Raw genomic sequence first — 56813 nt, forward strand, 5'->3', positions numbered from 1 at the left:
CCAAATACAACGCACGCGGACCCGCCATTGACCGCACCACCTACAAAGCCACCATCAGCATCCACATGCTCATGAGCGGGCCTTGACACCCCGGACCTCGATCTAACTGAACGGCGTTGCCACTAGAGGCCGCACGAGACCGCTCCGCCGGCGCCCGCTACCGGCTCAGCCTGGCGAACTTCCTCACCGCCAGCGGGAAGAACACCGCGATGATCACCACCGGCCAGAGCACCGCCAGGAGTTGGGCGTGCTCGGCGGCCCAGGAGCCGGTCGCACCCCCCGGGTTCCCGAACAGCTGCCGCACGGCGGTGGCCGTCGCGGACATGGGGTTCCACTCGACCACGGCGCCCAGCCAGCCGGGCATGGACGCGGGGGTGGCGAACACGTTGGAGAGGAAGCCGACCGGCCAGACCAGGATCTGGACGGCGGAGACCAGCTCGGGCCGCCCCGCCACCATGGCGAGCTGGATGCCCACCCAGAGCATCGCGAACCGCAGGAGAAGCAGCAGCCCCACCGCCCCCAGCGCGGCGGCGGCCCCGTTGTGCCAGCGCCAGCCGACCGCGCAGCCGACCCCGGCCATCACCCCGAGCGCGGCCACCGACTGGAGCATGTCCGCGGCGCTGCGGCCCACCAGCACCGCGCCCGGGACCATCGGCATCGAACGGAAGCGGTCGATGACGCCCTTGCCGAGGTCCTGGGTGACCGCGAGCATCGTGCTCTCCAGACCGAAGGCCATGGTCAGCGCGAGCATGCCGGGAACCAGGAACTCGGTGGGGTCGCCCTCCACGCCCCGGCCACCGCCCACCAGATAGGTGAACATCAGGAGCAGCATCACCGGGAAGGCCAGGTTGACGAGGACCGCGACCGGCTGCCGGGCCCAGTGCGCCAGTTCGCGGCGGGTCATCGTCCAGGAGTCGGCCAGCGCCCAGCCGAACCGGGAGCCGCCCCCCTGCCCGGGGACCACCGTCGTCGTCGCCGCGCTCATGCCGCCACCTCCGCCTTCTCCGTACGCCGCTCACTCGCGGGCTGTCCGGTCAGGGACAGGAACGCCTCGTCCAGGGTCGGGCGGCGCACCGCGATGTCCTCCGCCTCGATACCCGCCTCCTCCAGCGCCCGTACGGTCCGGGTCAGGGCCGCCATCCGGTCCGGGGCGGGCGCACCGATCAGCCGCCGGTCGTGGTCCAGCGTCAGATCCGCGCCGCCGAGCAGCGCGGCCGCCTCCACCAGCCGGGACGCGTCGCGCAGGACCACGTCGATCCGGTCGCCGCCGACGCGGGCCTTCAGCTCGTCGGGGGTGCCCTCGGCGACGGCCCGGCCACCGTCGATCAGCGAGATCCGGTCGGCCAGCTGGTCCGCCTCGTCCAGATACTGCGTGGTCAGCAGCACCGTGGTGCCGCCGCCGACCAGGGAGCGCACCGCCTCCCAGACCTCGGCCCGGCCGCGGGGGTCGAGCCCGGTCGTCGGCTCGTCCAGGAAGAGCACGTCCGGATCGGTGATCAGCGAGGCGGCCAGGTCGAGCCGCCTGCGCATCCCGCCGCTGTACTGCCTGACGGCCTTGCGGCCGGTGTCCGCGAGGCCGAACCGCTCCAGCAGTTCGTCGGCCCGGCTGCCCGCCCGGCGTGCGCCCAGGTGGTACAGCCGCCCGAACATCTCCAGGTTCTGCCGCCCGCCGAGCTGCTCATCCACCGCCGCGTGCTGCCCGAGCAGCCCGATCCTGCGGCGCACCTCGCCCGCCCGCTCGCGGACGTCGAGCCCGGCCACGGCGACCCGGCCCGCGTCGTGGCGCAGCAGCGTCGACATGATCCGTACGGCGGTGGTCTTGCCCGCCCCGTTGGGGCCGAGCACCCCGTGCACGGTACCGCCGCCGACGACCAGGTCCAGCCCGTCCAGGGCGCGCTTCCCCCCGTACCTCTTGTGCACGCCGTCCATGACGATCGCTTCGGTCACGTTCACCGCCACCCTTCCAACCCCTTGTAGTCAAACTTGACTAGCGGCTCGACGGTAAACCCCGATCCAGCATTCGTCAAACTTGATTAGTCGCGGTCTCCGGGATCGGGGACACCGGTGGCGTACGGGTTCTCCTCGCCCTCGGCCAGCACCCCGACGAACGGGTCACCCTCGCCCGCGAAGGTGTACGCACCACCCTCGATGCGCTCGATCAGGCCCCGCGTCCACTCCGCGCCGGAGTCGGCCGAGTGCACCCACAGGTTCATGATCTCGCCGATATGACCGAGGGATTCGGGGCCGTCCTCGGGGGTGTAGTACTCGGTGACCGCCTCCCGCCATTCCTTCATGCCCTCGATCCGCTCCTTGAGCAGCGCGACGGCCTCCTCGCGGGGCAGGTCGACGATGAACCCGATGGCCGCCGAGAGGACGTCGAGGTTCTGGTCGTAGGAGCGGATGGCGTTCCGCAGCAGGGTGCGGTACTCCTCCAGCCCCTGCTCCGTGACCTCGTACTCCGTGCGCGGCGGGCCGCCGGCGGTGGAGGGCGCGGTCTCGTGCGCGAGCAGCAGCCCCTGCTTCGCCATCTGCTTCAGGGCGTGGTAGATCGACCCGGGCTTGGCGTTGGACCACTCGTGCGCACCCCAGTACTCCAGGTCGTTGCGGACCTGATAGCCGTGTGCGCGGCCGTGCATGCGCACGGCGCCGAGGACCAGCAGCCGGATCGCGGACATGACACCCATCCCTTCCCGGAGTTTCCCACGGGGCCCTATTCAACTTTGACTAGGATATCCGGTGCGACCGGGGCGGCCCTCACCACGCCGTACGCGCCTGTCAGGCGCAACCTCGTACGTGCCCGTCAGGCACCAACCCCGTACTGCCCGTCAGGCACCCCCGTACGCGCCCTGAGACTGCGTTTGAGATCTGCCGTGTCCCGTTACTGGGGCGTTCGTTGAGCTCGTCGTGAGTGGTGTTGGGGGTGGGTATCCGTCGGACCTGGCGGACGAGCAATGGGTGCTGGTGGAGCCGTTGCTGCCGCCGACGCGGGTGGGGCCGAAGGGTGGTCGGCGGGAGAAGCATCCGCGGCGGCGAATCGTGGACGCGATCTTCTACGTGGTGCGGACCGGGTGTGCCTGGCGGCAGCTGCCAAAGGACTTTCCGCCCTGGCCGACGGTGTACTGGTACTTCACCTGGTGGCACGACGACGGCACCGTCGAGCGCATCCACGATGCTCTGCGCGGCCGGGTCCGTGAGGCCGACGGCCGCGACGCGGAGCCGAGCGCCGGGCTGATCGACTCGCAGTCCGTCCGCACCGCCGACACCGTGCCCGCGACGACCAGGGGCTTCGACGCGGGCAAGAGAGTCAAGGGCCGCAAGCGGTTCATCGTCACCGACACCCTCGGCCTGCTCCTGGCCGTCCACGTCGTCGCGGCGAGCATCCAGGACCGTGACGGCGCGAAGCGGCCGTTACTGTGGACCCGCCTGGATCACCCCGGCGTCAAGAAGGTGTGGGCCGACCAGGGCTTCGCCGGTCGCCTGGTCGATTGGGCCGCCCAGATCCTCGGCCGTGAGCTGGAGATCGTCCGCAAGGACCCCGGCCAGCGCGGCTTTCAGGTTCAGCCCAAGCGGTGGGCGGTGGAACGCACCTTCTCCTGGCTCACCGCCCACCGGCGCCTCACCCGCGACTACGAGACCAGCCCGGCCCACTCCGAGAGCATGATCCGCTGGGCGATGATCGGCGTCATGGTCCGTCGACTCACCCGAGGCCGGCCCGCTCAGCGACCGGGCCCACGACGCCTTCGCCTCTTGTCATGACGACAGCCCTACCGCTTCTGGGCTCTGTATCGCTTGAGGAGAGCGGTAAGCCTCGCCGGATTGGCCTCGCCGTTCAGTTCAGTAGTGAGGTCGTCGGGGCAGAGCTCGTATAGGTCGCCCCACCACCGGCGCCCTCGGTTGTCCCAGATGCGGTACCCGCCAGGCACACCTCTGGCCACATAGCGACGCCTACTCACGAAGCCCCCGCTGAGAGCAAGACCCACGCCAGTAACCCACTTCCCCTCCTCACGCTCCACTGGAAGCAGGCTACGGCAGATCTCAAACGCGGTCTCAGAACGGGAACACCGTGCGGCCGTGCTGGATCGACATCCACTTCTGCGTGGTGAACGCCTCCACCACGGCCTCGCCGTTCAGCCGCCCCACCCCGGAAGTCTTCTCGCCGCCGAACGCGACCAGCGGATCGTCCTGCACGGTGGAGTCGTTGACGTGGAACATCCCGCTGACGATCCGCTGCGCGAACCGCACCCCGCGCTCGGCGTCCCGCGTGTGGACGGCGCCGCTGAGTCCGTAGGGGCTTTCGTTGACGATCCGTACGGCCTCCTCCTCGCCGTCGAACGTCATCAGCAGGGCCACCGGGCCGAGGATCTCCTGCGTCAGCAGCGGGGAGTCCTCCGCGAGGCCGGTGAGGACGGTCGGCCCCACCACGTTGCCGACGGTCCGGCCGCGTACGAGCGCCCGCGCGCCGTCCGCGACCGCGCGGTCGACCAGGGCGCCGAGGGCGTCGGCCTGGAAGGCGTTGATGACCGGGCCGATCCGGGTCTCCGGGTCCCTCGGGTCACCGGTCTTGAGAGCGGCCACCTCGGTGGTGAACTTCTCAGTGAACTCCGCCGCCACCGACCGGTCCACCAGAATCCGGTTGGCCGCCATGCTGACCTGCCCCTGGTACAGGAAGCGGCTGAAGACGGCCGCCTGGACCGCGTAGTCGATGTCGGCGTCCGCCAGCACCACCAGGGCGCTGTTGCCGCTCAGTTCGAGGATGGTCCGCTTGAAGGCCCCGGCGGCGGTGGCGGCGATGTGCCGGCCGACCCGGTCGGAGCCGGTGAACGAGATCACCCTGGGCACGGGGTGCGCGATGAACGCGTCGCCTATCTCCGCGCTGTCGGTGATCACGACATTGAGCAGTCCGGCGGGCAGTCCGGCGTCCTCGAATATCTTCGCGATCAGTCCGCCGCCCACGACAGGCGCGTTCTGATGGGGCTTCACGACGACCGCGTTGCCGAGCGCCAGCGCGGGCGCGACCGACTTCATCGTCACCAGGAAGGGGAAGTTGAAGGCGCTGATCACGCCGACGACGCCGACGGGCAGCCGGTAGAGCCGGTTCTCCCGGCCGTCCCCCACGGCGGGCAGCAGCCTGCCCGTGGGCCGCAGCGCCTGGCGGATCGCCTCGCGCAGGAACTCCGTCGCGCCGCGCACCTCGTACGCCGCGCGCAGCCGGGTGCCGCCCAGCTCGTCGGTGATCGCCTCGGCGATCTCCTCGGCGCGCTCCTCGGTGATGCGCAGGGCGCGTTCGAGGACGGCCCGCCGCTCGTACGGGTTGGTGGCGGCCCACTCCTGCTGGGCGCGTTCGGCGGCCCGGTAGGCCCGGTCGATCTCCGCCGCGGTGGCCACGGTGACGGCGGCGAGTTTCTCACCGTTGTAGGGATTGAAATCGATGATGTCCCACGAGCCGCTACCGGTCAGCCACTCGCCGTCGATGTACTGGTGGGCCAGTTCATTGAAGAAGGACATGCAATCCCTTACTTGCAGGCGTTCGCAGACTCCTGATCTGACGTCATCGTACTGAGAAATCAGGTCAGTTGGAGTAGTCCACGCAGAAGATCCCGGCTCTCTTCCGGTGCCGGGCTGTCCTGGGCGAGGCCCGCCATGGCCTTTTCGTACTGCGCGACTTCTTCGGGCTTGTCCAGATAGAGCGCACTTGTCAGCTGCTCCAAATAGACAATGTCCGACAGATCGGATTCCGGGAAACGCAGCATCGTGAATGAGCCGCTCTCACCGGCATGACCGCCATGACTGAAGGGCATCACCTGAAGCGTGATGTTCGGCTGCTCCGACATGTCGATCAGATGCCGCAACTGAGCCCGCATGACCTCGCGGTCGCCGTACGGACGACGCAGCGCCGCCTCGTCGAGGACGGCGTGGAACGTCGGGGCGCGCTCGGAGACGAGGGCCTTCTGGCGCTCCAGACGCAGGGCCACCCTGCGGTCGATCTCGGCGGGCGAGGCCCCGCGCATGCCGCGCGAGACGACGGCGTGGGCGTACGCCTCGGTCTGCAACAGACCGTGCACGAACTGGACTTCATAGATACGGATGAGGGAGGCCGCACCCTCCAGGCCGATATACGTCTGGAACCAGCCGGGCAGCACATCTCCGTAACTGTGCCACCACCCGGCCACGTTGGCCTCACGGGCCAGGCCGAGGAGGGACTCGCGCTCCGCCTCCTCCGCGACACCGTAGAGCGTGAGCAGGTCCTCGACGTCCCTGGCCTTGAAGCTCACACGCCCCAACTCCATGCGGCTGATCTTCGATTCGGAGGCCCGGATGGAGTAGCCGGCCGCCTCACGGGTGATTCCGCGCGACTCCCGCAGCCTTCTGAGCTGAGAGCCCAGGAGGATGCGCCGCACCACCGATCCACTCGACTCGCCTGCCGACACTGGTCCGACCCTCCCCATCGCCTACCTGACACCGGCGCCCCCCGGAACCCCAGGTCCCGGATTCTGCCACCAAAACGCTTCAGCCCGTACTCATTCGATTACGGAAATGGGAAGACGTCCAGAAAGCTCCGAAACTGCCCCCGGGAAGAAATGCCCCGCAACCACCACGGTATCGGGCAGGTCCGGCGCGTGCACGTGCATCTGCCCTTGCATCTGCCCTGCGCATTCGGAACCATGGTCCCCGCGCACCTGCGTGCTCGTGTTGTGCCGCTGTACCCCCCGCAGTACCGCTACAGGCAGTGCCGCTACAGCCGCGAATCCCGGGAGTGCCTCGTATGGGGACGAATGGATCGACGATGCTCGAGCCGTTACGGCAGGGGCTTCCCCCCACCGACCCCTCAGGGGTTGCCGGATCGGCGTCCTGCGCTCTGCCCGCCCGCTACGAAGCGGTAGGCGGGGCACGGGAGTTCACCCGGTCCACCCTGGAGCGGTGGGAGCTGGGCGACCGCTTCGACGATGTCGCGCTGGTGGTGTCCGAGCTCGTCACCAACGCCCTGCGCCACGCACTGCCCGACGAGCCGCCGCGTGAGTTCCAGGACCCGCCGGTGCGGCTGCATCTGATGCGCTGGACCTCGCGGCTGGTGTGCGCGGTGCGCGATCCCAGCCGGAGGAGTCCGGTGGCGGGCGAGGCCGCGGATTCGGCCGAATCCGGACGCGGACTGTTCCTGGTGGAGTGCGTCAGCGACAGCTGGGGCTGGCACCCTTCTCCCGTGCCGGTGGGGGAACTCCCTTCCGGCCCGCTGTACGGCAAGGTCGTCTGGGCCCTTTTCCGGCTTCCGGAGATCCCGAAGACACAGGCCTGAAGACACACGCGTGGCGACCCCGGGCAGGCCGACCGCCCGGGGCCCCGCTCGTTCGACCGCCGACCGCCGCTCGGTCGCCGACTACCCTTCATCCGCCGGTCATCGTTCAGCCACCGGTCGCCAGGTGGTCGAACTCGCCGTCCTTGACGCCGAGCAGCAGCGCCTCGATCTCGGCCGGCGTATAGACGAGGGCGGGCCCGTCGGGGTGGCGGGAGTTCCGCATCGCCACATTCCCTCCGGGCAGTTTCGCGAACTCCACACAGGAACCCTGGGAGTTGCTGTGCCTGCTCTTCTGCCAGACGACTCCGCGAAGCTCTGTGGCCGCCATGCCGTTGTACACGTGGTGCACAGGACGCTCCCCGAGTTGCAAGGTGCAAGTGTCAACTAGCTCGGATCATAGCTGTGTTCATATGCCAATGCATGAGCAGATGCACGTGCACGCGGGGTGTTCCTTCGATTACAGGCTTTCCGTGTGCGCGCACCCGCCGGGAGGAGAGACGAACGGCACGTCCAATTCGCTCCCGCTTAACGGAGTTGACGGCATGACCCTTGGTAACGTGGCGCGGTCTTTCGCCCGGAAAACAGCAAGGGGGAACTCCACGTGACCAGGTTCGTACGCACCGGTACCGTCGTGGTCGCCGGTCTCGCCGCCTCACTGGCCCTGACCGCATGCGGCAGCGACGACGAGCCGGGCAAGGGCTCCGGCGCGGACCCGTCGGCGAGCGCGACGCCCGGCCCCGACGGCGGCAAGGACTCCGGGGGCGGCGGCACGGACGCCGCCGCGCTGGAGGGCACCTGGGCGGGGCTGACGGGCGGCAAGAACGTCACCGTTTCCATCGCCGCGCGCAAGGTCGCCCTCGTCGCCGACCAGTCCGTCTGCCAGGGCGAGGTGAAGGACATGGGCGGCGCACCGATGCTGGCGCTGACCTGCCCCGACGGCGGCAAGGAGCGCACGATGGGCGCGATCGACTCCGTCGACGGCACGAAGCTGGTCGTCTCCTGGGAAGGCGGCGCCAAGGACTCCCTGACCAAGGTCGACCCGGGCAAGCTGCCCACCGATCTGCCTTCGCTCCCCGAACTCCCGGACCTGCCGGAAGTGCCCGCGCCCTGACGGCCTGCTCCTTGTCTGTCTGCCCCGTGTCCGCCCGCCCCCTCGTCCGTCCTCCCCCTGAGGCCGGGCTCAGCTCTCGGCGAGGGTGCTGCTGACGCGGGTGCTGCCGCCGCGTTCGTCCAGGGCGCGGGTGAACTCCTCCAGCGCGTCCTGGAGCAGCGCCGCGCCCCGGTGCACCACCGGGTCGCCGCCGGACGGGGCGGCCTGCTCGTCCGGTACGTCCCAGTGGGCCACCGCGTCCGCGACCATCTGCCAGTCCGGCAGGCGGCGTTCGCGTACCGCCTTGGCGCCCTTCTCCGTGGCCCGGCGCAGCGCGTCGGCCAGTTCGGCCGCACCGGGCACCGGGGCCGCCGACGCCGAGGGCAGGTGGGCCTCCAGGACCATCGCGGACCGGCCCAGCTGGGCGAGCGCGTGCTGGGCGTCGGTGGCGGCGGCCCGGGAGATGCCCCGGTGGCGTACGGGTTCGTGCTGGGCGGTCGCCAGGGCCTCCTGCCAGGCAACACGGGCCTCCCGGGTGGCGACCAGGGCGTCCCGGACGTCCTCGACGTTCCGGGAGGCGGGGTCGGCGTACTGGTCGATCACCGTGGCCGCGTACCGCCCGTCCGCCACCAGCCACTCGGCCAGCCGGTTGCGCAGGCGCGGGGTCTCCCAGGCCGGATAGACGGCGTACGAGATCATCGCGAGGAGCCCGCCGACCAGCGTCAGCACGATGCGTTCGGTGACGGTCTGGGACCAGTCGTCACCGGCCATGCCGAGCAGGAAGACGACGTACGCGGCTACGCAGACCTGGCCGACCGCGTAGCCGGTGCGCATCAGCAGGTACATCAGCCCGGCGCAGACCACGGCGAGCAGGGCGGAGAGCCGGGCGTCGGGGTGGGCGGTCTGCACGACCGCGGTGGCCAGCCCGACGCCGACCAGGGTGCCGCCGAAGCGGCCCGCGGAACGGGCGTACGTCTGTGAGAACTCGGGCCGCATGACCATGACGGCGGTCATCGGCGCCCAGTAGCCGTGGCCGAGCGGCACGGCCTCGCCCACGAAGTACCCGCAGACGGCGACCACCGCGACCCGGATCGCATGGCGCATGACCGACGAGCCGTGGTGCAGCTCGCGGCGCATCGAGGTCAGCACCACGGGGATCAGCTTCACCAGGGTGGGCCGGTGCCGGGTGTCCGGGGCGAGGTCGGAGGGGATACCGCTGTCGGTGCCGGTGCCTTCCGCGATCTCCAGGACGTCGTCGAGCAGGGCCGCGAGCCGGTCGGCGGCGCGGCGGGCGGGGCCGACGAGGATCACGTCGTTGTCGGGGGTCTTCAGGACGCCCAGGTCGGTGGCGGAGAGGTGGACCGGTTCCCCGTGCCGCACGGCCCGCGCGGCGGCGTCCAGGACCGAGCCCGCCGCGCCCAGCAACTCGTTCACCCATAGCCGCTCAAGTCCGTCGCGGGGCACCCCCATCGCCGGGTCCGCGAGCGAGGCCAGCACCGGGCGCAGCCGTTCGGCGACGCCCCGGGCCCCGTGCAGTTCGGCGGGGCGGCGGCGGGCCTGGCGGGGGGTGACGGCGGCGGCGCTGCGGGCGGTCATCAGGGGCAGCGGGTCGAAGGGGGCGACCGGGTCGTGCCGCAGCCGCCGGGCGTAGTCGGCCTCGGCGGCCAGGGCGTCGGCGAGCGCGTCGCGCTGGGCGCCCCATCTGCGGACCGGGAAGAGGACGATGAGCGCTGCCTGCACGAAGCCGCCGGCGGCGATCATCCCCGCATGAGCGGCCGCGTCGACGACCGAGGTGGGCAGGGTGATCGTCACCAGCATGATCGCGACGTTGGAGGAGGCGATGATGCCGCCCGTCGGACCCGCCGCCCAGGCCAGCCCGGAGAGGAAGGTCCAGACGCCGAGCAGACAGAGGAACAGCACGACGTGCGTGCCGCTGACATAGCCGACGAACGTCGAGACGGCGAGGCTGGCTCCGGAGACCAGGGCGAGGACCGGACGCGGGCGCCAGCTGCGCTGGAAGGTGGCGATGGCCGCCTGGAACGCCCCGAACGCGGAGCTGGCGGCGATCTCCGGCCCGAACAGGAAGAGGCTGACGCCGACGACGAGGGCGAGCCCGGCCGCGCCGCGGAGGGCGACGAGGGGTTCCAGTCTCTGCCGCTCGATCTCCAGCCCCGAGCGGGCGGTCTCCTTCAGCGCCCGGAGCCAGCTCATGGGCCGAGCTTAACCGGAATAGCCGACCTTAACCGGAATAACGGACAAGGCGGACTGGGCGGACTAGGCGGACCGGGAGCAAGTCAGACCTACGTCGCGATCTCTCCGGGTCCCTGTGAGGTCCCGCTCCGGGAGCCGCCCATACGGGCTCGGTCGGCGGCATCGGTTCCGTGCGTCCAGCCGTCCGGGTCGAAGGCGCCACGCACCCGGGTGGTCGTGGTCCTCGGGAACATCCGGTCGGCGGTCTCGGTGACGGCGACGTCCCGGGCGGCGAGGACGGGCAGCAGCCCGGCACCCGCACCCTCGTCGGCGGCCGCGGTGACCCGCTCGGCGTCGGCCGCGAGCCTGCTGCCGAGCCGCTGGGCGTACGCCATCAGGAATGACTGCCGGAAGGTCTTGGTCCGCCTACGGCCTCCGGCGCGCTGGCCGGCCTCCGCCCGCGTCATCGCGGCCGTCCCCTGGACGAGCAGCGAGGTGAACAGCAGCTCGACTGCCTCCAGGTCCGGCTCGAAGCCGACGACCGTGCTGAAGCCGAGGTCGTCGTTCCACACGGCCCGGCAGCGGTTGGCGGAGGCGACGGCGTCGAGCAGGATCGCCTTGGCGCTCTCGTACGGGGGCTCCACCCCGATCCGGCAGGCGCCGGGCGTCTCGCGGCTGTGTGTACGGGCGGCGAGGAGGGCCTCGTCGATGCTGTGGCGGGCCATCAGCTCCTGCGCCTTGCCGGTCAGCGCCTCGGCCTCCTCCGGGAAGCCGGTCGCCTCCGCCTTCGCCAGCAGCGCCCGGATGCGGGTGAGCATGCGCGGCTCGTCGGCGGCGGGCGGCCGGTGGAGGTGGTGGGCGGCGGTGCCGGGCGGAGGGCCGACGGGCTCGATGGCGGGCAGCCGCAGCAGCAGCCGGTACAGCTCCAGCAGGTCGGCGGCGTACGAGAACCGGTCGGGGCGGTTGCGCGGTACGGGCTCCGGAAGCTCGGCGAGCTGCTGCCGCCAGCGGGGCGGCAGCTCCGCGTACCGGGCGGTCTCGGCGGCGATCAGCGTCCCGGCCAGCGCCGCCCGCCGTTCGTCCAGCTCGCGGCGGACGAACCGGACCAGGTCGGCGGGGTGCCAGCCCCGCTCCCAGGCCCGCCGCAGGAACTCCTCGCCGCGCCGGTGCGCAGCCGCGTCGGCGTCCGGGGCGGCGGCGAGCAGGGAGGCTCCGGTGTCCAGGGCGGCGTCGCCGTCCACGTAGAGCGCCGCCGCGCACGCCCGGTCGATGACCGAATCCGCCGATCCTGCCGACCCCGCCGACCCCGCTGATCCTGCCGATCTCATCGGACCAGGGTAGGCGGGGGGCTCACGGTGGAGGGCGGGGGCGTTGTCGATGTCGGGTGGCGGGTCGTTGTCAGTGGTGGGTGCCAGACTCGTATCCATGACCGAACGGTGGGCGCTGGGTGTGGCGGAAGGGGGCGGCGCGCTGCTCGTACCGCTGGCCCGGGACGGCACGCCCGCCGGCCCCGTCGTGGCCGAGCCCGATCTCGTCGAGGCGGTCCGCGCCCGCCCCGGGGTGGGGCGCTGGGTATGGCGGTCGACCGCCGAGGTCTACCCCCGGCTGCTCGCCGCCGGGGTCCGCGTCGAGCGGTGTTACGACATCGAGTGCGCCGAGCTGCTGCTGCTCGGGCACGCCGGACGGCTCGGCGAGCCCCGGTCCGCGGCCGCCGCGCTGGCCCGGCTGGACAGCGCCCCGGTGCCGCCGGACCCGCCCGCCCGGTCCGCCGAACCGGGCGCGCAGTCCCCCCTGTTCGAGCCGTCGTCGGGCCCCGGGGTTCCGTTCGAGGGGCTCCTCCGGGTCTACGCGGACCAGATGCGCCGCCATGACGCGGCCCTGCACCCCGACCGGATGCGGCTGCTCACCGCGTCGGAGTCGGCGGGGATGCTCGTCGCGGCCGAGATGCACCGGGCCGGGATTCCCTGGCGGGCCGACGTCCACCGGGAGGTCCTGCACGACCTGCTGGGCGAGCGGTACGCGGGCGGCGGCGAGCCCCGCAAACTGGCCGAGCTGGCCGACGAGGTGTCGGCGGCGTTCGATAACGGGGCCTCCTCCAACTCCTCAGGAGTCAGGGGAAGGGTCCGCCCCGATCTGCCCGCCGATGTGGTGAAGGCGTTCGCCCGCGCCGGGATCGCGGTGAAGTCGACCCGTCGGTGGGAGCTGGAGGAGCTGGACCACCCCGCGGTCAAGCCGCTGATCCTGTACAAGAAGCTGTATCGGATCTGGACCGCGCACGGCTGGTCCTGGCTCCAGGACTGGGTACGCGAGGGCCGCTTCCGCCCGGAGTACCAACCGGGCGGCACGGTAAGCGGCCGCTGGACGACCAACGGTGGCGGGGCCCTCCAGATCCCCAAGGTCATCCGGCAGGCGGTCGTCGCCGACGAGGGGTGGCGCCTGGTCGTCGCGGACGCCGACCAGATGGAGCCACGCGTGCTGGCCGCGATCTCCCGCGACCGTGGCCTGATGGAGGTGGCCGGTCACGACGGCGATCTCTACAAGGCCCTGTCCGACCGGGCGTTCCACGGCGACCGCGAGCACGCCAAGCTGGCGCTGCTCGGGGCGATCTACGGCCAGACCTCCGGGGACGGGCTGAAGAATCTGGCCGCGCTGCGCCGCCGCTTCCCGATCGCCGTCGCGTACGTCGACGACGCGGCGCGGGCGGGCGAGGAGGGACGCGTGGTGCGGACCTGGCTGGGCAGGACCAGCCCGCCGGTCGTGGTGGCGGGCCAGGACGAGGAGGCGGGCATCCCCCAGGAGGGTCCGGAGAGCACCGGGACCGCGTCCGACGGCGGCCTGGCCCGGGCCCGGGGGCGCTTCACCCGTAACTTCGTGGTGCAGGGCAGCGCCGCCGACTGGGCGCTGCTGCTCCTGGCCGCGCTGCGCCGGTCGCTCCACGAGCAGGGGCTGCGGGCGGAGCTGGTGTTCTTCCAGCACGACGAGGTGATCGTGCACTGCCCGGCCGAGGAGACGGCCGCCGTCACCGAGGCGATCCGCGCGGCCGGTGAGCTGGCCGGGCGGACCGCCTTCGGGGAGACGCCGGTGCGTTTTCCGTTCACGACGGCGGTGGTGGAGCGGTACGCGGACGCCAAGTGACACGGTGAGGCGGGTGGAAAGCGGTGTGAGGCGGCCAGCACCGCACCGGACTTCCCGGCAGCACCGGCGGACCTCCCCGCCACCGCTGCCGGACCCCCGGCTACCGCTGCTGGAGCTTCAGCCATTCCGGGCTGGTCGCCAGGGCGACGAGCTGGTCCATGGTGAGCGCGGGCTCCGGGCGGGTGGCGGGCGTCGACTGGGCACCGGAGTTGAAGGCCGAGACAACGACCCGCATTCCGTCGGGACGCATGGTGTCGGCATTCCACCAGACGACCCCTTGGCCGCCCTTCTCACCGGGCGTCTTCGAGGTCGCGAGCAGGGTGCCGTCGGGCAGGGTGGTCGCATCCCTGTAGAGATCGTCGGCGACGTCTCTCATATCGGGCTGCACGTTGATCTGTACGAGGGTGCTGCCCTTGCCGTCGTCGACGACGACCGAGGCGAACTCGCCCCCGCCGTTCGTCTTCTCCCCCACCGAGAGGCCCTCGGGGAGCAGCTTGAGGAAGGTGGGCATCAGCAGTGTGTAGTCCAGCTCGGGCGCCGGCTCCCCGTCGTCCTCCGAACCGGGCGAGGGCGGCTGCGGTGAGCCCTCACCCGTGCGAGGACCGTCCGTGGGGGTGGTCGTCGGCTCGCCCGTGGGCGTGGGCGTGTCCGAGGGCGTGGCCGTGGGGGCGTCGGTGGGCTCGGGCGTCGGCGTATGCGAGGCGGCGTCCGTGGCCGGGGCCGCGGCCGTCGGCGTGGCCGGACCGCTGCTCGCGACGTTCGCCACGTCATCGGGCCCGCCCAGCATCCCGGCGGCGACCGCACCACCTCCCCCGACGAGAGCCAGGGCCAGCACACTGCCCGCCACCGCGGCGACGCGACGGCGGCGGAGCGCACGGCGCCCGTGCTCCAGCGCGCCGTCCACCACCGCGGTACGGCCGGTCAGGTCGAAGGCCGCGCCCGTACGACGGAGCTCCTCGCTGAGTTCGTCTTCAAAAGGCATGGGGAACCACCACTTCTCGTTCTGGGTGCACAACAGGTTTCAACGGGCTGGCAGGTCAGCCGGGGACGTTGGGTCTGGGGGGTGAGCGGGGTCAGCGGGTGGCGAACTCCGCGACGCTGCCGCCCAGATGTTCACGCAGCCGCCCGAGCGCCCGCACACAGCGGGTCCGTACGGCGGCCGGGCTGACCTGGAGCGCGGTGGCGGTCTCCTCGATGCTCCGGTCCTCCCAGTAGCGGAGCACCACGACCGCGCGGTCCTTGTGGGCCAGCTGGGAGAGCGCTCCGAGGAGCGTCATCCGCAGCGCCGGGTCGTCGGCGGCGGCCGAGGCGCTCTCGGGCACTTCGGCCAGCGGACGCTCGCTCGCGGAGCGCCTTCGCCGGTGGGTCAGAAAGGTCCGGACGAGCACGGTCTGTGCGTACGCCGCCGGGTTGTCGATCCGGCGGGCGCGACCCCACGACACGTACATCCGGCTCAGGGTCTCCTGCACCAGGTCCTCGGCGAGGTGCACATCGCCGCTGGTCAGCAAGCAGGCCGAGCGGAACAGATGGCCGGCCCGGCCGGCCGCGAACTCTTTGAACTCCTCGGCGCGCGACGACTTCATGCTCTCCCCCGTCTGTCCGTCCACTCCGCCCTTCCCTCTCTACGACGCGACGGGAACGCGGAAATGTTTCAGTCCCCGAAGAAAACCTCTTCCGAGCTTCCCGGGGGGGGCTTCTCCGACGGCATGCGAAAGCGCCCCGTTCACGCGCCGGACGGCGTGAACGGGGCGCGGGCGGTGGTGCGCGCTCGCTGTTCCCGGTCTACCCGCGTTCCCACAACGCGGGGACCTGCGGCGGTTCCCAGCCCGGCATGGCCAGGTGCGCCTGAAGACAGCGGTAGGCGACCCCGCCGTATGTGACGCGGTCTCCCGCGCGGTAGGAGGTTCCGGACTCCCAGCTGGTGCCCGGCTCGGTGGGCGGATCGGTGGGCGGATCGGTCGGTCCGGGCGTCTGGGCGACGTCCAGGACGAAGTCGAAGGTGCCCTGGCGCCCGTTCCCGACGTTGCGGACGGTCATCAGCAGCTCCGGGTCGAACAGGGCGTCGGTGTTGTTGCGCGGCTCGCCCGGGAAGTACAGCTGCGTGGTGAGGATGCGGCCCCCGGGGGCCTGGGCCTTCACATGGAGGTGCCGGGTACGGCCCGGGTAGAGGCCCGGCACGACGGTGGTGAGGCTGAAGCCCCCGTCAGGCCCGGTGAACTGGTGCCCCCGGAAGGCGTATCGGGCCATGTCGTACGACCCGTTGGTGTCGGCCTGCCAGAAGTCGAGCAGGGCTCCGGGGATGGGGCGGCAGGCCCGGCCGAAGACGTAGCCGCTCACGGTGAGCGGTACGCCGGGGGTGCCCGGGGTGACCAGGCTGGTGCGGCGCGGGGAGTTGGGCTTGAAGTACGGCCCTTCCATCTGCGGCGGTGTCGTGTCGTCGCCGTCGTCGCACTGCGGGGTGGGGGCCAGGGGCCCGTTCCCGGCGGAAGCGGCGTCCCGGGCGAGCGCGACGCCCCCTCCGGCGAGGAGGGGTGCCGCGCTCGCGACGATCGCGGCCTTCAGGAGACCTTTGCGGCTGATGGGCCGCCCTCCCGATGTCTCATCAGGCTCGCTCCACGCATGGGGGGTTGGGTTGTCCATTTGTGGGGTCATGACGGTGTCCTCGGAGTCCTCGGTGCGGGGAGGCGGAGGGGTTCGGGGAGGTGGTGGTCGGAGGTTCAGGAAGGTAACCGTGCCTGGAGACCCGGGGGATCAGACCCGCTGCCAGAGGGCGGGTACGACGGGCGGGGTCCAGCCGGGCTGGGCCGTGTGCCCCTGGAGGCAGCGGTAGGTCGCTCCGCCGTACGTCACCGTGGCCCCGGTGGCGTACGTGGTGCCGGCCGCCCAGGTGCCGCCCGGCGGGTCGGTGGGCGGGTCCGTCGGCGGCGTGGTGGGCGGGTCGGTCGGGGTTCCGCTGGTGACCAGCGTCAGCCCGTACGCCTGGAGCGCCGGGAGGAGCGGCTGGAAGTACGTCGTACCGCCGGTCCGGCAGTTGCCGGAGCCGCCGGAGGTGACGCCCTGGGCCTGGCTGCCGGAGATGTACGAGCCGCCGGAGTCGCCCGGTTCGGCGCAGACGCTGGTGCGGGTCACGCCGGAGATGGTGCCCTCCGGGTAGGTGACGCTGGTGTTGAGCTGCTGGATGGTGCCGCAGTGCCAGCCGGTGGTGGAGCCGGAGCGGCAGACGGAGGCGCCGACGACGGACGGGGTGGAGCCGGTGACGGTGACGTCGCCGCGCCCGTAGCCGTTGACCAGGGGCTTCGCCACCCAGTTGGCGTTGGTGGCGACCCAGGCGTAGTCGCGGCCGGGGAAGGTCGAGCCCTGGAAGGTGCCCTGGGCCTGCTGGTTGACGCCGTTGGTCGTGGTGCCGGCCCGGCCGCAGTGGCCGGCGGTGACGAAGCCGTTCTGGGTGCCGCGCTTGACCGAGAAGCCGACGGAGCAACGGCCGGAGGGGTTCATGTAGTACGCGTCGCCGCCCCGGATGTCCGCGAGGGCGCGGGGCTGCTCGGCGGACCGGACGACGGTGACGAGGTCCCTGCCGACCCCGGCCTCCTTCAGGAACACCCGGGCCGCCGAGTCGCTGGCGGCGTTCACGACGACCCGGTTGGCCTCGACGTCGACGTACCAGACGGGTACGTCCTTCGGCGCCTTGCGCAGCGCGGCCTTGTCGAGGGTCTCCTTGACGCCTTCGAGCCGGTCGAGGCTGTGGCCGACGACCTCGGCCCTCGCCCCGGCATCGGTGATGCGGTCGGTCTGGGAGGCGTCGGTGGTGGCGACGGTCAGAGCCGCCTCGTCGCCGCTGACCCGGGCCCCGGCGAAGCTGGCGCCGAGGGACTTCTCCAGCCCGGTGGCGACGGCGGCGGCGCGGTACTCGTTCGCTATCCGGGCCCTGGCGGCCTCCGCGTCGAGTCCGAGGTCGCGCTCCATGGCGGCCAGCAGTCCGGGGGACAGGCTGTCGGCGGAGACCGGTGGGGCGGCGGGGCCCGCGGAGCCGGCCGACGCCACTCCGGTCAGCCCGGCGAGGGCGAGTGCGCCCAGGGCCACCGTGGCGGTGCCGGCGGCGAAGGCGCGTCTGCGGAGCGTGGTTCTCTCCACGTAACTCTCCTTGGTTCAGGGGGTGTCCAGATCCGGCGGGGGTTGGTCCGGACCAGGGAATTGCCGAAACCGTAGCGGCGGCGCCGCCGGTCGCAGGAGATCCCGTTCGCCCCCCTCCCTCGGCGTTATGGGGCGCCCTCGGGGCCATGGAGGCCTCCCCGGCGCCCGGCTCCGCCCGGGCAGCGCCCCCGGGCGCCACCCCCTGAGCACCGGCCGGGGCCGGAACGCGTCTCCCCTCCCCTCCGGCGCCCGGGTAGCTTCGGCCCCATGCACACAGGGCAACTGCTGGGCTCGGGACGCACCGCCGACGTGTACGCACTCGACGGCTCCTGGGTCCTTCGCCGCTACCGCGACCACACGGACAGCACCGAGGAGCTGGCGGTGATGGCGTACGTCGGCGCCTTCGGCTTCCCGGTGCCGCGCATCGGCCTGCCCATCGAGGGGGCCCGCCCCACGGACCTGGTGCTCCAGCGGCTGTCCGGCCCCACCATGGCCGATGCCCTGCTGACCGGGACGCTCGGTGTGGCCGAGGCGGGCGCGCTGCTGGCCCGGCTGCTGCGCGAGCTCCACGCGATTCCGCCCCGGGTGTCGGCGAACCCGGAGGACCGCGTGCTCCACCTGGACCTGCATCCGGAGAACGTGATGCTGACGGGCGGGGGCGCGGTGGTGATCGACTGGTCCACCGCGGCGGAGGGCCCGCCCGGCCTGGACCGGGCGATGTCGGCGCTGACCCTGGCCCGGACCGCCCTCGACCCCGCGTTCCCGGCCGGGCCCCAGGTCCCTACGCTGCTGGCGGCCCTGCTCGCGGAGCTCGCCGACGACGGCGGCGCACCCCTCGCCGACCTGGCCCTGGCCCGCACCCGCCAACGGGCGAACCCGCACCTGACGGAGCACGAGCGGGGCTGCCTGGAGGAGGCGGTGGACCTGGTGATCGGGTGCGCTCCTGAGGGGCGGGCGTGAGCATCGGCATCGGCATCGGCATCGGCATCGGCATCGGCCGTGACAACGAGGACGAGCGTCACCCGTAGCGCTCTCCCGACCTCTGGCGATGCCCCCGTCTCTGGCGGTGCCCCCACCTTGCGCGCGGCTGCCCCCGCGCTTGACAGTCATCCCTCCTCAACACCATGATTCCATTAATTGACTAGTGGAATCGAGGCGAGGCGCGTGGCGTACACGAGCACTCCGAACGGGACTTCGGGGACCCCGGGGACTCCGGGCCATCCGGGCAACTGGGCGCTGGAGGCCCGCGGCCTGGGCAAGCGCTACCGGCGCGGCTGGGCGCTGCGCGACTGTTCCTTCCGGATTCCGACCGGACGCATCTGCGGCCTGGTCGGCCCGAACGGGGCGGGCAAGAGCACTCTGCTCGGGCTTGCGACCCGCCAGGTGCAGCCGACGGCCGGCGAACTGCGGATCTTCGGCGTACCGGTCCACGACCCGGCCGTCATGCCGAGATTCGCCTTTCTGGGCCAGGAGAAGCCGCTGTTCAAGCGGTTCACCGTGGCGGACACCCTGCGGATGGGCGCCGAGCTGAACCCCGGCTGGGACGCGGCGGCCGCCGACCGGATCGTCCGCTCGGGCAATGTCCCGCCGCACGCGAGGGTCGGCACGCTCTCCGGAGGCCAGCGCACCCGACTGGCCTTCGCGCTCGCCTTCGGCAAGCGGCCCGAGCTGTTGCTTCTGGACGAGCCGATGGCGGACCTCGACCCGCTGGCCCGCGACGAGATGACCACCCTGCTGATGGCGGAGGCCGTCGAGCGCGGGACCACGGTCGTGATGTCCTCGCACCTGCTGACCGAGCTGGAGGACATGTGCGACTACCTGCTGGTCGTCGCTGACGGCCGCATCCGGATGGCCGGTGACGCCGACGCGCTGGTCCCGGCCCACGCACTGGTCACCGGGGTGGCCCGGGACGGCGCCCTGCCGGCGGAGCTCGACCACCACACCGTGGTCGAAACCCGCCTCCAGGGACGGCAGTTCCGGGCGATGATCCGGCCGAAGGGCCCCCTTCCGGCCGACTGGGAGCGGGTCGAACCCTCCCTGGAGGAGGTTCTCCTCGCCCATCTCCGTTCCCCGGACGCGCCCTCGCTCTACACCCAGGGCGCCCGCGTCGAGGCCGAAGGGACCCAGGCCGCATGAGCAGCACCACCACTCTCACCGGGACGAAGCCCACCGGACTCGGCTCCGGGCGGCGCCTGTTGCGCGGAATGCCGTGGCTCGTCGTACGCCAGCACCGGACCGCGATGGTCTGCGTCCTCGGCCTCACCCTGCTGGGCGCGCTCTGGATCGTGTACGAGCGCCACGAGCTGATCCAGGCGCTCGACGCGGCCGGCTGGCCCGGGAAGGACGCCGGCGACCCGCTCCAGGGCGACCGGGGCTACGGCTACATCACCACCATCCTCGGCGGCCTCCCGCTGATCCTCGCCGTCTTCGTCGGCGCCCCGCTGATCGCGGGCGACCAGGAGAACGGCACCGCGCAGCTGGTCACCACCCAGTCCGTGACCCGCCGCCAGTGGCTGATCGCCAAGCTGGGGCTGGCCTACACCCTCGCCCTGGTCTCCGGTCTGGTGCTCTCGGCGCTGTTCACCTGGTGGTGGGAGCCGTACCGCTCCCTCTTCCCCAGCCAGTGGATCGACGGCACGATCTTCGACAACACGGGCCCGGTCCTGCCCGCGTTCCTGCTCTTCTTCACCGCCGCGGGCATCACCATCGGCTGCCTGGCGCGCCGGGTGCTCCCGGCGATGGTGGTCACGTTCCTCTTCACGGTCGTCGCACAGTTCGCCTGGGACGAGGTACGCGTACGCCTCGGCTCCACGCAGATGTTCACGTACCCGATGGACAGCGAACTCCCGGCCCGCTTCAGCGAGTCGTACGAGGTGGACCGCTGGGTCGGCAACGCCAACGGCGAGCTCTTCGGCTGGGGCACCTGTGCCGAGGCGACCGAGAAGGCGCAGAACGCGTGCATCGAGGAGCACGGCATCGTCAACGACGTCATCGAGTACCTCGACTACAGCCAGATGGCGGCGATGCAGTGGACCGCGGCGGGTCTGCTGCTCGCCGGAACGGCCCTGCTCACCGGGTTCACCCTGTGGCGGGTCTCGCGCCGTCCGCTGTAGGCACGACCCCGTCCCCCTGTGTCCCGTCCCCCTACGTAAAGTGTCGGCAATCGAGCGGAAGGTGAAGTCCGTGGTCGTGTTCCGCATCGACCGGCGCAGCGGAGTGGCGACGTATCTCCAGATCGTCCGCCAGGTCGAACAGGCGCTGCGCATGGGGGCGCTGGAGGAGGGCGACCGCCTGCCCACCGCCGCCCAGGTCGCCGCGACCACCAAGGTCAACCCGAACACGACTCTCAAGGCCTACCGCGAACTGGAACGCGCGGGCCTCGCCGAGGTGCGCCAGGGCGCGGGCACCTTCATCACCCGCTCCCTCGCCCAGCCCCAGTCCGGCCCCGATTCCCCCTTGCGTGCCGCCCTCGCCGACTGGATGACCCAGGCCCGTGCGGAAGGTCTCACCGGCCAGGACGTCACGGCCCTGTTCCGTTCGGCGTTCGAGACGGCCTACCCGGGGGAGGCGGCGGACTGACCGGGCGGGGCTCCGCTCCGGTACGGCCAAGGCCGCCGCCTCCCTCAGCCGCGGTTGTAGCGGTATCCGCTGCCGTGGGCGGGGCCGACGTTGTGGAGGATGCCGGACCCGTCGACGGCGAAGAACGAGGGGTCGTTGTCCTGGCACATGCCGGTGGAGCGCACCTTGTCGACGACGGCGGTACCGACATTGATGCGCTTCCCGCCGCTCGCCACGGAGGTCAGCTTCGCGGTGTACTCGCAGTGCCCCGGGCCCTGTACGTCGGCGATGAGGGTGACCGCGCTCTGTCCCGGGGACACCCTCCGGATGACCACCGTGTGGGGCTGGAGGGCGTTGTACTGCGACGCGATGGACCAGGTCCCGACGAAGTGCTGGGGCACCCGGTTGTCCGGGGCCGGGGTGCCCGGGTCGGGGGCGGGCGGCTTCGGAGCGGTGCCGGAATCCCCGCCACCGGAAGCACCGCCCCCCGTCTGCGTACCGCCCCCGCCGGAGGCCCCTGAGCTCCCGGAGCCGGAGCCGGACCCGGAGCCGGAGCCGGACGAACCGCCACCCGAGGCGGCGGAACCGCCACCGCCCGAGCCCTGCCCGCTGTCGGCGCCCCCGCCCGAGTCCTCGCCGTCGCCGTTGTCCTTGCCCTTGTCCTTCTCTTCCTCTTCGCCCTTCTCCTTGTCGCCCTTCTTGTCGTCCTTCTCGTCGTCCTCGTCGCCGGGCTCTCCGGAAGGCGAGGCCGGAGGGGCGGAGGGGGCATCACTGGCGCCGGGAGGAACGGTCGCCCCACCACCCCGGGCATCGGCGCCGCCGGGGTCCCTGTTGAGGAAGGCCATGCTGCCGCCTGCCACCAGAACGGCGACGACCGCTGCAGCCACGACCCACGTACGCCGACGCGGCCGACGGGACGGCTCCGCGGCAGCCACGATGCCGGTCGAGGGGGAGGGCGCGGAGGAGGGCGAGGAGGTGGGCGAGGGTGCGGGGGCGGGGTCGGGCCCTGCCTTCGGCTCCGAGTCTGAATCCGGCTTCGGCTTCGGTTCCGGCTTCGGTTCCGGTTCCGGCTTCGGTTCCGGCTTCGGTTCCGGCTCTGACGCCGACTCACCCTCCAGGTCCGGGGTCGGGGTCGGGGTCGGGGTCGGGGTCGACTCAGCTTTCGGCCCGGGGTCAGCCGCCGAATCCGGCCGTAAATCGACTGTGACGATGTCGGGCCGGGAGGGCACGAGGGGAGCGTCGGCGGCAGCAGCAGCCTCAGGCTTCTCCCCCGGCTCAGGCCCCTCCGCCTCGGGCCTCTCCGGCACTTCCGCATCCAGCAGCGAAGCCGCCTGCTGAGCCAGACGGGCCAGGAGCTGCGGCGGCAGCCAAGCGCCACGCAGCACCCCAGAGGAACCGGAGGAACCGGAGGCGCCCGAACCCGGCCCATCCAAGCCCTGCGACGGCACCAGGCTCTCCAGCAGCAGGTCCACATCAGGCCGTTCTGCGGGCTTCTTGATCAGGCAGCGCCCGATCAGTTCGCGCAGAGGGGCGTCCGTCACCGCCGCGAGGTCCGGAGCGCCCTCGACGATCCGGTACATCACGGCGTGCTGGTTGCTGGCGCCGTTCCCGAACGGCAGGGTCCCCGTGGCCGCGTACATCAGCACGCAGCCGAGGGCGAACACATCCGCCCCGGCCCCGGTCTCCTCACCGAGGATCTGCTCGGGCGCCATGAAGCCGGGTGAGCCGATGACCATGCCGGTGCTGGTCAGCAAGGACTCGACGGAGACCTGGAGCGCACGGGCGATGCCGAAGTCGATGACGCGGGGGCCGTCGACGGTGAGCAGGACGTTCGACGGCTTCAGGTCACGGTGGACGATCCCGGCCGCGTGAATGCCGCGCAAGGCCCTCAACAGCCCCTCGGCCAGAGCGCGCACCGACTCGGCGGGCAGCGGCCCGTGCTCGCGAACGGCCTGTTCCAGGGAGGGGCCGGGAACGTAACCGGTGGCCACCCACGGCCGCGCGGCGTCGGGGTCCGCGTCCAGTACGGGGGCCGTGTAGCGCCCACCGACCCGGCGGGCGGCCTCGATCTCCCGGCGGAAGCGCGCCCGGAACTCGCCGTTCGCGATGTGCTCCTCGTGCACCACCTTCACGGCCACGGTACGCCCGCCCCCGGACCGGGCCAGATAGACGCGCCCCATGCCCCCCGCACCGAGGCGGCCGAGCAGTGGATAGGGCCCGATCCGGGACGGATCACCCGTCACGAGCGGCTGTATGCCCTCCATGGCCGTGTACCGCTCGCTGTCCTTGCCCATGCCCATACTGACCCGATCCCCCCATGGCCGGTCCCCCCGCGGTCGTTCGCGCCCGCCCAGAATAGGAGCCCGGCGCACCGACCACGAGGCGGGCACCTCCTTCCGGCCGTCAACGGGCCTGCCCACCACCCCATTTCGCCACGTCACATGCGCCCCGCGCCCGCGTCCACGAGCAACGGCACCCGGGCGAATGCCTCTTGGTCCAAGGCCCGAACGGTGCTCTGCCGGGACTTCCGACATCCAGGTGCCCCATGCCCGCCCACATGCCTGGCCGAATGCCCGCCCGCGTACCAGCTTGCCTGCCCGGCCGCGTGATCCCGCCCTCATTCCCCACCGCCACCGCCACCGCCCCCGCCACGATGTCCGCGCATTATCCGCGCATTCACTTTCGACCGTGTGACCGGCATCTCATGAATCGCCGCCCACCGCGGCGACCTGGGGGCATGCAGAGAAGACATGGAAGATGCAGGCCATTGGCTTGTGTCCAGATCATGCGCTGTATGTAATTTCTCCGCTTGCAGGTCCCGTGCAATCAAGAACGCACATCAGCTGCAAGACGGAGAAACGCACGACCCGCCCCTTCGCGAACTGCCCGACGCCTTGGCAACGTCGAATGAATTGGCCACCACCGAAATGAACATGGATTGCCTCGGATGAGCGTCACAGAAAAGACAGCCGCGCCGCAGGGACAGGACGGCCGCGGCAGGTTCGTCCCGCTCCTCGCGCTGGGCACGTTCGCCCTGGGAGTGGATGCCTACGTGATGGCAGGGCTGCTGCCCCACGTCTCGTCGGACCTGCACGTCCCGGCGTCGGCGGCCGGGCAGATAGTCACCGTCTTCACGCTCTGCTACGCACTGGGCGGGCCCGTCTTCGCCACTCTCCTGGCCAAACGGCCGGCGAAGGTGGTGCTCGGCGTGGCCCTGGTCGTCTTCACGATCGGCAATGCCATGACCGCCCTCGCCCCCACCCTGGCGGTCCTCCTGATCGCCCGCGCGGTGGCGGGCATCGGCGCGGGCGTGTACTCCCCCATAGCCGCCGCCACGGCGGCGGGCCTCGCCACTCCGGAACGCCGTGGCCGCGCTCTCGCCACCGTCATGGGCGGGTTGAGCATCGGTACGGTCATCGGTGTCCCGGCCGGAATGCTCCTCGCCTCGCACGTGGGGTGGCGCGGCACGCTGTGGCTGATCACCGCGCTGGGCGTGGTCGCCCTCATCGGCATCGTGCGGCTGCCGAAGATCGAGGTGAGTCCGCCGCCTCCGCTGGGCCGGCGGGTGCGCGCCCTCGCCGGCGGCCGGATCGCCGGTATCGTCTGCGTCTCGCTGCTCGGCGGCATCGCCAGCCTCGGCCTGTACACCTACCTCGCCGAGTTCCTCCTCGACGCCGCCCACACCGACCGGACAGTCTGGGCCATGTGGGCCTGGGGAGCGGGAGGCATCGTCGGCAGCCTCCTCATCGGCCCCGTCGTGGACCGGACCCGCCGCCCCTTCGCCGCGGTCACCTGCATCCTGGTCCTCATCGTGGCGAGCCAACTCGTCCTGCCCGCCGCCGCGCACGCCTCCGCGGCCTGGGCCGTCGTCCCGCTGGTGATCTGGGGCGCGGCAGGCTGGGCCGTACAGGTCCCGCAGCAGCACCAGCTGATCGCCGCCCAGCCCCGACAGGCCACCGTCGCCGTCTCGCTGAACAGCTCCGCCGTCTACCTCGGCAGCGGTATCGGGTCCGCGCTCGGCGGCCTGGTGCTGGGCCTCGGCACGGCCCCGGCCTCGCTGCCGTACTGCACAGGAGCCCTCACCGTGGTCGCCCTCGTTCTGCACCTGACGGTGGTACGTGGCGCCGTCCGGCGCGGGGAAAGGGCCACCCAAGCCCCCTGACCTGGGCAAACACCCACCCCTGGCTAGCATTGCCCCCATGGATATCGGACTGCGTCATTTGCGATGCTTTCTCGCCCTGGCGGAGGAACAGCACTTCACCTGGGCCGCGGACCGTCTCGGTATCTCCCAGCCCACCCTCAGCCGCCACATCCAGCGCCTGGAGGGAGCACTGGGCCGCGCCCTGGTGGACCGCAGCACCCGCCACCCCACCCTCACCGCGGAGGGACACCGCCTTCGGGCCGACCTCCAAGTTCTCCTGCCCCAACTGGAATCAGCGCTCCGGCCCGCCGAGCCGCAGTCCTCACTGCGACTCGGCTACGCCTGGGGCTTCCCCCTCCGGCGCGGCCGCCAGGCGCAGGCCACGCTGGAGGAACGCGACCTCGTCCTCGTGCAGACCGTACGCCGGGACGACCGCACCGCCGGACTGCGCGAGGGCGCCGTCGATGCCGCCCTGCTCTGGGGGGCCGTCCACAACCCCCGCCTGGTCACCACCGAGGTCCTGCGCGAGCCGCGCATCGCGGCGGTCTCCCGGGCCTCCACCCTGGCGGTGCGCGAGCGCGTCACCTGGCGCGACCTCGGGCGCCGCTGCATCGTCGTCAACACCGTCAGCGGCACACTCACCCCCCAGGACTGGCCGGCCGACGCCACCCCCGAGATCGGCGCGGAAGTCTCCAACATCGAGGAGTACCTCCACGCCGTCGCCGGCCGCCGCGGCGTCGGCGTACTGCCGGTTTCGGTGGCCGCACAGCACCCGGACCCGGACATCCTCCACCTGCCGCTCTCGGGCGCCCCGCCAGCCGTCCTCACCTACGCCTACCCGCGCACCAACCCCCACCCCCACGCCGCCGCCTTCGGCCGCGCCCTGCAAGACCCCCGCCCCGGCCGCACCGCGCGCACAGCCGCCTCCCCCCTCCCCGCCGCCGGCCGAAGGCGGGCCGAGAACCGCGCCCGACCCCGTACATGAGCGGGCTTCGACGCGATCCCGACTGCGGACTACCGTTGTTGTAGACGGACTTGATGCCTTGGATGGTGCCGGACCAGTTGCCGTGCCGATAGTGCTTCCGGGCCGTGCCGTGTGACCCCGCCCCTACTGTCGTGCGCTTGTCGCCGCCCAGCTGCCCAGCAGCTTCAACGCGCCTTCCGCGGTGCCGCAGGGAGCGGTGAAGATGACGAGCGACTGGCCCTCGTCGCCGGGCAGGGCCAGGGTCTCGTAGGCGAGGTCGAACCGGCCGGCCACCGGGTGGTCGAAGGTCTTGGCGCCATGCGTCTTCTCCTGGACTTCCTGCTCCGCCCACCACCCCCGGAACTCAGGGCTGTGGTCACTGAGTTCCGCGACGAGGTGCCCCAGACGTGCCTGGTGCGCATGGCGGGCGGCTGAGAAGCGCAGGAACCCGACGGTCTGGCGGGCGACCTGCTCCCAATGCGGGTAGAGACTGCGGGCCGCGTTGTCCAGGAAGATGTAGCGGGCGATGTTCAAGGTGCCCGCCGGGACACCGGCGGAGCCGGGGATCAGGGCCAGGGCGAGGTCATTGGCGGCGAGTACGTCCATGTCGAGATCGAGGACGTACGCGGGCACGGCACCCACGGCATCCAGAAGCCTGCGGACCTCCGGACGCACCCGCTGCGCCTCGGGAGACAGGGACTCGCCCGCCCGGTGCTGCGGCGGGCGGGCGAGAGCGTACAGATGAGCCCGCTCCGTCGCGTCCAGGCGCAGCACACGGGCCAGCGCGTCCAGCACGGAATCCGAGGGGTTGGTCGCGCGGCCCTGCTCCAGACGCGTGTAGTAGACAGTGCTCACCCCGGCGAGTTCCGCCACCTCCTCGCGGCGCAGCCCCGGCACCCGCCGTCGGCCCAGCACAGGGACGCCCGCGACCTGAGGCGTCACGTGCGACCGCCGTGAATGGAGAAATCCCCCCAGCTCACGCGCCTGCTTCACGGCCACCCCTGGTTCGTCCTCGTCGGAGCGGGCCGGTCCTTCCCACCACCACCGACGTCAGTATGCCCTCGGCCAAAGGCGCCGTCCGGTCCCCGTCAGTACCACCCTCCACGGTCTGGAGGGTGGTACTGACGGGGTAATGGCTGGCAGGGCTTCTCCGGTCCACGGTTGAGCACAGTGCGTACCGCACAGCCGTCGCCCCTGAGGCCGACGGCTCGTTTCAGACTTTAGGAGCACCGGTCATGCGTGCAGTGGTCTTCTCCCGTTACGGCGACGAAAGCGTCCTGGAACTGACCGAGCAGCCGGTACCAGCCGCCGCGGACGGGGAGATCCTGGTCAGGGTCCGGGCGGCCGGGGTCAACCCCGTCGACTGGAAGTTCCGTGAAGGCGCGGTCGGCACGGACCGGCCCTTCCCGCTGGGGATGGGCTGGGATGTGGCAGGGACGGTCGTCACAACGACGACGGCTGACGGCCCGGCCGCTGGTGACGAGGTCTTCGGCATGCTGCCCCTGCCGTACGGCGGCGCCTACCAGGAGTACGCCGTGCTGCCTGCCTCAGCGGTGGCGCCCAAGCCTGTCAGCCTGTCGTTCGCGCAGGCCGCGGCCGTCCCCCTGGCGGCCCTGACTGCCTGGCAGTCCCTCGACACCGCGCAGGTGACCGCTGGGCAGCGGGTTCTGGTGCACGCCGGCGCGGGCGGCGTCGGCCACTTCGCCGTACAGCTCGCCAAGTACCTCGGGGCGCATGTCTCGGCCACCGCGTCGCCGCGCAACCTCGACTTCCTGCGTCGGCTCGGCGTCGACGAACCCGTGGACCGCACCTCGGACAGCCTGCACGCCATCGAACCGGTCGACGTCGTCATCGACACTGTCGGCGGCCGGACCCAGCGGGAGTCGTGGCCGCTGCTGCGTCCGGGCGGGATGCTCGTCACACTGCCGGAACCGATCGACGAGGCCTACCGCGTACCGGGGACGACAGGGCGGCGCGTCATCGTCGCCCCTGACGGCCAGGCACTGCACCACATCGGCAAGCTCATCGACACCGGAGTCGTTCACGTCGAAGTCCAGGACATTCTGCCCCTGGAGAAGGCGGCCGAGGCACAGCTGATCAGCAAGACCGGTCAGGTCCGCGGCAAGCTCGTGCTCGGCCTGTAACCGGACCCACGGCCTGGGCGGGCTGACCGGCCGGTCGTCGACGCGCCGCAAGCGGACCCCGACGGCGTACGAGACGGCGGCCGGGTTTGAACCTGCAGCGGGAAGCGCGGCCCGGCGCGGGCGGCTCCTTGTGCACCCGCCCAGGGTTCGGCAGGGCGACCAGTGAAATGCCTTCTTCCCTTACGCATCGGCGGGCGCGCGCCCTACTGTGACCCTTGCTTGCGAGTTACCTGTCAGTTAACAAGTCGTTTGATGGGCGCACCCGGGCCCGGAGGTCAACATGAGTTCCGCGCAGTCCCCTCGTGAAAGACGCCCGGCTTCCGTGGCGCACATCCTTCTCTCCAGAGTCGAGGCCACCCCCGACCGGGAGGCCTACCGCTACCCCGCGCCGGCCGACGACGGCGTTCCCGGCACCGAGCGGTGGCGCTCGCTGACATGGGCGCAGACCGCTGAGCGGGTCAGGGCGATCGCGGCCGGCCTGCTCGACCTCGGAGTCCAGTCCGAGGAGCGGGTGGCGATCTCCTCCTCCACCCGGGTGGAGTGGATCCTGGCCGACCTGGGCGTCATGTGCGCGGGCGCTGCGGCCACCGCTGTCTACCCCAGCACGAACGCCGATGAGACGGTGTACATCCTCTCCGACTCCGGCAGCCGGGCGATCTTCGTCGAGAACGCCGCCCAGCTGGCCAAGGTCGTCCCCCACGCCGACCGCCTGCCCGAGCTGGGCCACGCGATCCTCTTCGACGCCGAGGCGGACATCCCTCAGGTGGAGGGGCTCACGGTGCTGTCCCTCGCTGAGCTGGAGAGGCGGGGCACGGCGTACCTGGCGGAGCACCCCGACGCGATCGAGGAGACGGTCCGGGCCATCGAGCCGGAGCAGCTCGCCACCCTGATCTACACCTCCGGCACGACCGGCCGGCCGAAGGGCGTGCGCCTGGTCCACGACTGCTGGTCCTACCAGGCCGTGGCACAGGAGTCCTGCGGGCTGCTGCGCTCCGACGATGTGCAGTTCCTGTGGCTGCCGCTGTCCCACGTCTTCGGCAAGGCCCTGATCTCCGGTCAGATCAGGACGGGCCACGTGATGGCGGTGGACGGACGGGTCGACCGCATCATCACCAACCTGCCCGCCGTACGCCCCACCCTGATGGCGTCCGCCCCACGGATCTTCGAGAAGGTCTACAACGGCATCGCGGGAAAGGCGAGAGCCGAGGGGGGCGTGAAGTACAGGATCTTCCTCTGGGCGGCGAAGGTCGCCCGCGACTGCGCCAGGGCCGGGCAGGAGAGCATGGCGGAAACCGGAAGACGCCGCGTGCCTCTGTCACTCGCGTTGCAGCACGCCGTCGCCGACAGGCTGGTGTACGGCAGGATACGCGCGGCCTTCGGAGGCAATCTGCGCGCCAGCGTTTCGGGCAGTGCCGCGCTCGCCCCCGATATCGGCTACTTCTTCGCCGGCGCCGGCGTGCGCATCCTCGAAGGCTACGGTCTGACCGAGACCAGCGCGGGCTGCGTCGTCAACCCCTCCGAGGACAACCGGGTCGGCACGGTCGGCACGGCGCTGCCCGGCACCGAGGTCCGCATCGCCGAGGACGGCGAGATCCTGTTGCGGGGCCCTGGCATCATGCGCGGCTACCACAACCTCCCCGAGAAGACCGCGGAGGTGCTGGACGGCGACGGCTGGTTGCACACCGGCGACATCGGCAACAGGGACGAGGACGGCTTCATCCGGATCACCGACCGCAAGAAGGACCTGTTCAAGACCTCCGGCGGCAAGTACGTGGCGCCCACCGAGATCGAAGGCCGCTTCAAGGCCGTCTGCCCGTTCGTCAGCAACATCCTGGTCATCGGCGACGGCCGCAACTTCTGCAGCGCCCTGATCACCCTGGACGAGACCGTGATCATGCCGTGGGCGGCGGCCCACGGCCTCGGCGGGCGCAGCTACGCCGAGGTCGTCTCCTCACCAGAGGTCCACGAGCTGATCGGTGGCTTCGTCCAGCGGGTCAACGACGACCTGCAACGGTGGCAGACCATCAAGAAGTTCTCGGTGCTGTCGCGCGACCTCGACATCGAGCACGGTGAACTCACCCCGAGTCTCAAGGTCAAGCGGCCTGTCGTCGAGCGCGAATACGCCGAGGTCATCAAGGAGATGTACGAGGGTTCCCGCGAGGCCTGACCGCCGTCCCGTCCCGTCGTCCCGGGCCAGTCGGCAACCGGGGGTGAAGGGGGCCCTGCCTCGGCCCCCTTCACCCCCGGCCCTGTGAGCCCGGCGCCGGGTCCCGCCCGTCGGCGGGCAGGTCACCCGCCGGGGCGGAACCGGGCCAGCGGATTGCAGAGTTCGCCGACCAGTTGCAAGGCGGCGGACGGGTCGGCGAGATCGACCATCTGCCGGTTGTCGCGCAACTGGAGGCGGTTGAGGCACGACAGGGCGAAGGCAGGGGCGAACGGGTCGTAACGCACGAACCTCTCCGCGAGGTCCGGCACCGACTCCTGGTAGTCGGCCACGCAGTGGGCGACGGTGCGCCAGAACTCCCGCTCCTCCATGGCACCGGACTCGTCCAGGATCGCCGCGAGATGGCGGAAGAAGCCGTCGAAGACATCGGCGAAGATCGACAGCAGCCGCATGTCCTCGGGCACGTCGGCCCGAACGCGCTCCACCGCGGCCGGCAGCGCGGTACGGGAGTCCATGACGACGATCTCCTCGGCGATGTCCTTGAACACCGCGCGCACTACGGCGCCGTTCTCGTCGAGGACGAGGATCACGTTCTCGCCGTGCGGCATGAACGCGAGGTCGTAGGCGTAGAAGCTGTGCAGCAACGGCGTGAGGTACGCGTCGAGGTACCGGCGCAGCCACTCCTGCGCGCCGAGCCCGGACGAGGCGATCAAAGCCGCCGCCAACGACTCGCCGTCGCGGTCCTGGTGGAGGAGAGCGGCCATCGTGGCCAGGCGCTCTCCCGGGGCCAGCCCGGGCACAGGGCTCTCCCGCCACAGCCCGGCCAGCATCTTCCGGTAGGGCGAGTAGCGGTCGGTGGCGGCCTCGTACTGCGGGCTGCGATAGCCGATCGCGGCGTACTCACGGATGATCGTCAGTCCGGTGGCCGACAGCACCGGGTCCTTGGCGATCAGCTGCGCGAGCCAGTCGTTGATCGCTGGGGTCGCCTCCATGTAGGCCGCCGAGAGTCCGCGCATGAAGCCCATGTTGAGCACGGAGATGGCGGTCTTGACATAAGAACGCTCGGGGTGAGTGGCGTTGAAGAAGGTGCGCACGGACTGCTGCGGGAGGTAGAGGTCCTCGCCCTCGCCGAGGTGGACGAGGGCGCGGGTGGCCACCTCGCCCGCGAAGGCCACGCTGAGCTTGTTCGCCCACTGCCAGGGATGTACCGGGAGGAAGAGGTAGTCACCGGGCTCCAGGCCGAGGCCGGTCAGGACATCCTCGAACCGCGCTCGCTGTCCCCCGCCGAGTTCCCGCTCGACCAGCGTGTCGTAGTCGAGGCCCGCGCACGAGGTGAAGGTCGTGCGGTCACGGCGGGCAGCCAGCCACACCAGCCGTACGGGGGTGCCGGCCTCGGGCGCGTACCGGTGGAATTCCTCGCTGTCGAAACCTATCCGCCCGCTGTTGGCGACGAAGCCGGGGTGGCCCTCGGTCATGCCTGCTTCGAGCGCCTGGAAACCCCGGAGTGCGAGTGCGGCGGCGGACACGGGGGGCAGCGAGAGCTTGTAGGCCATCGAGGAGAGGGTGGCGTTCAGCTCCTCCACGTACACGGGGAGCACCTCGTCGCTCAGGCCCAGGGTCCCGCGCAGTTCGAGGACGAGGTCGACAAGGTCCGGCGGCAGGGCGAGAGGGCCCCGGTGACGGGTGAGAGTCTCCGGGTCGATGGACCAGTGATCGAGCTCCAAGCGGCGTGCGGAGAAGCGGTACTCCACCGTCCGGTCGTCGGAGCGCACTACGTACCGGCCCTCGCCCACGGCTTCGGGTACGAGCAGCCGCTCGTGCGAGAACTCGGCGAGGGCCTTGCGGACCAGGGCGATGTTGGCGGCGGCCCACAGGTCCGGGCGCAGATGCGCCGTCAGGTCGCTCGGTCCGCGAGGGCCTGGAGCGGCGGTCATTCGTTGACTCCTTCGGTCGCGGCCCGGAATCGCTCTCGGGTGCAGAAGCTCAGCAGGGCCTCCTTCTCGGGCTTGGTCAGGGTCGTCTCCGGCACGAAACCGACGGCGGTGTTGAGAGCGTGCACGGCCGTGTTGCGCACATCGGGCTCGACGACGACGCGCCGCACCCCGGGGTCCTCGAAGAGGGAGGAGACCACCGTGGTGATGACGGCACGGGTGAAACCGTGCACGGGCTCCCCGGCCGGTGCGCAGAGGAAGTGCATACCGATGTCGCCGGGCCGGTCCTCGTACAGCCCTGCCAGCTCGACCTTCGCGGGGTCGTAGCGCTCCATCAGGAAACAGGGCTCGCCGTCGAGTGTTCCCACGAAAGCGTCGTGGTGCGGATGCGCGGCGATCTCCTCGTAGGCCCGCCGTACTTCCCCGGGGTTCAGGTCACCCATCATCCAGTACGTGGCCTTCGGGTGGGTCACCCAGGCGTGCAGGAACTCGCCGTCCTCGTCCGGGACCAGGGGGTGAAGGGCGAAGACGCCCAGGGGCGTCGTGCGGGAGAACAGCACCCGCCGGTCGAGACGCGTCACGAGATGTCCCCGTCCGGCGCGCCGAACTCCTGGAAGGTGATGCTCTTCTCGATCGGATAGACATCGCGGCCGGTCAGCTCGCGGATGATCCACGAGTTGCGGTACGGGCCCATGCCCAGGTCCGGCGAGGTGACGCTGTGCGCGTGGTCCGCCCCGTTCTGGAGGAACACCTCCCGCCCGGTGACGTCCACGCTGTAGTTGCGGGCGACGTCCAGGCCGCCGTGCCCGTCCCACCGGAGCCTCTCCCGGACGGGGTCGAGAAAGGCGGGCGGGGCGTAGGAATAGCCGGTGGCCAGCACCAGGCCGTGCGTGTGCAGGGCGAAGTCCCGATCCTGCTCGACGTGGTGAAGGCCCAGGGTGTACCGGCGGCTGGTCTCGTCGTACCGGGCCGTGTCCAGGGACGTATTGGTGAGGAGCCGCGCCGGGACGGGGCCCGCGGTGCTCTTCTGGTAGAGCAGGTCGAAGACGGCGTTGATCAGTTCCGCGTCGATGCCCTTCGAGAGGCCCTTCTGCTCCCCCACCAGTCGGTAGCGGGTGTCCTCGGGGAGCGAGTGGTAGTAGTCCACGTAGTCGGGGGAGGTCATCTCCAGCGTGAGCTTGGTGTACTCCAGCGGGAAGAAGCGGGCCGAGCGGGTCACCCAGTTGAGGCGGTACCCGTGCACGTCGATGTCGGAGAGGAGGTCGTGGAAGATCTCCGCCGCGCTCTGACCGGAGCCGACGATGGTGATCGACTCCTTCTTCTGGAGCCCCGCCTTGTCCGCCATGTACGTCGAGTTGTGGATGAGGTCGCCGCCGAGGCCGCGGCAGGCCGGGGGCAGATGGGGCGGCGTCCCGGTGCCCAGCACGAGGTGGCGCCCCCGGTGACGCACCGCCTCGCCCGTGCCGACCCGCGTGGCGGTGACGACGTAGACACCTGCCGCCTCGTCGTACTCCACCCGGTCCACGCGCTGTCCGAAGCGGACGGAGGGGAGCCGGCCCGCCGCCCACCGGCAGTAGTCGTTGTACTCGGCGCGCAGCGGGTAGAAGCTCTCGCGTATGTAGAAGGGGTAGAGGCGTCCCTTGTCCTTGAGGTACTTCAGGAAGGAGAAGGGCGAGGTGGGGTCGGCGAGCGTCACCAGGTCGGCCATGAAAGGGGTCTGGAGGGTCGCGGAGTCGAGCAGCATGCCGGGATGCCAGTCGAACTGCTCACGGGCCTCCAGGAAGACGCCGTCGAGGTCCTCGACCGGGGCGCTCAGGCAGGCGAGCCCGAGGTTGTACGGACCCAGGCCGACGGCGACGAAGTCGTGCACCGCTTCGGTGTCGGGGTGGGGCATGCGGTTCTCCGGTGGTTCGGCGTGCGGATGGAACAGATGGGTGGACGAAGCCGGTGCCCGGGTCGGCTCCGCGCGTGGCGGGTGTCTCACGCGCGGAAGGCGTACATCGCCTCGACGTAGGGCACGCGACGCGGCGCGTCCGGACCGACAGTCGCCGCGACACCGCGGCCGCCATCATGCCCCGCCTGATCCGCGGCGGAGCCGGCCAGGGTCCACCGTCGCCGCACCTCCTCGCCGCAGCACAAACAAGCAGGTGGGGGGGCGCGCGAGTCGCGCGACGTTAGGGTAACCTCGCAAACCGGATTCCGGTCTCCCGGCAGGAAGCGGCCGCGCGCGGCGGACCGCCGGCCCGGCGGGCAGCTCCTCACCGGAGCCCGCGCGACCAGGGGTTTGTCCCCTCCACCTCAGGCACACCGCGCGAGGAGTTTCGGATTGACCGCCCGCATCTACCGAGACGCCTACGGCATTCCGCATCTGCGGGCGACGGACGCATTGGCCCTGGCGCGTGCCCAGGGTGCGGTCACCGCGCGGGACCGTGCCTGGCAGATCGAGGTCGAACGCCACCGCACGCTGGGCACCTCCGCGGCCTTCCTCGGCGAGGAGCACGTGCACTGGGACGCCCTCGTCCGGCGCGCGGGCCTGGCGGACACCGCGCGCAGGTGCTTCGAAAGCCTCTCGCCGGACACGAAGGCCTGGGTGGACGCCTACACCGAGGGCGTCAACTCGGCCCTGCCCGAAGCCCGGCGTCTGGCACCCGAGTTCGCCCGTACGGAGCTCGCCGCGGCGGCATGGGAGCCGTGGACGCCGCTGGCCCTGTGGCTCTCGCACCACCTGCTCTTCGCGGGCTTCCCCTCCAAGCTCTGGCGCGACCGTGTCATCGAGGTCCTGGGCGCCGATGCCGTGCGCGGTTTCGCCTCGGACGGCCCGGGCTCCTCGGGAAGCAACGGCTGGCTGCTCGGTCCGGAACGCACCACGTCCGGGTTCCCGCTGCTCGGCGGTGATCCGCACCGGTTCATCGAGGCACCGGGCGTCTACCAGCAGATACGTCTCTCCTGCCCCGAGTTCGACGTACTGGGACTCGCCGTCCCGGGTGTGCCGGGAATCGCTCACTTCGCTCACGCCGGAAGCGTCGCCTGGGCCATCACCAACTCCATGGCCGACTACCAGGACCTCTACCGCGAGCGGCTGCGGCGCACGCCCGGAGCCGGGGCCGGGGTGGAGGCCTGGGGTCCGGACGGCTGGGAACAGGCGCGGTCGGGCACCGAGACCATCGAAGTGGCGCGGCGGGAACCGGTGGTGGTGGAGACGGTGGAGACCGCGCGCGGCCCGGTCGTGATCGGTGGCGTGCCCGCACAGGAGGAGCCCGGTGACGCGGGCGATCCGGGCGCGCGGGGCAGGTGGACGGCGGTCAGCCTGCGGTGGCCCGCCCGGGTGCGCGGTTCGCTCGGCTTCGACGCCCTCCCCGCGCTCCTGCGGTCCCGGTCCGTCGCGGACGTGGACCGAGCCCTGGACCACTGGGTGGAGCCGGTGAACGTGGTGATGGCGGCCGACACGTCCGGGGGATTGCTGCACCGCGTGGCAGGGGCGGTGCCGGTCCGGGCCGCCGCCAACCGGGTACGTGTCGTCGACGCCTGGGACGAGGCCGCCGCCTGGACCGGCGCCTGGGAGCCGATGCCGCGGGCCGGGCTCGGCGAGGGACGCGCGGTGATGGCCAACGCCCGGGGCCTGGCTTCGCCTCTCGGCGTCGAGTTCGCCGCCCCGCACCGCGCCCGCCGGATAGCGGCCTTGCTCGACTCCCGTCCGCGCTGGTCGGCCGGGGAGATGGCCGCCGTGCACACGGACACCCTGCTGGCCCCGGCCTCCGTACTGCTGGAACGCCTGGTCCTCCCCCTGACCGGGCTGTCGCCCGCGGCGAACGCACTGCGCGAGGAACTCGTCTCCTGGGACCGGCGCATGGCGGCCGACTCACGGGGCGCCGCCGTCTTCGCCGCCTGGCGCGGCGCGCTCACCCGGCGGCTGACCGCCGACCCGGCCCTCGCCGGCCTCACCCCGCGCGCCGACGACCCGCCCGTCTTCCTGCCGTGGCTGTCCCCGTTGGGCCGTGTCGGCCATGCCCTGGAGGGGTTGACGGCGCCCGGAGTGCTGCCCGGCTCCGTGGACATCGCCACGCACACCAGGGAGGCGCTGGAGGAGGTGGCCGCCGCGGGCGTGGCGGCCACCTGGGGCGACACCCACCGCCTCGCTCCCTGGGAGGCGGTGCCCTCGCAGGACACCGAGTGGCCCGCCGTCCACGGGGATCACGACTGCGTCATGTCGTCCTCCAGCGTGCCCGGCCTCACCGACCTCAGCGCGCGCGCCTCCGCGGCGCGCTACGTCTGGGACCTCGCCGACCGCGACAACAGCGGGTGGGTGGTTCCGCTGGGCGCTTCGGGGCGGCCGTCCAGTCCCCATCACCACGATCAGCTCGGCCTGTGGGTGCGCGGCGAGCTCGCACCCGTCGTGACCGACTGGCAGCTGCTCACCGAGGAGGTACCCGTGACCGTCCGCGAGCGGCCCGCCCCCGACGTGCCGGCCCCCCGCCCCGGCGGAGCGGCCCCGCCCGTGCTCCACACCTGCGAAGTGCCCGGCATCGGCTCCTTCGCGGTGCGGGCCCTCGACCCCGGCGAGGACGCGGCCGTCGTCCATTCCTGGGTCGACAGCGACCGTGCCCGCTACTGGGGAATGGTCGGCCGTACCGTGGAACAGGTGCGTGAGGTGTACGCCTACGTCGACGGCCTGGAGACCCACCACGCCTACCTGCTGGAGCACCAGGGGCGTCCCGTCGGGCTGCTCCAGACCTACGAGCCGGAACACGACCCGCTGGGCGAGCACTATTCCGTCAGGCCCGGGGACGTCGGCATGCACCTGCTGTTCGCCCCCTCCGAGGGCGCGCCCCGAAAGGGCTTCGGCGGGGCGCTGCTGACGGCCATGCTCGATTTCGTCTGGGCCGACCCGGCATGTCTACGAGTCGTCGCCGAACCCGACGTACGCAACGAGAAGTCGCACCGCCGGTTGGCGCGCGGCGGTTTCACCGCCGGCCAGGAGGTCCGGCTGGAGCACAAGACGGCCCGGCTGTTCTTCCTCGCACGCGACACGGGCGCACCCCGGACGGGCTGAGCGGGACGGGGCCGACGGGCATCATCCGGCCGGCCCGGTGGTTCGTAGAATCCTCGCTCGGCCGGAGGTCACCGGCCGGCTGAACCGGAAACACAAGGAGGTCGCGCCATGCGGCGCATGACGGTCTGCCAACTCGTGGCCGGGACGGCGGCGAGCCGCCCGCAGGACGCCGCGCTGGTGGTACTGGACCGGCGCGGGAACGCGACCACGGTCTGCTGGGCGGAGCTCGACGAGCGGGCGAACCACTGCGCCGCCGTGCTGCGCTCGCACGGCGTGCGTGGCCGCGACCCGGTCATGATCGCCCTGCCCAACGGCCTCGATCACGTCGTCGCCACCCTCGGGGCCTGGAAGCTCGGTGCCACCGTGGTGCCCCTGGATCCGAGGTTGCGCGCCGAGGAGGCGGAGGCGCTGACGGCCGCCGTCCGGCCACGCGTCCTGGTGGGCGTCCCGGCGGACGCCCCGACCGACGGCCGGCTCACCCCGGCCGCGTGGGGCGACGGCCGCAGCACGCGGTCTCCCGGGCAGCCGGACGCGGAGCCGCGCAGCGCCTCGGCGACCGGGGGGACCACCGGGCGGCCGAGGATCATCCACCGGCGCCGGGGGTGGGTCTTCGACGCCGACGACCTGCCGAGCCCGCACGAACGGGCGGTCGGCCTGGACACGGGCCAGGTGCAGCTGGTGGCGGCGCCCCTTCACCACAGCGGGTTCGGCGCCCTGCACCATGGACTCGCGCTCGGCCACACCGTGGTGCTCCTGCCACGCTTCATGCCGTCCCTGGCGGTCGAGGCCGTCGAGCGGTACCGGGTCAACGTGATGCGGCTGGTGCCGACCATGATGCAGATGCTCCTCGATCCCCGGGTGGGCCTGCGTGACCGGGACCTGTCCTCGGTGACCGCCCTCCATCACGGCTCGGCCCCGTGCCCTCCCGAGGTGAAGCGGGCCTGGATCGGGATTCTCGGGGCGGAGCGGGTCTTCGAGAGCTACTCCTCGCAGGAGCAGCTCGGCTTTGTGTACATCCGTGGCGACGACTGGCTGGCCAGGCCCGGAAGCGTGGGACGGCCCGCGCCGGGGGCGATCGCCGTGGTGGGCGAGGACGACGAGCCGTGCGCACCCGGTGAGCCCGGCCGGCTGTTCTTCCGGTGCGCGGGCGAGGGCCCCGACTATCTCAGCGCGCCCGCGGAACTGCCGGTCTGGCGGGACACGTACCGCAGCGTCGGCGATCTGGGCTACCTGGACGAGGACGGCTACCTGTACGTCCTGGGCAGGGCCGGGGAGATGATCAACGTGGGCGGGGCCAACGTCTACCCGGCTGAGATCGAGGGGGTCCTGGCCTCCGCGCCCGGGGTCGCCGACTCCTGTGTCGTGCCCCGTCCGCACGCCCTGCTGGGAGAGGTGCCGCATGCGCTGGTGGTGCCCGCCGGTGCCCAGGGCCCGGACCTCGCGGTGCTCGACGCGCACTGCCGTGGCCGTCTGTCTCCCGCGAAGGTCCCGGCCTCGTACGAGGTGGTGCCGTCGCTGCCGCGCGACGAGAGCGGCAAGCTCCGCCGCAGGGACCTGCCGGTACCGTCAGCCCGCTGACACGACCTGCTGGACGATGTCCGCGATGTCCGGCTCACGCAGTGAGAGGTCCACGATGTCGGCCTGCGAGGCCACCTGGGCGATGACGGCGGAGGCGCTCGTCGTGGTGGGGAACGCGAGCCACTGGCGGGGACCCTCGACCCGGGTGACCCGGACGCCCGGCAGGGTCAGCGCCTCCACCGGGTCCTTCAGGTCGACGACAAGGGTACGGTCGGCGTTCATCCGGGAGCGCAGTCCTTCGAGGGACCCGTCGAAGCCGATGCGCCCGTCGTCCACGACGACGATGCGCCCGCACAGTCGCTCGATGTCCTCAAGGTCGTGCGTCGTCAGGATGATGGTGGTGCCCCGGCTGGTGTTCAGTTCCTCCAGGAAGCCGCGCACCGTGCTCTTGCTGACCGCGTCGAGCCCGATGGTGGGCTCGTCCAGGAAGAGGATCTCCGGGTCGTGCAGCAGCGCCGCGGTCAGTTCGCCGCGCATGCGCTGCCCGAGGGAAAGCTGACGCACCGGCGTCCGCAGGAACCCCTCCATGTCGAGCAGTTCGACGTACCGGTCGAAGTTCTCCCGGAACCGCTCGTCGGGGATGCGGTAGAGATGGTGGATGAGCCGGAAGCTGTCCTCCAGCGGAAGGTCCCACCACAGGGTGCTGCGCTGGCCGAAGACGACGCCGATACGCCGTGCCAGAGCGACCCGTTCGCGGCTGGGTACGAGACCGGCGACCTGCACCGTGCCGGACGTGGGGGTGAGGATTCCCGTCAGCATCTTGATCATCGTCGACTTGCCGGCGCCGTTGGGACCGATGTACCCCACGGTCTCGCCCTGCTCCACCCGCAGCGAGATGCCGTGCACGGCGTCCACGGTGGTGCGCTTCCCTCGCAGCATCCCACCCTTGCGAACGCTGAACGACTTACGGACGTCGGTGACTTCGATGAGGCTCATGGTCAGTTCCCAGTGGATCGGTAGCGGCGGACCCCGCCCTGCCAGGCCGCCCGGGCCAGCAGGACGAGGATCAGGGCCACGACGGGCGAGGCGAACTGCAGCGCCGGTGGCAGACCCAGCGGGTCGGGGCGGTCCAGCACGTAGAGGGCCGGATACCAGTTCACGAAACCGAGCGGCACCACCCAGGTGAGCACTCGCAGCGCCTGCTGGCCGTACACGGCCAGCGGGTACTGGGTCAGCATGTTCCCCCCGTAGGTGAACGCACTGATCACCTCGGCCACGTCGTTGATGAGGAAGAGCAGGGCCGCGCTGAGCACCCGGATGGCGCCGAAGATGACGGCCCCGGAGAGGACCATGCCGACGAGGACCAGCACCCGGGTCCCGTCCCAGTCCACCGGCACCATCGGCAGGGACACTCCGAGCACCACCAGGCCCTGGAGCAGTACCGCCACCCTGCGCGGGCTGAAGTCCTCGGCCGCCACCTGCACCAGCGTGCTCGCCGGACGGACCAGCATCGAGTCGAAGGTGCCCATACGGATGCGATATCCGAGCAGGTCCACATTGCCGACGGCGAGGTCGGCGAGTCCGAAGGCCAGGTAGGCGGTGCCGTAGAGGAACAGCACCTCCCGCAGGCCGAACCCGGCCAGGGCGTCCACCTGCGAGAAGAGGACCCCGACCATGGCCAGGTCCATCAGTGTGATCAGCGCCTGGGAGACCGTCATCAGGATCAGCGAGGCAGGGTACTGCCAGGCGGCCCTGGTCCACATGCGCACGAGCAGGCCGTAGGCCCGCAGAGCCTCAACCACCCTGCACCACCATCGAGGTCCGCACACGGTGCGTCATCAGGGCCCCGACCGCCAGGATCGCGACCGCCCACAGGGCCTGGAACCCCAGGGCGCCGAACGCCTCCGCCCCTTGATGGGTGCCGAGGAACACATCCGCCGGGACCTGGAGCATCGCCGACCACGGAAGCACGGACGCGAGGGTGCCGAACCACCCGGGCAGCATGACGAGAGGCACGACCATGCCCGAGAAGAACAGGGTGAGGAGTGTCATCAGGGTCTCCAGGCCGCGTGAGTCCATGACCCACCACACGGCCAGCGCGACGACGTAGCGAAGGGCGAAGCTGACCGCGAAGGCCAGGAGCAACGAGACGAGGAAGAGGCCCCACTGTCCCGGGCCGCCGGGGAGACGGACCTCGAAGAAGACGATGCCCGCCAGGAACGGGAAGGCGCGGAAGAGGAGTTGGAACGCCGAGCGCCCCATGTCGGTGGCGAACCACCACAGCTGGAAGTGGGCGGGGCGCAGCAGGTCGACGACGACGTCCCCGGTGCGGATGCGCTGGGGCAGGTCCATGCCGAGGCCGAACATGGAGAGCGGGGCCGCCAGCGCCTGGCACAGAAACGCGAACGTCACGGCGTCCACGGCGTCGTACCCGCCGATGTCACCCCGTGCGTCCCACACCGCGAGGAAGATGTAGGCCTTGACGAAAGCCCACACGGTGTTGGTGAAAACCCCCGCGGCTGTCGCCGCCCGATAGGTGCTGTAGCGACGGAACTCGCTTTTGGCGACTTCCAGATAGATCCGCACTCGTGTTCCGTTTCTCGCGCCGAGGCCGGCGATCGTGCCTGCTGTGAGGGTTTCAGCAGCGTGCCGCGCACAACCGCCTGATCGTTCGTGAGGCCGGAGAGGGCTGAGCCTGTCCGGCGGGCCACTCCCCGTACCCGAGGTGGCGGGACCAGGAGGCCGAAACACGACATTGATACGACATTATGACATGCAGCGATCAACGATCATCCGGGTCCGGGTCCGGCCCCGGGCTCGCCGAAACGGGGGGTACGCGGCGTGTGGTCCAGCACACTGTGCAGGCCGACGGTCGTCCAGAGCCGGTCATTGGAATAGTTGAGCGCCGCCGACCGCAGATCCCGGAAGACGCGCTCCAGGGGCACGGGCGAGTCCTGCCGGTAGCCGACGGAGAGGCCCGACAGCTGAACCAGCCGGTCCACCGCGCGGAAACTCAGCTCCGAGGCGGCCAGTTTGAGCGTGTTGAGCCGGATCTGGGTGGCTGGTCGCGACAGCGTCCCCGCCGCCGCGCGGACCGCCTCCACCTCCATCCGGGTCTGCTCCAGGTAGGCACCGACCAGTTCCAGGTCCACCCGGATCCGTCCGATCCTCTCCTGGACCAGCTCCGACCGGATGTCCACCCGGATCAGTTCGTCCCGGGCCCGCAGGCGCTTCGTCACCTCGCTGAAGGCGCCTCGCGCCGCACCGAGCCAGCAGGCGCTCCACCCGAGGTGTCCCAGGGGGATCAGACTCTCGGTGGCGACCTCGCGGAACCGGCCCGGCGGCCCGATGACACCCCACTCCGGCACGCGGCCGGTTAGACGCAGGCCCACACTGCGGGTGCCCCGCATGCCCATGGCCTTCCAGCTTCCTACCTCGTCGATGTTCAGAAGCGAACGGTCGGCGTAGACCAGGGAGCTCTCCGTGGGGGCCGCGTCGGGGGAGACACGCGCGGTGACGAGGAAGGCGTCGGCCTGGTTGCCGCCGGTCACCACCGGGGCGTCCCGGTCGAGGAGGATGCCGGTCTCGTCCTGTCGCAGCGCGGAACGCGCGGTGAGCAGGTCCCCGCCCTTGCCCCGCTCCGTGGTGACGGAGGCGAGGTACAGCTCTCCGGCCGCCACCCGGGGCAGCACCTCACGGCGCAGGCGCTCGGATCCGTACCGGACCACGGCATCCACCTGCTGGCCGTGCATCGCCCAGATCAGCGCGGTGGACAGGCAACCGGCCGCGAGCCGTCCCGCCGCGGTGGTGAACGCGCCGAGCCCGAGGCCGAGACCGCCGTACTCCCTGGGCACCAGCAGACCCATGAGGCCGAGCTCCCGCAGAGCGGCCAGGCTCTCGGAGGGAAAGACGCCGTCCCCGTCCACCCGAGCGGCATGCTCGGCCAGCACCGAGGCGGCCGTCGCCACCGCGTCCTCCCACTCCGCTTCCGGCGCCCCGGTGTTCTCGTCGCCGTTCACTCCCCGGTCCCTTCGGCCTGGCGGTCGGGCAGCGGCCGGGCCACCAGCTCCAGCCTGCTGGCGGACACGACGTCGTCCCCGTCGAGCACGACACAGCCCGGCAGGGGGCGGCTGAGGAAACCGAGCAGGCTCGCATGAAGGCCGTACGCGCCGGTGTTGGGCACCGCGAGCAGCGAGTCCACAGCAGGGGGCCTCATGACGTGACGTCTTGCGAGCACGTCCAGCGGTGTGCACAGCGGACCCACCAGTACGGTCGGCCGCTCCTCGCAGGACTGCTCCGCGTCGTCGAGCGGTTCCGCCCGCACCCCGGCCGTCATGAGACGCCCGAGCCCCGCCATGCCGCCCAGCACGTTCGTACCGGCGTCGAGCACCACGTAGACGGTGTCGTGGCTGGTCTTGACGTCGGTGACGGAGCTGAGGAGCGTGCCGCTGTCACCCGTCAGAGCCCGGCCGGACTCGAAGGCGACGGCCGGGGAACCCTCGCGCCAGCCCGGGAGCGTACGGTCGAGGACCTTCTCCAGCTCCACGCGCAGCGACGGATATCCGGCCGGGGAGCCCGGCCGGGCGTAGGGTGCGGCGAAGCCGCCGCCCAGGTCGGCGATGCCGCCGGTGAGGCCGAGTCGTTTCCGGGCCGACGCGGTCGCCTCGGCTGCGGCGGCGAACTCCGCGAGGAGTGCGGCCTCCCCCTCGATGTTGGTGCCCGCGAACAGATGGGTGCCCACGATCTCCAGGTGGTCACTCCGGGCGGCGAGCAGCTCTCCGAGCTCTCGCTGGTCCATGCCGAACTGCGAGGGCTTGCCCGTCATCCGCAGACCGGCGCCCGAGGCACCGCCCGCGTTCAGTCGCACCAGGCACCGCGCTGTCGTGCCGGCTCCGGCCGACAACCGTGCGACGCGCCGGTAGTCGGCCACCGACTCCACGGAGAACAGCCGCACGCCGGCGCCGAGGGCGGCGGTGATCTCCGCCGCCGTCTTCCCCGGACCGGTGTAGAGGAAGTCCTCGGGCGCGAACCCGGCGCGCAGCGCGACATCGAGTTCACCGGTGGAGCTGACCTCGGCGGCCAGCCCTGCCCGGGCCAGGACGGAAACGACGTGGGGGTCGGGGTTCGCCTTGAGCGAGTAGCAGAGCCGGGATTCCTCCGGCAGGGCGGCACGCAGCCGCGCCGCGGCGTCCCGCACCCGGTCGAGCCGCAGGACGTACAGCGGGGTGCCGAAGCGCGCGCCGAGGTCGAGCAGGGCTCGCCGCTCACGCGGGTCGAGCCCGGCCGGTTCCGCACCCGCCGTACCGGAAGCGGTCGCGGCGGACGGGCCCGCAGGCGGCGACGTCATGAACGGCTCCGCCCGTCCGCGTGCGAGCGCAGGGTCCTCACCGCGTCCCAGAGCGCCGAGGGCGTGCTGAACAGCTCGAAGGTCAGCATCTCCTCGGGAACCTCGATGCCGAAGTGGTCCTCGACGCCGGTGAGCAGCTCCACCGTGCCGAGCGAGTCGAGCCCGGCCGCCTGGAGGTCGAGGTCGGGCCGGATCGGCTCGGTGGGAGGAAGCAACGGCAGCAAGGGGCGCAGAAGTTCCTCCAGCTCTTCCGGGTGCGCGGTGTCTGGGGATGAGTGGGTCATCGCTTACCTCTGTGCGGTGCTTCCGGCCGGGGGCGGCCGTCGTACGGAGCGGTGGGCGGGTCGTCGCAGGGGGCGGGGCCGCCGGGGAGCGTCGCCAGCCGACCGCGGTCGGTCTTCCCGTGGCGGGTCCGGGGCAGCTCCTCCAGCCGGTACGCGCGGTCCGGGCGGCGGGCGGGATCGAGCCGTTCGGCCAGTGCCGGGGGCAGCAGTTCGGGCGCGGCCTCCCCCGTGTACCAGAGGACGAGTCCGGCGCCCGGCACGTCGGGAACCGCGGCCGCCTCCTCGACACCCGGGACCGTCAGCGCCGCCGCCTCGATCTCGGCGACGGACATGCGGACGCCCCGCCGTTTGAAGATGTCGTCCCGGCGGCCCTCCAGCCACAGCCTGCCCGCGCTGTCCATCCGGCCGTGGTCCCCGGTGTGGAGCACCGTCTCCCCGTCGGCCCCGGCCCGGAAGCGCTCGGCCGTCGGTCCGGGCGCCGCGTGGTAACCGGCCATCACGTGGGGCCCGCGCACGACGATCTCGCCGGTCGTCCCCACACGCACCGGTCTGCCCGCGTCATCGACGACGGTCACCTCGGTCCCGGGCAGGGCGGTGCCGACGGTGCCCGGGTGGCGAAGGTCGTCGTCCGGCTCGGAGACGGTGATGCGCTTGCACTCCGTCATCCCGTACATGGAGAGGATGTCGGCCCCCGGGAACGCCTCGCGCAGGCGGCGGCAGTGCTCGGCTGTGAGGTGGGCACCGGTGTTGGTGAAGCGGCGCACCGAGGTCGGGCGGGGATCACGTGTCGCCAGGCGGGCGAGAAGGGCCGCCAAGGTGGGCACGACCGGCACGACCGTGACACCGAGGTCCCTGAGAACGCGGAGCGTCTCGACCTCGGTGCGCTGCCGGGGCACGGCGAGGCACGCACCCGCGAGGGCGGCCAGGAGGATCTGGTAGAGGCCGTAGTCGAAGGAGAAGGGGAGCCGGCAGGAGATGACGTCGGTGGACCGCAGGCCGAGGCGGGCGGAGATCGCCGTCGCCGCGAACACGACGCGTTCGTGGGGGCAGAGGACGCCCTTGGGGGCGGCGGTACTGCCGGAGGTGTAGATCAGGAGGGCCGTGTCGCCGGGCCCGGGACCGGTGGGCGCCGGTTCCCGGACCCGGTCGTCGTCGGCATGTGCGGCCAGAGCCTCCCGCACGACGTCGATGCCGAGCGTCGCGGGGGCGGGTGCCCGCCCCGGGGCGTCCGAGGCGGTGACCCACAGCGTCGCGGAACAGTCGCGTCCCAGGTGTTCCAGTTGGCGGGGCGTCATTTCCGGTGCGGCGGGGACCACGACCGCGCCCAGCCGCAGGACGGCCCAGAAGAGGGCGACGAACTCCGGTCCGTTCGGAAGGACGAGGACGACCCGGTCGCCTCGACGGACCCCGCGTTCGTGCAGCAGCGACGCGAGGCGAAGGCTGTGGCGGTGCAGATCCGCGTAGCTCCACCGCGCGCGGCCGTCCGCGACCGCGGGCCGGTCGGGGTATCGGGAGACGGCGGCCCGGAGGATGCCGGTGACGAGACCCGAGGGCGGGAGTTCGACGGTTGTCGGCACGCCTGTCGTACCCGTCACCCCTGCCCTCCCCGCACCGCTGGAGCGATAATTTTACCGTACCGTACCATTGGTCCCCGGCCGGGATTGCGCGCATCCTCCCAGGTGGGACGCGCATTGTGCGCCTCCTCCTCGGCAGCGCGCCCGGGTACGGACCAAGGGCCGCAAGGCGCTCGTACGGTCGGGCAGACCGGTGTCCTCACAGCGGCGCCCGCCCCCGGCGGAGGGCGGCCCCGGGAACCCGACGCGGCTCGATCCGCGCACGAGACGGAAGGCCGGTCCATGAGCGACGGCACAGACACGGTGTACCTGTCCGGGTTCGCCCATGCGGCCGGGGAACGCGTGCCGTTGGCGGAACTGGACGACGCGACGGTCGCCGACCACGCCGAACGGCTGCGGGAGCAGGGACTGCGGCACGTACGGGTGTCCGCCTCGCCGGTACCCGAGTTGGCGACCGCGAGTGCCCGCGCGACCCTCGCGGCCGCGGGCGACGCCTCCGTCGACTCGGCCGTGCTCTGCACCGACACACCCGCCGCCGTCTCTCCCACCATGGATCTGTGGGACTTCCTGGCCGGTACCGGCCGTTCCGACCTGCCGGGGGCGATCGTGGGCGGTTCCGGCTGCGGGAACCTGGGCCCGGGACTGGCCGCCGCCCGTGATGCGGTACGTGCCGGTACGGCGTCCTCCGTCCTCCTGGTGACCGCGGACCGGGTGAGCACGGGGACCCGGTATCTCCCCAGCGGGACAACGGTCCTCAGCGACGGTGCGGCCTCCTGTCTGGTGAGCCGTGAACCGGTCGGGGACGGGCCCGCCGTCCGGCTGCGGTCCCTCTCCCTCGGTGTCCGGCTGGACACCGAGTCCTCGGCCAGGGAGCTGGCCGTCGCGCGGGCCACGACCCGGGCTGTGGGCGGGATCGTCCGCCGGGCGCTGGAACCTCTCGGGCTGGAGCGCCGGGACGTCGGCAAGATCCTCATGGGCAACTACGGGGACGCGTCACGGTCCTTCCTCGCCCTGGCCGCAGGTGTCGATCCGCGACGTGCCCACTGCCCGACCCAGGCCGACCTCGGGCACTGCTTCTCCGCGGACATCCTGGTGAACCTGGCCGAACTCGCCCGGCGCGGGGAGGCCGTCCCCGGGGAACCCGTCCTCCTGCTCGCGTCCAGTCCGCGCTCGTGGGCGGCCGCCCTCGTCGAGTACGTCCGTTGACCGGCCGCCATACGCCCGACGCACCCGACCGGTACACGTCGTCCGAAGGGAAAGCCATGGACCGGACCATCCACGCCCAGGTGCTCGACATCGTCCGGGAAGCACTGCGCCTCGACGACTTCGACCCGGCCTGGGACTTCTTCGACCTCGGCGCCGACTCACTGACAGTGGTGCGCATCGTGGAGCTGGTCCGTGACAGGTGCGGCGCGGACGTGTGGATCACCGACGCGTTCGACGCGCCCGACGTAGACGCCTTCGCGGAGCTTGCGGCCACGCGGGGCCCCGCCGCGGACGGGAACTCGGCCCCGGCCCCGGTGGACGCGCCATGAGAGTCCTCGTGACGAACGACGACGGCGTCCACTCCCCCGGCATCCGCGCGCTCGCCGCGGCCGTCGCCGCCACGGGGCACGAACCCGACGTCGTCGCGCCGCTGACGGACCGTAGCGGCGCGGGCTCCGCGATGGACCACGGCTCGGGCCGGGTGCTCTCCACCGAGACGCTCACGCTGCCCGGCCTGCCGGGGATTCCGGTCCGGGGCATCGACGGCGCACCCGCCCTCGCGGTCCTTGTGGCCCGCCTCGCTCCCCCGGGCGCCAGGCCGTGGTGCGTGGTGTCGGGGATCAACGCCGGTGCCAACGTGGGGCGTGCCGTCCTGCACTCGGGAACCGTGTGCGCCGCGCTCACCGCGGCGACGCTCGGAATGTCCGGGCTGGCGGTGAGCGTGGACTCCGCAGCCCCTGAGCACCTCGACACCGCCGCCAGAGTGGCCGGCCTGGCCACCGAATGGATCGTGGCGGCCCGCAAGCGCACCGTCCTCAACGTCAACGTGCCCGATGTGCCCTTCGAGGACCTGCGCGGCGTCCGCTGGGGGCGGCTGGCGGCCGGCGGCCGCGCACGGCTCAGCGCACACCCCGGGGAGGCGGCGGGCGAAGTCCGCCTGGAGGCCGACGCCTCCGCGGCCGTCGTGGACCCGAGGACCGATGCGGGGCTGCTCGCGGCCGGATACGTGACGGTCACCCCGCTCACCGGCATCGAGGCCGTCGAGGACGATACCGCCGCCTCGGCCCTGGACGAGTCCCTGGCACGGGCGGCGGGACTCCGCTGAGCCCGGCGCACCTCCGCGAGACGTCGCTCCGGCTGCTGTCAGAGCCGCTCGATACGGGCGCCGAGCGCACCCAGGGAGCCCACCAGATCCGGGTATCCCCGGGCGAGGTGGTGGGTGCCGGTGATCTCGGTGGTGCCCGGCACCCCGAGAGCGGCGAGGAGCAGCATCGCCGCGCTGCGCAGCTCGGGAGCGTGCACCGATCGTCCCGGCAGCCGGGGCGGGCGCAGGCCTTCCACGGTGACGGACGCCCCGTCACGCCGCACCGCGGCCCCCATCGCGGTCAGCCCCTCCACATACCCGAAGCGGGAGTTCCACACGGTCTCGCGGATGGTGGAGGCTCCCCGGGCGTGGGTGGCGAGCAGAGCCAGGAAGGGCTGGCTGTCGCTGAACACGCCGTGCGAGGCGATGGTGACGTCCGTCCCCCGCAGTTCGCGGGCCGGGTGGACCACCACATCGGTGTCCCCCTGGTCGAGGCGTACGCCGAACCGCTCCAGCACCTCCGTCTCGGGCCTGAGCGCGCGCAGCGCCGTTCCCATCTGTTCTCCGCGCACCCGGATCGGCTCCTCGCCGAGCAGGGCACCGGCACACATCCACGTCACCACCTCGATGAGGTCGGGCAGCAGTGTGTGGGTCGTGGGACGGTCCAGGGACTCCGGCCCGCGGCCCCGTACGATCAGGGAGCCTTCGCCGAAGGTCTCGATATCGGCGCCGAGGGCCCGCAGGACGTTCACCAGATCGGTCACGTCGGGCTTCGGGTACAAGTGGTGCAGCACACTGGTGCCGTGTGCGACGGCGGCACAGAGCACGGCCGTCTTGCAGGCACCGGAGTAGAGGGGGCCGGAGCGCAGGGCCCGGTCCGCGGCGTAGTCCAGCAGGTCGATCTCGCAGCCGGTCAGCCGGTCGGCCTCGATGACCACGCGCTCCTCGGTGCGGACGGTGAGACGTGCCCCGAAGCGCCGGAACACGTCCACGTACTGCTCGATGGGCCGGTGACCTCCCGGGCCGTCACCCAGGCGGCAGCCCCCGCTGTTCACCATCACCGCCGCGCCGTGGCGGGCCAGCAGCGCGGGCGCCAGGTACACCGAACCGTGGATGCTGCCCGCCGTCTCCTCGTCGATGGCGTGGCCCTGGAGGTCGCTCGCGTCCACGGTGAGGGTTCCCGGACCGCGTGTGACCCGGCCGCCCAGCCCGGACACCAGCCCGGCGAGCGCCTCGGTCTCCGCGAGGTCGGGGCAGTTGGCCACGCGCACCTCGGCCCGGGCCGCGGCCGCGGCGGCGACCACGGTGACGAGGGAGTGCTTGAAGCCCGCGGTGTCCACCGCACCGCGCAGCCGTCGACCGCCGTGGACCAGGAGGGTGTCCGACGCTCCCGCCCCCCGGGCTCGCCCCTCGGCCGGTGTTCGAGGCGCGACAGCCCTGCTCACATGCTCTCCCTGGCGGGTCGGTGTACGCGGGGTGCTCCCCACCCATAACAGGGCGATTTTACCCCAGGCATGGGCACACCAGTTCGCCTGGACAAGTAGTGTGCGCGCGTAGACACCATGGAGAGAGGACGAGACGATCACCAGTCGGCGCACCCACGATGCCCGGACCAATCTGAGCAGCAACGAGTTGACGCATCCCGATGTCGGCGCCGTCCTCGCGGACGCGCTGTCCCGCGTCGCCCCGGAGGATCTGCGCAGGTATCCCGTGTCCGGCCCCCCCATCGTCGAGGTGGGGGAGCGGCTCGGGCTCGCACCCGAGGAGTTCGTGCTGACTCCCGGCTCGGACGTGGCGCTGCGCGCCATCTGCTCGTACTACGCGGCCACCCGCGAAGGCCCCGGCACGCTGCTGCTCCAGTATCCGAACTACGACGCGTGGGAGCGTCAGGCGGCGCTCAGCGGCGTCCCGGTACAGCGTGTCGTCACCGAGCGCGGTGACCCGGCGCAGCAGGGCGAAGCGCTGTGCACCGCCGCCGAGCTGACCACGGGCGCCTTGATCGCGGTCAGCGTCCCCAACGGCCCGGCGGGCTGGGTCCTGCCGGACGAGACGCTCGACCGCCTCGCGGCCCTGGCCCGGGAGCGCGGGCACCTGCTCGTCATCGACGCCTGCTACCAGGCCTTCGACGGCCCGGTGGACGCCCTGCTGCGCAGGCGCGGCGAAGGGGTCCTCGTCGTGCAGACGCTCTCCAAGTCCCACGGGCTCGCGGGCGCACGCGTCGCCGTCACCTGCGGCGAGCCGGATCTCGTCGCCCGGCTCGCGGTCGGCGGACTGGAGGAGACCGTCTCCGGTCCCTCCCTCGCCGTAGCGCGCGCCGCCCTCGCGGACGGCGCGCGCTACGAGCCGATCTGGCGGGAGGTGCGCGAGAACAGGGAGGCGGCGGCACGGACGTTGCGCGAGTGGGGGCTCGAACCCCTGCCGTCGGGCGGCAACTTCATCACGGTCAGGGTGGGCGGCCCGGATCGTGCGGCCGCGGTCGTCGCGCGTCTCTCGGAGGAGGGCTATCGCGTGCGCGACCTGTCGGGTGTCTCCACCCTGGAGGGCTGCGTACGTTTCACCGTGGCGGGCAAGGACGTCTGCGAGGACTTCCTGACGGCCCTGCGGGCGGCGCTCGCCGCCTCGCCCGCCGAAGCCGCGGCGGGAGCGCCCTCGTGAGCCTCCTCGTCCTCAACCGCCGGCCGCTCGTGGACCGGATTCCCGGCTGGCTCGCCGACGCGGACGCGGAGCTGGTCCTCGTGACGGCGTCCTCGGCGCTGGCGGGCAGGGGCCGGGCCGAGATCACCGGCCGCTTCGCGGAGATCGTGTCCGTCGAGGACTACGACGGGCCGGAGGTCGAGCGCCACGCGCTCGACCTCGCCGGGCGCCACGCGTTCGACAGGGTGCTCAGCACCACGGAGGTGGACCTGCTGCGCGCCGCCCGGCTGCGCGAACGGCTGGGTCTTCCCGGCCAGACGACGCACAGCGCGCGGGCGTACCGCGACAAGTACCTGATGAAGAGCCTGGTCTCGGCCGCCGGGCTGGCTGTCGCGCCGATGCGGCGTGTCGGCTCCGCCGAGTCGCTGCGCCGCTTCGCCGCGGAGACCGGCTTCCCGCTGGTCGTCAAGCCGCTGGACGGCGGGGGGTCGGTGGGCGTCCGGGTGCTGGCGGACGGGGCCGCACTCGACCGCTACCTGGACACCGCCCCGTTCGGGGGCGGACCCCCGCTGCTCGCCGAGGCGTGGGTGCGGGGCGACTGCTACGTGGTCGACGGGCTCATGGCGGACGGCGAGGTGGTGCAGAGCCGGCCTCTGCGCATGGGACATTCCAATCTCTCGGTCGTCACCGAATCCCGGCACATGACGGGCTGGATGCTCCCCCGCGGCGATCATGTCGGCGAGCGCGTGCGGGAGTTCGCCGCACGGGTGGTCGCCGCTCTCCCCGGCCCCCGTGAGGTCACCGCCTTCCACGCCGAGGTGTTCCACACACCGCAGGACGAACTGGTCCTCTGCGAGATCGCCGCCAGGCCGGGCGGCAGCGGCCACGCCCCGTGCTACGAGCGGGCGAACGGCGTCAGCCTCTACGGGGCCGGCCTGCGCGGGCAGGCCGGACTCCCCCCTGACCCCCGGTCGCTCGCACCCGAGCCCGAACGGCTCACGGGATTCTGCTGGTTCACGCCCCGCAGGGGGACGTTGCGTGCGCTGCCCGAGCACTGTCCGCTGGAGGGCGCGGACCACTACGTGACGACGGCCGCACCGGGCAGCGTCCACGACGGCGCCCGCTCGGTGGCCGATCACGTGGCGCGGCTCCTGGTGTCCGCCCCGCCGGGGACGGACCTCGCACCGCGGATGAGGGCCGCCGAGGCATGGTGGGAGAGCAACTGCCGCTGGGACGACTGACGGCCCCCGGTCCGCCGGCCGCCCCCGCGCTCACCTCAGGAGGGCGCTGCGCAGGGGGGCGTGCTCCTCGCCGACGCCGGGGCGGGGCGGGGCCGCGAGGTCGATGGCCGCCAGGCAGTCGGCGCCCCGCACCCGGCCGATCTCGCCCCCGTCCCGCCAGCGCTGGGGCAGCAGAGCGCGGTCCCGCGCCAGCCACTCGTTGCTCAGCTCGTGATCAGACGCGATGTGCTCCGGGGGGACCCCCAGCCACCGCAGCAGCAGAGCGACGACCGTTCCGGTCCGGTCCTTGCCGAGCGAGCACGCCACGACGACGGGCCCGCCCACCAGTTCGGCGGCGACCGACTCGGCGGCCCGCAGGCAGGCGGGCATGGACCGCCGGTACCGGTCCGCGGCCGTCTCGCGCCGCGTACGGTCGTCCGGCAGATCCTGTACGGGGATGCGGAGCCACCGCCAGCCGCGCTCCACCAGCGCTTCCGGCGCCCCGTCCCGGTCGATCTCCCGGTCCGTGCGCAGGTCCGCGTAGACGGCGGGGCCGAGCAGCGAGACGAGCGCGTCGGCGGTGTGCGGGGCGGGCGCGACGAGGGCGGAGGAGCGCAGCAGGCGGTGCGGACGGACGGTACGGCCCCCCGCCGCCGGTGTACCGGCCAGGTCCCTGAAGTTGGCCACGTCGCCCGGGAACAGGGGCGCGTTCCTCACGACCGGCCCGTCCTGTACCCGATGGCCCCGCGGCCCGCCGCCCCGGCCACCGGCCGCCGTGACTGTCCTCATGTCCGGCCTTCTCCTTCTGTGCCGAGGTGTCCTGCGGCCTGCCCGGCGGGACCGGGGGACGTCAGGCGTACGAGTTCCGCCGGGGCGATGTCCAGGGGGACGACATCGGCGGGTACGCCACGGCGTGCGAGCCGTCGGCGTATCCGTGCCGTGCGGGTGCCCAGGAGGCCGGGCGCCGACACGACCACGGTCCGTGCGCCGGACGTCTTCTGGACCAGCTCGATGCCCCGCCACCAGTCCCGCCGCCGGAAGCGGAGCACCATGCGCAGCAGGGGCAGGAAGTCCTTGGTGGCCCTGACCCGGTGCCCGGCCTCGGCCTCCTCGCGCACGCGGCGCGGCAGGGCCTCGTACGCGCCGCCCCGGATGCGGGCGGCACGCAGCAGCACCCGGCGTACGCACACCCGTGTGGGCACGTCGAGAAGGACCACCAGATCCGCGTGCGGGGCGCGCTGCCCGAGCGTCCTGAGGTGATTGCCGTCGATGATCCACCGGTCCGCCCCGGTGAGGCCATCCAGCCGCGCGCACCACTCCTCGTGCGACGGCCGGGTCCACCCGGCACCCCAGTACTCGTCGTCGAGGTGACGCACGGGCAGACCGGTGGCCGCACCGAGCGTGCGCGCCAGGGTCGTCTTGCCGGAGCCCGGTGAGCCGAGGAGGAGGATTCTGCGCGGCGCCGGGGCCGCGCCGCCCCCGGCAAGGGGTGTGCGCCGACGGCCGGTCGCGGTGGTCATCCGTCCTCCTTGGGTCCTGTCTGGGCGGTGCGCACGGCGCCGTGCGGGGCGGTCGGCACCGGCGGGTCAGCGCCGGTCGCTCTGCCCGAAGAGGTAGCGGACATCGGAGTCCGCCAGGGCCGCGGGGTCGGTCCCGGCGGCGTCGCGGACCTGTGCGGCCGAGGAGCCTCCGATGAGTGCCACGGCGCCCTCCGCCCGCGCGAGCAGGGCGCCCAACGCGGTACGCGCGGGCGACTGCCCCAGGGCCGCGGCGACTTCCCGGACCCGCTCCAGCGTGTCGAGGCCGCTCGTGCCCCAGTACCCCACCCCCTTGCGGGTAAGGAGGGGGTGCGCACGTGGTGGCGGGGTGTCCCGGTCGTAGGAACCGCCGAGGAGCCCCCGGGCGAGCGGCGACGCGGCCAACAGCCCCACACCGTAACGCTTCGCGACCTGACCGAGGTCGTCCAGGCGTGCCCGCTCCACGAGGTTGAGCTGCGCCTGGACGGCGGTGAGGGGCGGCCCGCCCATGGCCCTGGCCAGGAGTTGCGCCTCGACGACCTGCCAGGAGCGGACGTTGCACAGGCCGTAGTAGAGGATCTTCCCCTGCCGCACCAGATCCTGGAGGGCGTCGAGGGTTTCCTCCACCGGCGTGGCCGGGTCGGGGGCGTGCACCTGATAGAGGTCGATGTACTCACACCCGAGGCGGCGCAGGCTGTTGTCCACGGCGACACGGACGCTCTTGCGTCCGGCGCCGGGCACGGGCCCCGCGTGCCGGAACTTGGTGGCGACGACGCTTTCGTCGCGGCGACCGGCCAGGGCTCTGCCGAGAACGCGCTCGCTCGCACCCCCGCCGTACGAGTCGGCGGTGTCGAAGAAGGTGATCCCGGCGTCGAAGGCCGCGTCGACGATCGCCCTGGCGTCGTCCTCGGCAAGGTCCGTGCCGAACCGCGAGCAGCCAACGCCGATGCGGGAGACGCGGAGACCCGAGGCCCCGACGGTGGTGACGGGGACATAGGAAGAGGTCATCAGGAGACGCTCGACCCGTGGCGCATCCGAAACCTGCCTCATCTGGGTGAAAAACGGCACTGTTGAGAGCCCGGCAGATGCTATTCGTACGGATTATCGACTGTCAAAACACGCCGCACGGGGCCGCTGCCCGCACCCGCGCGGAGCCGCCCCGGGTCTTCCCCATACCCTTCATCGCGATCATTCGGGGCGCCGAGAGCCTCGTCGTGCACACCGAGGAGAGCGAGAAGTATGCCTGGGACAGCAGCGCCGGATGCCGGGCTCATTCCCTTGTCCTCCCGGCAGGACTGGTGCTGGGAGTGGACCCGCTGCTACGCCCCGGACTCCTACTCGATGGAGCTGACGGAGACCGTCCACCTGCGCGGACCCCTGGACGTCGGCGCCCTCAGGGAGGCGGTCGCCGAGGTCACGTCCCTGCACGACGCTCTGCGGCTCTCGCTCGTTCCCGCCACCGCGCTGCCACTGGACGACCCGCGGCCCCTGCAACGGGTGGCCCCCGGCCATCTTCCGCTCCACGTCATCGACATGACCGGGCGTTCACCGCAGGACGCGGTCGGCGAGATCACCTCGCGCCCCTTCGACCTCTCGGGCCCGCTGGCCGTGTTCACCCTGCTGGCCTTCTCCCCCGACGAGCACGTCCTCGTCCTCGCGTTCCATCACCTGGTCTTCGACGGGGCCAGCGGCAAGCTTCTGATACGCCATCTCACCGAGGCCTACAACCGCCGTGCGGGCAACGACCGCACGCCTGCTGCGCCGGCGGAGTTCTCGTACGCCGCCTTCATCCGGCGCGAGCGGGACCCGGCCGTCCTCGCCGCGAAGGAGCACCGTACGGCCGAGCTGGTACGGGTACTTCGCGAGCACGGAGCCGCCGAACCGCTGGAGGGCGACGGAGTGGGCGAGCCGCCCCTAGCCGGGGACTACGTCCTCGTGCCGATGGCCTTCGGCCCCGACGACGTCGTGAGCCTCCGGCGGGCCGCCCGGACCGCGCGCGTGACCCCGTACTCCCTGCTGCTCGCCGCCCTCACGCGCGCCGTCGGAGAGGTCTACGACAGGGAACGCCTGGTGGGCACCACGATCGCGCACGGCCGTGACGAACCTTCCAGCACCACCGCTCTCGGACTGTTCAGCGCGCCCGTGGAGATCCCCTTCGACCTCGGCGTCCGGGACCCGGCCGAGTTCCTGCGGCATGTGCACACGGGCGTGCGCGCCGCGGCGGGCACCGCCGACCTCCCGTACGGATCGAGAGTCGCCTCGGTGCTCGGCCGTGAGGGCGACGACGCCTTCTTCCGGTCCTGCCTCGCGCACGTGGAGTTCCGGCTCAACGGCATCACCGGGCTGGTCCTGGACCCGCCCGTGGAACGCGTCCCGTTCGACGGTCTCGATGCCCGGCTGCACGAGTACCCGCGCACCTTCCCCCAGTTGGCCTACGCCTCACGACAGGCGGCGCGAGGGAGCGCCCGGACGCTCTTCCTCGACCTGCGCATGGAAGAAGGCTCGCTCACCGGTGGCCTGTGGTACGAGTCCACGTATCACCACGCCGAGCGCGTGAAGGCCGCCGCCGACCGCTTCCGGCAGCTGACCGGGTGCCCCTGACCGGCCTGAGACGGGGTGCCGCGGGCTCCGGAGCCGCAC

Annotated in this window: 49 protein-coding genes; 20 read left to right on the forward strand and 29 right to left on the reverse strand. The window is 71.9% G+C overall.

Features of this window, described 5'->3' with window-relative positions:
- Positions 1–157: 157 nt before the first annotated feature.
- From CIB93_RS20340 to CIB93_RS20350, 3 genes are all read right to left on the reverse strand, one after another.
- Positions 158–985, reverse strand: coding sequence for an ABC transporter permease (locus CIB93_RS20340; protein WP_096628681.1), 828 nt, complete (start codon positions 983–985; stop codon positions 158–160).
- Entirely contained in the window at positions 982–1947 is a 966-nt protein-coding gene (locus CIB93_RS20345) for an ATP-binding cassette domain-containing protein (RefSeq protein WP_096628765.1), read from the reverse strand. Before CIB93_RS20345 ends, CIB93_RS20340 begins: the two co-directional genes overlap by 4 nt.
- An 86-nt stretch (positions 1948–2033) precedes the next feature.
- Positions 2034–2675, reverse strand: coding sequence for a PadR family transcriptional regulator (locus tag CIB93_RS20350; protein ID WP_096628767.1), 642 nt, complete (start codon positions 2673–2675; stop codon positions 2034–2036).
- Between the two features lie 190 nt (positions 2676–2865).
- On the opposite strand from CIB93_RS20350, the gene CIB93_RS20355 reads away from it, so the two are divergent.
- On the forward strand, positions 2866–3756 hold the full coding sequence (locus tag CIB93_RS20355; protein WP_373558775.1) for an IS5 family transposase: 891 nt from the start codon (positions 2866–2868) through the stop codon (positions 3754–3756).
- Between the two features lie 8 nt (positions 3757–3764).
- Here CIB93_RS20355 and CIB93_RS38960 read toward each other — a convergent pair whose 3' ends face one another.
- The 3 genes from CIB93_RS38960 to CIB93_RS20370 all read right to left on the reverse strand — a co-directional run bounded on the left by CIB93_RS38960 (position 3765) and on the right by CIB93_RS20370 (position 6428).
- Positions 3765–3953 carry a hypothetical protein gene (locus CIB93_RS38960; protein WP_257002279.1) on the reverse strand — a complete coding sequence of 63 codons (189 nt, stop codon included), beginning with the start codon at positions 3951–3953 and terminating at the stop codon, positions 3765–3767.
- A gap of 94 nt (positions 3954–4047) precedes the next feature.
- A complete protein-coding gene (locus tag CIB93_RS20365) occupies positions 4048–5505 on the reverse strand; it encodes an aldehyde dehydrogenase family protein (protein ID WP_096628686.1) in 1458 nt (485 codons plus the stop codon).
- A 59-nt stretch (positions 5506–5564) separates the two neighbouring features.
- A complete protein-coding gene (locus CIB93_RS20370; protein WP_096628688.1) occupies positions 5565–6428 on the reverse strand; it encodes a helix-turn-helix transcriptional regulator in 864 nt (287 codons plus the stop codon).
- Positions 6429–6784: 356 nt separating this feature from the next.
- On the opposite strand from CIB93_RS20370, the gene CIB93_RS20375 reads away from it, so the two are divergent.
- A complete protein-coding gene (locus tag CIB93_RS20375; protein WP_096628690.1) occupies positions 6785–7291 on the forward strand; it encodes an ATP-binding protein in 507 nt (168 codons plus the stop codon).
- 106 nt (positions 7292–7397) lie between these two features.
- On the opposite strand, the gene CIB93_RS20380 is transcribed toward CIB93_RS20375, so the two are convergent.
- On the reverse strand, positions 7398–7640 hold the full coding sequence (locus CIB93_RS20380; protein ID WP_056793446.1) for a DUF397 domain-containing protein: 243 nt from the start codon (positions 7638–7640) through the stop codon (positions 7398–7400).
- A gap of 252 nt (positions 7641–7892) precedes the next feature.
- On the opposite strand from CIB93_RS20380, the gene CIB93_RS20385 reads away from it, so the two are divergent.
- On the forward strand, positions 7893–8402 hold the full coding sequence (locus tag CIB93_RS20385) for a hypothetical protein (protein WP_096628691.1): 510 nt from the start codon (positions 7893–7895) through the stop codon (positions 8400–8402).
- A 69-nt stretch (positions 8403–8471) separates the two neighbouring features.
- On the opposite strand, the gene CIB93_RS20390 is transcribed toward CIB93_RS20385, so the two are convergent.
- Together CIB93_RS20390 and CIB93_RS20395 are read right to left on the reverse strand one after the other, a co-directional pair.
- Entirely contained in the window at positions 8472–10592 is a 2121-nt protein-coding gene (locus tag CIB93_RS20390; RefSeq protein ID WP_096628693.1) for an FUSC family protein, read from the reverse strand.
- An 89-nt stretch (positions 10593–10681) separates the two neighbouring features.
- A complete protein-coding gene (locus tag CIB93_RS20395; protein ID WP_096628769.1) occupies positions 10682–11899 on the reverse strand; it encodes a DUF2786 domain-containing protein in 1218 nt (405 codons plus the stop codon).
- 97 nt (positions 11900–11996) lie between these two features.
- On the opposite strand from CIB93_RS20395, the gene CIB93_RS20400 reads away from it, so the two are divergent.
- Complete coding sequence (locus tag CIB93_RS20400) at positions 11997–13706, forward strand: bifunctional 3'-5' exonuclease/DNA polymerase (RefSeq protein WP_096628694.1); 1710 nt, start codon at positions 11997–11999, stop codon at positions 13704–13706.
- A 100-nt stretch (positions 13707–13806) separates the two neighbouring features.
- Here CIB93_RS20400 and CIB93_RS37985 read toward each other — a convergent pair whose 3' ends face one another.
- The 4 genes from CIB93_RS37985 to CIB93_RS20420 form a co-directional block, all read right to left on the reverse strand.
- Positions 13807–14688 carry a hypothetical protein gene (locus CIB93_RS37985; protein ID WP_179500174.1) on the reverse strand — a complete coding sequence of 294 codons (882 nt, stop codon included), beginning with the start codon at positions 14686–14688 and terminating at the stop codon, positions 13807–13809.
- A gap of 91 nt (positions 14689–14779) precedes the next feature.
- Positions 14780–15289, reverse strand: coding sequence for a SigE family RNA polymerase sigma factor (locus CIB93_RS20410; protein ID WP_096628771.1), 510 nt, complete (start codon positions 15287–15289; stop codon positions 14780–14782).
- A 199-nt stretch (positions 15290–15488) separates the two neighbouring features.
- Positions 15489–16346, reverse strand: a complete 858-nt coding sequence (locus CIB93_RS20415; protein ID WP_096628697.1) for a carbohydrate-binding protein — start codon at positions 16344–16346, stop codon at positions 15489–15491.
- A gap of 111 nt (positions 16347–16457) precedes the next feature.
- A complete protein-coding gene (locus tag CIB93_RS20420; RefSeq protein ID WP_096628699.1) occupies positions 16458–17837 on the reverse strand; it encodes a carbohydrate-binding protein in 1380 nt (459 codons plus the stop codon).
- 267 nt (positions 17838–18104) lie between these two features.
- Here CIB93_RS20420 and CIB93_RS20425 point away from each other — a divergent pair, with 267 nt between their 5' ends.
- The 4 genes from CIB93_RS20425 (at position 18105) to CIB93_RS20440 (ending at position 21416) form a co-directional block, all read left to right on the forward strand.
- Complete coding sequence (locus CIB93_RS20425; RefSeq protein ID WP_096628700.1) at positions 18105–18797, forward strand: phosphotransferase; 693 nt, start codon at positions 18105–18107, stop codon at positions 18795–18797.
- A gap of 204 nt (positions 18798–19001) precedes the next feature.
- The gene (locus tag CIB93_RS20430) at positions 19002–19973 is read left to right on the forward strand and encodes an ABC transporter ATP-binding protein (RefSeq protein ID WP_257002269.1); all 972 of its coding nucleotides are present in this window, start codon (positions 19002–19004) and stop codon (positions 19971–19973) included.
- On the forward strand, positions 19970–20950 hold the full coding sequence (locus CIB93_RS20435) for an ABC transporter permease (RefSeq protein WP_096628702.1): 981 nt from the start codon (positions 19970–19972) through the stop codon (positions 20948–20950). Before CIB93_RS20430 ends, CIB93_RS20435 begins: the two co-directional genes overlap by 4 nt.
- Positions 20951–21011: 61 nt before the next feature.
- Positions 21012–21416: a GntR family transcriptional regulator gene (locus CIB93_RS20440; protein ID WP_179500181.1), complete on the forward strand. Its 405-nt coding sequence runs from the start codon at positions 21012–21014 to the stop codon at positions 21414–21416.
- Positions 21417–21460: 44 nt separating this feature from the next.
- Here the strand turns inward: CIB93_RS20440 and CIB93_RS20445 are convergent, their stop codons facing one another.
- A complete protein-coding gene (locus CIB93_RS20445) occupies positions 21461–23689 on the reverse strand; it encodes a serine/threonine-protein kinase (protein WP_257002270.1) in 2229 nt (742 codons plus the stop codon).
- Between the two features lie 653 nt (positions 23690–24342).
- Here CIB93_RS20445 and CIB93_RS20450 point away from each other — a divergent pair.
- Complete coding sequence (locus tag CIB93_RS20450; protein WP_096628705.1) at positions 24343–25557, forward strand: MFS transporter; 1215 nt, start codon at positions 24343–24345, stop codon at positions 25555–25557.
- 37 nt (positions 25558–25594) lie between these two features.
- A complete protein-coding gene (locus tag CIB93_RS20455) occupies positions 25595–26521 on the forward strand; it encodes a LysR family transcriptional regulator (protein WP_096628706.1) in 927 nt (308 codons plus the stop codon).
- A gap of 123 nt (positions 26522–26644) precedes the next feature.
- On the opposite strand, the gene CIB93_RS20460 is transcribed toward CIB93_RS20455, so the two are convergent.
- Complete coding sequence (locus tag CIB93_RS20460) at positions 26645–27442, reverse strand: helix-turn-helix transcriptional regulator (RefSeq protein ID WP_373558774.1); 798 nt, start codon at positions 27440–27442, stop codon at positions 26645–26647.
- 293 nt (positions 27443–27735) lie between these two features.
- Between CIB93_RS20460 and CIB93_RS20465 the strand changes: the two genes are divergently transcribed.
- Positions 27736–28644 carry an NADP-dependent oxidoreductase gene (locus tag CIB93_RS20465; protein WP_179500175.1) on the forward strand — a complete coding sequence of 303 codons (909 nt, stop codon included), beginning with the start codon at positions 27736–27738 and terminating at the stop codon, positions 28642–28644.
- 280 nt (positions 28645–28924) lie between these two features.
- Positions 28925–30811 (forward strand): long-chain fatty acid--CoA ligase, encoded by a 1887-nt coding sequence (locus CIB93_RS20470; protein WP_096628708.1) that lies wholly within the window; start codon positions 28925–28927, stop codon positions 30809–30811.
- A 122-nt stretch (positions 30812–30933) separates the two neighbouring features.
- Here the strand turns inward: CIB93_RS20470 and CIB93_RS20475 are convergent, their stop codons facing one another.
- The 3 genes from CIB93_RS20475 to CIB93_RS20485 are packed head-to-tail and all read right to left on the reverse strand — an operon-like array spanning position 30934 to position 34633.
- Positions 30934–32742 carry an IucA/IucC family siderophore biosynthesis protein gene (locus CIB93_RS20475; RefSeq protein ID WP_096628710.1) on the reverse strand — a complete coding sequence of 603 codons (1809 nt, stop codon included), beginning with the start codon at positions 32740–32742 and terminating at the stop codon, positions 30934–30936.
- Positions 32739–33320: a GNAT family N-acetyltransferase gene (locus CIB93_RS20480; RefSeq protein ID WP_096628711.1), complete on the reverse strand. Its 582-nt coding sequence runs from the start codon at positions 33318–33320 to the stop codon at positions 32739–32741. The genes CIB93_RS20475 and CIB93_RS20480 overlap by 4 nt, the downstream gene beginning before the upstream one ends.
- Positions 33317–34633 carry a lysine N(6)-hydroxylase/L-ornithine N(5)-oxygenase family protein gene (locus CIB93_RS20485; RefSeq protein WP_096628713.1) on the reverse strand — a complete coding sequence of 439 codons (1317 nt, stop codon included), beginning with the start codon at positions 34631–34633 and terminating at the stop codon, positions 33317–33319. Before CIB93_RS20485 ends, CIB93_RS20480 begins: the two co-directional genes overlap by 4 nt.
- 432 nt (positions 34634–35065) lie before the next feature.
- On the opposite strand from CIB93_RS20485, the gene CIB93_RS20490 reads away from it, so the two are divergent.
- On the forward strand, positions 35066–37789 hold the full coding sequence (locus CIB93_RS20490) for a GNAT family N-acetyltransferase (protein ID WP_096628715.1): 2724 nt from the start codon (positions 35066–35068) through the stop codon (positions 37787–37789).
- A gap of 108 nt (positions 37790–37897) precedes the next feature.
- Positions 37898–39367 (forward strand): class I adenylate-forming enzyme family protein, encoded by a 1470-nt coding sequence (locus CIB93_RS20495; protein ID WP_096628716.1) that lies wholly within the window; start codon positions 37898–37900, stop codon positions 39365–39367.
- On the opposite strand, the gene CIB93_RS20500 is transcribed toward CIB93_RS20495, so the two are convergent.
- The 7 genes from CIB93_RS20500 to CIB93_RS20530 form a co-directional block, all read right to left on the reverse strand.
- Complete coding sequence (locus CIB93_RS20500; protein ID WP_096628718.1) at positions 39356–40303, reverse strand: ATP-binding cassette domain-containing protein; 948 nt, start codon at positions 40301–40303, stop codon at positions 39356–39358. The two genes, CIB93_RS20495 and CIB93_RS20500, sit on opposite strands and share 12 nt — an antisense overlap.
- Before the next feature lie 2 nt (positions 40304–40305).
- Entirely contained in the window at positions 40306–41109 is an 804-nt protein-coding gene (locus CIB93_RS20505; RefSeq protein ID WP_257002271.1) for an ABC transporter permease, read from the reverse strand.
- The gene (locus CIB93_RS20510; protein WP_096628719.1) at positions 41102–41893 is read right to left on the reverse strand and encodes an ABC-2 family transporter protein; all 792 of its coding nucleotides are present in this window, start codon (positions 41891–41893) and stop codon (positions 41102–41104) included. Before CIB93_RS20510 ends, CIB93_RS20505 begins: the two co-directional genes overlap by 8 nt.
- A gap of 203 nt (positions 41894–42096) precedes the next feature.
- The gene (locus CIB93_RS38450; protein WP_257002272.1) at positions 42097–43326 is read right to left on the reverse strand and encodes an acyl-CoA dehydrogenase family protein; all 1230 of its coding nucleotides are present in this window, start codon (positions 43324–43326) and stop codon (positions 42097–42099) included.
- The gene (locus CIB93_RS38455; RefSeq protein WP_096628721.1) at positions 43323–44654 is read right to left on the reverse strand and encodes an alanine racemase; all 1332 of its coding nucleotides are present in this window, start codon (positions 44652–44654) and stop codon (positions 43323–43325) included. Before CIB93_RS38455 ends, CIB93_RS38450 begins: the two co-directional genes overlap by 4 nt.
- Positions 44651–44938, reverse strand: coding sequence for a phosphopantetheine-binding protein (locus tag CIB93_RS20525; RefSeq protein ID WP_096628722.1), 288 nt, complete (start codon positions 44936–44938; stop codon positions 44651–44653). Before CIB93_RS20525 ends, CIB93_RS38455 begins: the two co-directional genes overlap by 4 nt.
- On the reverse strand, positions 44935–46533 hold the full coding sequence (locus CIB93_RS20530) for a class I adenylate-forming enzyme family protein (protein WP_257002273.1): 1599 nt from the start codon (positions 46531–46533) through the stop codon (positions 44935–44937). The genes CIB93_RS20525 and CIB93_RS20530 overlap by 4 nt, the downstream gene beginning before the upstream one ends.
- Positions 46534–46794: 261 nt before the next feature.
- Here CIB93_RS20530 and CIB93_RS20535 point away from each other — a divergent pair, with 261 nt between their 5' ends.
- Genes CIB93_RS20535 through surE form a run of 3 tightly spaced genes read left to right on the forward strand, consistent with a single transcriptional unit; the run spans position 46795 to position 48823 of the window.
- The gene (locus tag CIB93_RS20535; protein WP_096628724.1) at positions 46795–47718 is read left to right on the forward strand and encodes a hypothetical protein; all 924 of its coding nucleotides are present in this window, start codon (positions 46795–46797) and stop codon (positions 47716–47718) included.
- A gap of 56 nt (positions 47719–47774) precedes the next feature.
- Positions 47775–48047, forward strand: a complete 273-nt coding sequence (locus tag CIB93_RS20540) for an acyl carrier protein (protein WP_096628725.1) — start codon at positions 47775–47777, stop codon at positions 48045–48047.
- A gap of 8 nt (positions 48048–48055) precedes the next feature.
- The gene (gene surE, locus CIB93_RS20545) at positions 48056–48823 is read left to right on the forward strand and encodes a 5'/3'-nucleotidase SurE (protein WP_218839791.1); all 768 of its coding nucleotides are present in this window, start codon (positions 48056–48058) and stop codon (positions 48821–48823) included.
- A 38-nt stretch (positions 48824–48861) separates the two neighbouring features.
- Here surE and CIB93_RS20550 read toward each other — a convergent pair whose 3' ends face one another.
- On the reverse strand, positions 48862–50247 hold the full coding sequence (locus CIB93_RS20550) for a UDP-N-acetylglucosamine 1-carboxyvinyltransferase (RefSeq protein WP_179500176.1): 1386 nt from the start codon (positions 50245–50247) through the stop codon (positions 48862–48864).
- 172 nt (positions 50248–50419) lie between these two features.
- Between CIB93_RS20550 and CIB93_RS20555 the strand changes: the two genes are divergently transcribed.
- Entirely contained in the window at positions 50420–51457 is a 1038-nt protein-coding gene (locus CIB93_RS20555; protein WP_373558777.1) for an aminotransferase class I/II-fold pyridoxal phosphate-dependent enzyme, read from the forward strand.
- Positions 51454–52677, forward strand: a complete 1224-nt coding sequence (locus CIB93_RS20560) for an acetyl-CoA carboxylase biotin carboxylase subunit family protein (RefSeq protein WP_096628730.1) — start codon at positions 51454–51456, stop codon at positions 52675–52677. The genes CIB93_RS20555 and CIB93_RS20560 overlap by 4 nt, the downstream gene beginning before the upstream one ends.
- Positions 52678–52707: 30 nt before the next feature.
- On the opposite strand, the gene CIB93_RS20565 is transcribed toward CIB93_RS20560, so the two are convergent.
- The 3 genes from CIB93_RS20565 to CIB93_RS20575 all read right to left on the reverse strand — a co-directional run bounded on the left by CIB93_RS20565 (position 52708) and on the right by CIB93_RS20575 (position 55181).
- Positions 52708–53373: a tyrosine-protein phosphatase gene (locus CIB93_RS20565; RefSeq protein ID WP_179500178.1), complete on the reverse strand. Its 666-nt coding sequence runs from the start codon at positions 53371–53373 to the stop codon at positions 52708–52710.
- A gap of 68 nt (positions 53374–53441) precedes the next feature.
- Complete coding sequence (locus CIB93_RS20570; protein WP_096628733.1) at positions 53442–54176, reverse strand: hypothetical protein; 735 nt, start codon at positions 54174–54176, stop codon at positions 53442–53444.
- A 66-nt stretch (positions 54177–54242) separates the two neighbouring features.
- Entirely contained in the window at positions 54243–55181 is a 939-nt protein-coding gene (locus tag CIB93_RS20575; RefSeq protein WP_179500179.1) for an aldo/keto reductase, read from the reverse strand.
- A 231-nt stretch (positions 55182–55412) separates the two neighbouring features.
- Here CIB93_RS20575 and CIB93_RS20580 point away from each other — a divergent pair, with 231 nt between their 5' ends.
- On the forward strand, positions 55413–56774 hold the full coding sequence (locus CIB93_RS20580) for a condensation domain-containing protein (protein ID WP_096628736.1): 1362 nt from the start codon (positions 55413–55415) through the stop codon (positions 56772–56774).
- Positions 56775–56813 lie beyond the last annotated feature (39 nt).

Origin of the sequence: Streptomyces sp. WZ.A104 (genome assembly GCF_002382885.1) — a bacterium.
Lineage (GTDB): Bacteria > Actinomycetota > Actinomycetes > Streptomycetales > Streptomycetaceae > Streptomyces.

What these genes read in the sequence shown, in the direction of transcription:
- CIB93_RS20340 (WP_096628681.1), bottom strand. Translation starts at nt 985, where the DNA reads ATGAGCGCGGCGACGACGACGGTGGTCCCCGGGCAGGGGGGCGGCTCC.
- CIB93_RS20350 (WP_096628767.1), bottom strand. Translation starts at nt 2,675, where the DNA reads ATGTCCGCGATCCGGCTGCTGGTCCTCGGCGCCGTGCGCATGCACGGC.
- CIB93_RS20365 (WP_096628686.1), bottom strand. Translation starts at nt 5,505, where the DNA reads ATGTCCTTCTTCAATGAACTGGCCCACCAGTACATCGACGGCGAGTGG.
- CIB93_RS20375 (WP_096628690.1), top strand. Translation starts at nt 6,785, where the DNA reads ATGCTCGAGCCGTTACGGCAGGGGCTTCCCCCCACCGACCCCTCAGGG.
- CIB93_RS20390 (WP_096628693.1), bottom strand. Translation starts at nt 10,592, where the DNA reads ATGAGCTGGCTCCGGGCGCTGAAGGAGACCGCCCGCTCGGGGCTGGAG.
- CIB93_RS20395 (WP_096628769.1), bottom strand. Translation starts at nt 11,899, where the DNA reads ATGAGATCGGCAGGATCAGCGGGGTCGGCGGGGTCGGCAGGATCGGCG.
- CIB93_RS20400 (WP_096628694.1), top strand. Translation starts at nt 11,997, where the DNA reads ATGACCGAACGGTGGGCGCTGGGTGTGGCGGAAGGGGGCGGCGCGCTG.
- CIB93_RS37985 (WP_179500174.1), bottom strand. Translation starts at nt 14,688, where the DNA reads ATGCCTTTTGAAGACGAACTCAGCGAGGAGCTCCGTCGTACGGGCGCG.
- CIB93_RS20410 (WP_096628771.1), bottom strand. Translation starts at nt 15,289, where the DNA reads ATGAAGTCGTCGCGCGCCGAGGAGTTCAAAGAGTTCGCGGCCGGCCGG.
- CIB93_RS20415 (WP_096628697.1), bottom strand. Translation starts at nt 16,346, where the DNA reads ATGGACAACCCAACCCCCCATGCGTGGAGCGAGCCTGATGAGACATCG.
- CIB93_RS20425 (WP_096628700.1), top strand. Translation starts at nt 18,105, where the DNA reads ATGCACACAGGGCAACTGCTGGGCTCGGGACGCACCGCCGACGTGTAC.
- CIB93_RS20435 (WP_096628702.1), top strand. Translation starts at nt 19,970, where the DNA reads ATGAGCAGCACCACCACTCTCACCGGGACGAAGCCCACCGGACTCGGC.
- CIB93_RS20445 (WP_257002270.1), bottom strand. Translation starts at nt 23,689, where the DNA reads ATGGGCAAGGACAGCGAGCGGTACACGGCCATGGAGGGCATACAGCCG.
- CIB93_RS20450 (WP_096628705.1), top strand. Translation starts at nt 24,343, where the DNA reads ATGAGCGTCACAGAAAAGACAGCCGCGCCGCAGGGACAGGACGGCCGC.
- CIB93_RS20455 (WP_096628706.1), top strand. Translation starts at nt 25,595, where the DNA reads ATGGATATCGGACTGCGTCATTTGCGATGCTTTCTCGCCCTGGCGGAG.
- CIB93_RS20465 (WP_179500175.1), top strand. Translation starts at nt 27,736, where the DNA reads ATGCGTGCAGTGGTCTTCTCCCGTTACGGCGACGAAAGCGTCCTGGAA.
- CIB93_RS20470 (WP_096628708.1), top strand. Translation starts at nt 28,925, where the DNA reads ATGAGTTCCGCGCAGTCCCCTCGTGAAAGACGCCCGGCTTCCGTGGCG.
- CIB93_RS20475 (WP_096628710.1), bottom strand. Translation starts at nt 32,742, where the DNA reads ATGACCGCCGCTCCAGGCCCTCGCGGACCGAGCGACCTGACGGCGCAT.
- CIB93_RS20485 (WP_096628713.1), bottom strand. Translation starts at nt 34,633, where the DNA reads ATGCCCCACCCCGACACCGAAGCGGTGCACGACTTCGTCGCCGTCGGC.
- CIB93_RS20495 (WP_096628716.1), top strand. Translation starts at nt 37,898, where the DNA reads ATGCGGCGCATGACGGTCTGCCAACTCGTGGCCGGGACGGCGGCGAGC.
- CIB93_RS20500 (WP_096628718.1), bottom strand. Translation starts at nt 40,303, where the DNA reads ATGAGCCTCATCGAAGTCACCGACGTCCGTAAGTCGTTCAGCGTTCGC.
- CIB93_RS38455 (WP_096628721.1), bottom strand. Translation starts at nt 44,654, where the DNA reads ATGACGTCGCCGCCTGCGGGCCCGTCCGCCGCGACCGCTTCCGGTACG.
- CIB93_RS20525 (WP_096628722.1), bottom strand. Translation starts at nt 44,938, where the DNA reads ATGACCCACTCATCCCCAGACACCGCGCACCCGGAAGAGCTGGAGGAA.
- CIB93_RS20535 (WP_096628724.1), top strand. Translation starts at nt 46,795, where the DNA reads ATGAGCGACGGCACAGACACGGTGTACCTGTCCGGGTTCGCCCATGCG.
- CIB93_RS20540 (WP_096628725.1), top strand. Translation starts at nt 47,775, where the DNA reads ATGGACCGGACCATCCACGCCCAGGTGCTCGACATCGTCCGGGAAGCA.
- CIB93_RS20570 (WP_096628733.1), bottom strand. Translation starts at nt 54,176, where the DNA reads ATGACCACCGCGACCGGCCGTCGGCGCACACCCCTTGCCGGGGGCGGC.
- CIB93_RS20575 (WP_179500179.1), bottom strand. Translation starts at nt 55,181, where the DNA reads ATGACCTCTTCCTATGTCCCCGTCACCACCGTCGGGGCCTCGGGTCTC.
- CIB93_RS20580 (WP_096628736.1), top strand. Translation starts at nt 55,413, where the DNA reads ATGCCTGGGACAGCAGCGCCGGATGCCGGGCTCATTCCCTTGTCCTCC.